The organism is Rhizorhapis suberifaciens, from assembly GCF_014200045.1.
In the GTDB taxonomy this organism is placed as follows: Bacteria; Pseudomonadota; Alphaproteobacteria; order Sphingomonadales; family Sphingomonadaceae; genus Rhizorhapis; species Rhizorhapis suberifaciens.
This window is the reverse complement of the sequence record NZ_JACHOV010000005.1, coordinates 1-54,992: the sequence shown is the minus strand read 5'-3', so window position 1 is coordinate 54,992 and position 54,992 is coordinate 1. Positions and strand designations below refer to the sequence as shown.

Here is a 54,992-nt window from a genome sequence, read left to right as displayed (position 1 = left end):
GCGGTTCCAGGGGGCCGAGTCCAAGCAACTCATCGAGCACGTCGGACACCAGCCGCTTGCGCTCTTCATGGTTCAACGCGTGTTTTTGAAGCGCGAGCTGTTCGTGAACGATTTCGCCTACCTCCGCCTCGACCTGCTGGCGCGACATGCCGTCCAAAGCCGACAGGTTGATGAGGTCTAGAAGGCGCTTGTGCAGCTCGACTTTCAGGTCGGTATTCCGGTCGGCCACAGTGCCGTCCGCAATGTCCGCGCCTTCAAGGCTGACGCGCTCGGCACCCGTTGCAATCTTGCGCACTGAACCGCTTCTGTTGATTTGCCACATGGCCTATTCCCCGCCCAGCAGTTGCTTGCAGCCATCGACGATGGTGCGGAAATCCTTCGAAACTTTGCTCTTCGCCTTGAAATCATCGATCAGCACGCCCTGATCGAGCGCCGCATTCACCAGCGGAAAGTCATTGGCGATGGTGAAGGCGATGGGATGTCCCAGCGCTTCCTGCGCCTCATCAAGGCCGATGGAGCGGAACAGCTTCTTTTCAACCCGATTGGCGACCACCTGAATATGCGATCCGGAGATCTCCTGGCTGCGCAGCAGCGACAATTGCCGCCGGGCCTGGCGCAGGCTGGGGATGGTCATCTCCACCACCAGCAGCACCACTTGCGATCGCGCCACAAGGGATAGCGACCAGTTGGTCCAGTTGCCGGGCAAGTCCAGCCACACCGTATCGAATTCCCGCGTGGCAAGATCGACAATGCGATAAATCTGTTCCGGGTTGACCGCCTCTATCGGAAATATTTCCTCAGGCGCTGGGACCAGATGAAGGCCGCTCGGCGTTTGCAGCGTGACCGAGCGAAGCAGGTCCGCGTCCACGCGGTTCCCGGCCTCCAGCAGGTCCGTCAGGGTAAGGGGCGACGTCAGGCCAAGAAAGGTTGTGGCATTGCCGAACTGCACGTCCAGGTCGAACAGGCACACCTGCTCCCCCGATTGCCGCCCGAGCCGCGCTTCCAGGCTGGCCGCCTGCGTCGCCAGCGTCGTCGCGCCCACCCCGCCGACGCTTTTTATAACTGAAATGAGCTGCCCCGATTTGGCCTGATGGGCGTGAAGATGGGCGATCCTCTCCTTCGTTTCGGTCAGCACCGCCGCCAGTTCCTGTGCGGAGAGGGGCAGGGCGATCACGTCCTCGATGCCTGCCTTCAGCAGCACGCGCACCACCGCAAGCTCCGCATTGCGCACGGCGGCAATGATCGGAAGCTGCGGATAATCGGCCCGAAGCTTCGTCAACCGCCGCATGGATGCTTCCAGGGCCGGCTGCACCTCCACAACCACGGCCTTGGCCTTTGCCAGCAGGTCCCCCGGTATGGCCGAGCCTGCGCCCAACATGGTCAGCGCCACAGAGAAGCCACCAACGTCGCCCACAGGCACGTCGGCCGACGCGATCTCAGCCTCCGACAGGATCATGTGAACGCAATTTTCGCCCACATTCAGGGTCCAGTCGCTCGCCGGTCCATCAGCTTTCATGACTATGCCCATCGGCGGTTCCTTTAGTTTGAATAAGTGCCATTGCCGTCCTCCAGCGTCAGCGCGGCGCTGAAATCGGGCAAGGTAATAGAGGTGTTAAATAGAAGGAGGGTGATCGGCTGGAAGGTCAGATTTCTGAGCTTCACGGTCACAAGCGGTGCGACATCCGGGCCGTTGGGATCCCCTGCAAAGCCAAGACCTACATTGGTGTAATCGACCGTCACGTTGGCGGCCGCTATTTGTGGGAAAATGTCGTTCATCCGGTTGATCAGATTGGTGAAAGCGGTGTTGTTCAGCGAAGTGTTTATGCTGTTGCAGGCGGTGCCTGTGCATGTGCAGGAAGTTGAGGTGCATGCCATGCCCGTGAAGGCGGTTGTGCTCACGGGGTCGCCCTGGGTTCCATAGCCAGTGGTGGCGAAGCTGAAGCCAGAGAGATTATTTGCCACCACATTGGTAGCGACGGCATAGCGCACTCCGGTCTGGGTCGCTTTTTCCGCTTGGTTCCAAGTCCACATGAGCCTGCCTACGTCAAGAATGCCGAGCAGGAACAAGAGCATCAATGGCAGCACGAGCGCGAATTCCGCTGCGGTAGCGCCACGCCGGTCGCCGCGCAGGTTGAAGGCGAGCCTTTTCATATACCCATCACCGTGGATTGGGACTCAGCATTTAAAAGCAGTCCCGTGCTGGTGAAGCCAAGATTATTGAACAAGGAATCATAAGGAACGGAGGCCGACACAGTCACTACCGGGATATTTGTCATGCCGTCGTAAATGCCGGAATAGGTAGTTCCCACGGTTTCGCAGGTGATGGACACGGTAACGGTGTTGTTGTTCGTCCAGCCTGTAAGACGTGCAGTGCCCCCCGTCAGCTTTCCGGTTCGCGTCAGTTCCTGGACATTGGTGATCATGGTGGAATTCACCGTGGCGCCAGGACATGTGTAATTGGTGAACGATCGCCGCGCGGCATAGCGCGCGCCATCGCGCACTGCTTTCACCACGACATGTTCGCTTAGGAAATAATTGCCGAGTTCGAATGCGCCGAACATCAGGATGATCAACATTGGCGCTACAAGTGCCATTTCAGCGGCAGCGGTAGCCCTTTTGCAGACCAGCAGAGAGGGACGATGCGCCATTCGCATGGCGGCTACTCGATGAGATACGGCACATCGCGCCGTATCACTTGGAAAGTGCCGCTTTCACCTACTGCTTCTGCCTCTCTGATGACTTCCACATAAATATCAGAAGCATCGGTCCTGGCGCGCGCGATGGAAGGCTCCACTAAGAAGACCTCAACCCATTTATAAACATCCACATTCTTGCTCGAACCATTTATGCCCTCAGCCGTGCAGTTCACGACTGCAACGGTCAAGACACGGCGATCTTGCTGCGTTTCGCTCGGCGACAGGCCTGTGGCGCATTGTGGAGCGGAATAGGAATAATAATCAGTCGTATTGTTCCCGTTATTATTGTTGTTTCCGTTTCCGTTTCCATTTCCATTGCCTTGCGTCACAGAATAGGCGGAACGGGCGGCGGTGCCTCCGCTAACAGCCTGCTCCCAGAGATAGACGTCGTGGCGCGTAAGAGATGTAACGGACACTCCGGCCCAGGCAGCCGCTACGCTTGCTGAGGAACTAGGGTGATTCACTTGAAAATACAGGTTTCGGTCCCAACTGCCGTTCCCAATCCTTCCGTTGGCGCAATCCCCGGCACTGCTGACCGCGTGGCAGATGTCTCTGGGAAATCCCATGTTGGTCGGTGTCGCAGATATTCTCGTCGTGGGATCGGGAAGATACTGCGCTGAAGGCAATATCCATGGATCATTGCCTGTATTGAACCCGCAATTGGACGGTGGCGTGCTGGTGATTTGCTTGTGCACCACATCTTTGCGTGTGTTCATCGCGGGGCTGCAGGCCCCGGTCGTCTCGTCGCAATAGTTCACCAGACCGTTCTCAAAGATGTCGAAACGCGTATTGATGGCATCAGTCACGGACGTGTTAAGGCCGGGTTTGGTCGTCACTGAATCAGCGTCCAGACACTCTCCCGGTGGGACATTCGCGCCCAGTGCTTCCTCCAAGGCATTGGCGCCTGATCCGATGCCAGTTTCCAGATAGCCAAAGTTACCCGGAGCCCAGCTTCCGCCAGAGCCGCCGGCCACGAGCCTTATGCCCTTACCGACATCATAGCCGGACGATGTGGGATCGGTGTCAGGAAAGTCCGAGCCGGAAATGCCCTCATCAGGATTGCACATCATGACCGGTGGCACCTTGCATACCGCCGAGCCCACGCCAGCATAGGCGCTTGCGTCGACATTGCCTGAAGAAAAGGCTCCCACCACCGGCGTGAGTGCATAGAAGGCTTCGCGTGCACCCACCGTAACCTTGACAAAATGCGCATCAGTATCGGAGGTGGCTACCGTTCCAGGTGCGGTGCCCGAATCGCTGTAAAAAGTGATTGTGGGCACCGTTATACCCGTGCCATCGCCATCATTGGACATGCGAGTATAGTTTTCGATCAGGTTCTGCGCGGCACCGGTCGCCCGTGTTCTTGCCCCGCTATCCCCATCCAACTGGCTCGCCGCCGCCAGGGCTGCCTGATCCGCCGCGTTTTGCAATTCGCTATCCATCGCGGCGAGGCGGGCGTAATCGAATGCGATGCCGCCTACGCCGATCAGGGCAAACAACGACAGGCCGATTGTCGGCGCTACCGCAGCCCGTTCGGCCTTGAGCAATCGACGAAGCAAACTGCCACGCATGCCATGCCTCCCTTATCGTGAGCTGCCGCCACCGCCGCCGCTACCCCCACTGATCCCACTGGTCGTGCGGATGCTTTTTGGCTTTTTCACCTTGTCGGTGCGGTAGCGTTCGACCGCCCCTTTCGCGATGTCGCCGGATCCGCCTTCATTGGGTTGGCCGGCATATTGCGGATCGGGGTCGATCACCTGCAGCGCGTAATTGTGCCGCACGGCTCCGCCCAGGGTCGGGTCGTTCGGAGTGCAGGCGGCGAGGGCCAGAAGGCTCGCGCAAACCCCCACTTTCGTCATTCCCGCGAAGGCGGGGATCCGTCCCCTGACCCCTCCGCAGAATTGGACGTTGGGAGATGGGTTCCCGCCTTCGCGGGAATGACGCGTGGATTTCGAAATCTCGTTCATCCTCATCTCTCCCTTAAAGCTCATAGCCATTGGGGCCGGAAAAGCCTGTCGTCGGTTCGCCAGCCTTTGGCGAGGGCGCGGCCGGAGCCTTCGGCGCTTCGGGCGGCATGGCGTCGGGGTTCAGCGGATTGACGCCGACCGCCTTGTCGGTGCGGCCCATCAGGAACAGGTCCAGTTCATGCGGCGGCAGCACTCGTTCGCTGGGCAGCGCGATCTGGTCCGCCTTCACCGGCTGCACCAGGCGCGGGGTCACGATGATGACCAGCTCCGTTTCCGCCTTTTGAAAGCCGGAGGAGCGGAACAGCGATCCGATGATCGGGATCGACCCCAAAATCGGGAACTGCCGCACCGTATCCTGGAAATCCTTGCGCAGCAGGCCCGCAATCGCGAAGGACTGCCCGTCGCGCAGTTCCAGCGTGGTGCTCGCCCGCCGTGTTTGCAGGCCGGGAACGACCAGGCCGTTGATGGTGACCGAAGCCGAGGGATCGATGGAGCTGACCTCCGGCTCGACCACCAGGTTGATGACGCCGTCCTCCAACACCGTGGGGGTAAAGCCCAGGCTCACACCGAAGGGCTTGAACTCGACGGTGATCGTGCGCCCGCCGCTACCGCTGCCGCCGCTGCTGTCCTGCGCCACCGGGATCGGAAACTCGCCGCCCGCCAGGAACGATGCCGTTTCACCCGAAAGCGCCACCAGCGTTGGTTCGGCGAGCGTGGTGACCACGCCCTTCTTTTCCAGCGCATCGAGCACGCCGGTAATGTTGAGCTTGCCGATGTCAAAGCTGCCCGCGACCACGCCGAAGGCATCCGAAATCGCACCGATGTCGACGATCGGCCGCCCGGCGCCATCCGTCAGCAGAGACGTGCTGACGGAACTATTGCCAGTGCCGCCCAAAAACTTGCCGCTGTCGCTGATGAAGGCGCTGTTGATGCCGATCTGCTTGGCGGCGTTCCGGCTCATTTCAGAGAAGCGCACTTCCAGCATCACCTGCTGCGATGCGCCGATGGACAGCATGTTGACGATCTTGTCCCCGGCATAGGTATGCGCGATCTGCACCGCGCGATCGACCGCCGGGCCGCTCGATACCGTGCCGGTCAGCACCACCGCCTCATTGGACATGCGCGCGCCGATCTTTTCGCTCGGCATCAGTTCGGAAAGCTGACGGCGAAGGCCGACTACGTCCGGTCCCACCGCGATGTCGACCACGGCGATCAAATTGCCACGGCTGTCATACAGCGTCAGGCTGGTCGTGCCCATCTTCTTGCCCAACACATAGAGCGAGCGATTGGTCATGGGCAGGATGTCGGCAATCTCCTGATTACCCACCAGCGCCTTGGTAAAGGGCCGGTCCACGGTCAGGATCTGGCTTTTGTTCAGCGGCACGTCCAACTGCCCGCCATGCATGGCGTTGTTGACGGAGAGCGCGGCTGTGTCCTGTGCTAGGGCTGGAGCGGGCAGAGCCGCTATTCCGGCGAGGAGGAGGGCGAGGGCAGCTGCCTTCAGCTCCTTCCCGGCACGGGGAGGGGGACCGCCCGCAGGGTGGTGGAGGGGGCTCGCCTCTTGATGCTGCGCCCGGAGGGAAGCCCCCTCCACCACGCCGCCTTGCGTCGCGGTCCCCCTCCCCGTGCCGGGAAGGATTTTGGCGATTGCTTCAGAAACCCGCATGACGGCCTACCTCATAGCTGGAGCCTTGAAGACCACGGACGATCTGGACGGTCGCGGTGGAAGGCGTGGATGACTTGCCCGCGCTGGGCGCGCGGCGGCGTACGGGGCGCCAGCGGGGCGCGACATAGCCGGCGGTGGAAATCGATGGACGGCTGGACCCGGAATAGCTGCCGACATAGGCGCCATCGCGAAGGTCTTCGGTGCCGACGGTGGCGACGACCGGATTATCCTGGTCGGCCAGGTTGCGCAGGACCAGGGTCAGGCTGCCGACCTGTTGGGCCAGCGCCAGTTTCTGCGCGTCGACCTGCGCGACTTCCAGCGTCGCGGTCTTGCCGATCTTGGGGTCGGTCTTGCCGTCGTTGGAGTCGAGATCGATGGCGATCACCCGCACATTCTGCAACAGCACGTCCGCGATCTGCTCAGAGCTTTCGCCCGAGTTCATCGTTCGCGTGACCAGCACGTCAACGCTATCGCCCGGCAACACAAAGCCGCCGGCAGCGGAGACATCGCCGATCCGAACGGCGACAGCGCGCATTTCCGGACGCAGAACAGCGGAAAGGCTCGCCCGTCCGCCTTCGCCCGTCAGGCGCGACATCAAAATAGGTTCATTGGCCGCAATCGGCCGAAGCACCGCGCGCGTCTTGCCCACCGATGTGAGCTGCGCTGCGTTGCTGAAGGTGCCTGAGGGAAGCGATCCGCGCGGCCAGTCGACAAAGCGGATCTTGTCGGGCGTGATCACCGTGCCATAATCGAGCGGCACGCGCGCCACGGCGACTTTGACCATGCCTTCCTGCACGGTCGCCTGCTTCTTCTCAACGCCGGTCAAATAGGTGTTGGCGATGAAAACGGCGACCAGGCCAAGCAGGATTGCAAAGCCCAGGATCATAAGAGAACGTTGCTGTGTCATGGCCGTGGGTCCCCCCCGGGTTGGCCGGAAAATCAGGTTTGAAACCCTGCCGGAATTCGGGGCTCCGGCAGGGTCTCAGTTTACGTTAACTTAGCAATTGGTGCCCGGATTTGAGCTGCTGTTTACCGCGCCGCTAATGCAGGTCGCGGCTTCATTAAATTCGTCGGCAATCGCGCCGCCGAGGCTGAAAGCCGCAAACGCAATTGCGCTGCCAACGATCGCCAGAATCAGAGCATATTCAGCGGCGGACGCGCCGGACTCGTCATTCCAGAGTTTCTTAAGGATAGTCATTTAAAATTCCCCTGATTGCCCACCGGACGAGTTGCCCGGCCTCTTGCCAATTCCTGATGGGGCGGGGGCCTGAACCTTTTATGCGACCCTGTGTGCCTGTTTGGCATCTATCAGGTAAAAGCCAGTCCCATCGGAATGCACGAAGTAACTCGCAAAGGCCGTGCCAAGTCAATGTAGCAAATTTAATCCTTTGTTTACAAAGGTTTGCATTTAGATTTTGTTAACTATCTTTGAAAATCTGTAAATTTTCCTGACAGACAAAATCCGAATCAATACTAATATAACTTTGGTTATATGCCGTTATATACACAGGTTTTTTATCATCGTTACATAAAGGAAACGAGAAACTGTGCTTACATCAATGGCTTCTATTTGAATTAATATTTACACAGAACTTACAATAGCGGCATAACACATTAGGTAAATGTGATATTTACTAAAATTGTTCAGCCATATGTGGAAAGGCTTAATGGAGATGGCGATTTAGGCTTTGTGGATTTTCATCGTTGCTGCGGCACGGTTTATCGTGCGCGGGATTTTGGGCCCACTCCACCTAAGTAGCGTTCGTCACAGAACGGGTTATGCCAATGGTTATAGTTGTAGCTCTTGGGGGCTATGGTGGCGCAGCGTCCTTCCAGCTTCCAACGATTTTCGGAGGGAGGGGGCATCGCGTCGAGGGAATAGAGTTGGCCGTTCCGATATTATATAGCTTCCGCCGTTGCCCCTATGCCATGCGAGCACGCATGGCGCTGCTGGTCAGTGGTCTGCGTTGCGAAATCCGCGAAGTTCAACTTCGCAACAAACCGGCTGAAATGATCGCCGCCTCGCCCAAGGCCACCGTGCCTGTGCTGGTGCTGCCCGAGGGTCGGGTAATCGACCAAAGCCTGGACATCATGCGATGGGCGCTCAGCCTGAATGATCCTGAAGCTTGGCTGGAAGGTGACGATGTCGCGTTGATCGCGGCGAATGACGGGCCATTCAAGCATCATCTGGACCGCTACAAATATCCCGATCGCTACGGAACCGACCCCCACGAACATCAAACGGCGGGAGTGGCCATATTGTCGGTTCTGGAAGAACGGCTGCAACACAATGCCAATCTTTGCCGTGACCGCCGGACGCTTGCCGACATCGCGATAATGCCCTTCGTGCGGCAGTTTGCAGAAACGGATCGCGCTTTTTTTGACGCGCTCCCGCTTACGGCAATTCAGCGCTGGCTTTCCTGGCATATGGCTTCACTGCTGCTCCAACAGGCGATGGTAAAGCTGAAGCCCTGGCAGCAGGAAGATGCGCCGACATTGTTCCCGGCATGAATGTCCGATGCGATCATTTGGCCGGAGAGGGTATTTCCGGAACTGGCGGAGTGACGGGCCGCGCTATGAGCAACGGCACCTTCATCGGTTCGGCAACGCCATGTTCTTTGATTTGCAGGACCATGTCACCCGCGTCGGCATTGGCCACCGGCACGTTGATCGACAACTCCTTGTCTCCACGCACTTCCCATGTCAGCGCCGTTGGCTTGGATTGACCTTGGGTGACGGAGATGCTTGCAACGCAGGCTGGCGCCGCGCCCTTCAGGGTTAAAGGATTGTCGCTGCCGGGCGTCAGCGGTGTGTTCCCCGCAGGCCGCCATGCCTCGCCTCCGGAAAACTGCAGCGCAAATTCAGGTCCCTGAAACTGCTCAAAGCCCCAAAAGCCATGAAGGGCAGCCTTGGCGGTGCCGACAAGGTCCGCTGGTATAGGGCGAATATTTTTCAGAACATAACCGCCTCTGTCCGCCCTAGCCTCGACCGGGAGATCAAAGCTTTTCCCCGTGGCGGACGTGACCTTGATGGCCATTTTCCGAGCATAGCTGGTGGAATAGATCAGTGGGGAACCGTCTACGGGCAGCACCACCTCCTCCTCACGGGACGCGCAGATGGGCCCCTCCTGAAGACTGCGCAATTGGGGTGGGCGATCAGCCTCTATGGCGGGCATAGCCGCGACGAGAACCGATTTCGGCTTCTGGAACGAAGGCGCTGAATTCAGGAGCAGGGAGATGTTGTTATCCCGACGCATGCTGAGCGTAGGCAGATAATTGAACTGCGGATTGCTGAACGCCCCGAAAATGCGGGCGACATCCCGGACAACCCCGATATAGGGTGTGTAATAGCCATAGCCTGCCTCACGGGTGGTGCTCAGTTGCAGGGCCAGGTCCGTCGGCGCGCCAGCCAAAGTGTCAGCGATCGAGCTGCTGTGCATATCGGCCAGCACCAGCGAATCCCGGTTTTCAAGGAGGCAGGACGCCTGACGCGCAATCACCCTGTCAAGACACCCTTCGTTGAGCTTCATCGACAGGCTGCGTGCAAGGGTCGGCGCAAGCTTTCGTAGATATTCAGGATGCGTGTTACCTTGTGCCTGAATTGCGACCATGAAGGCATTCAGGCGGGAGCGGTCCAGCGAAGCCTGATTAAGCGCCTGTGTCGCCCGTACGAACTCACCGGGACGGCCTCGCACCGTGTCGGAAATCGCATCGGATGCGCCGCCGGTGGCGGGTACGAAGAAGAGGACCAGTTGTTTTGCCCCTTTGGGCACCTTCAACGAAAGCCTCTTGTCCTTGTTTTTGCGCTTCCATGTCTCGGCGGTTCTGATCCAATCGGTTGGCGGTGGATTGGTCGCGCCACGCAGAAAGGCCGATAGCAGGAGGAACCTTGTCCCCTGATCCTCAGGCAGGTCGGCTTCTATTGTAAGCAAATCGTCGGTGGCGAGCGCGGGAACCGCATCGATGGGAAGCGTAACTCCGTCGCGCTGCACGGTTACATGTAGACCAGGACCGGGAAGGTCGAACGGAGCAGGTTCAGCCGCCTGAAGTTGCGAGCAAGGCAATGCCAGCCAGATCGCGATCCTCAAAAGGCGGGATGGCGCTAACAGATATGCACGCAACGACAGGTCCTCATGTTGTTTCAGATTAGTGGACGATAACGCACTAACCCCCATGGCGGTACCCGAACCGAACTCTGCAAAGGAATTACAGCTTATGATCAGAACGTCCGCCCGCGATCCTTTGGCAAAAAGCCTCCAGCCTTTCACGGCGACTTCATCAGCGGCGAGATCTACCGCAATTTCGCAATGGTCAATCCGTCCAGTTTCGCTCGTTGCTTGACCGAATCTTCACTGCGGGTAAGGGCCTTGGCTATGGCTTTTAGCGCCATACCCTTCTTTGCCAGCGTGTGAAGCTTCTGGATTTCATCGCTGGTCCAGGGTTGGCGGTGCCGCTCAAAACGCTCGGCCATAATTTGCTCCTTGGTCCCGGCGCAGCAGAACAGGTATGCTCAATAGTTGGACGGCAACGCAGGCGACCTATGTTTCCTCTTATCGATGGGCGGCCGTCTATTTGGTGGCGTACTGACCTGTTTCAGCACCAAAATGTTCGCGCGCAAAGGCTTTAGCTGCGGTCGCGGTTTTGAACTTTTCGTCTTGAAGGGTTGCCGTGACCAAGGGATAGCCTTGCGAATTGTAGCGCGTATCCCGAACCGTCAGACGGAAAAAACCTTCATCGTCCTTGTTGATTAGAAATGGGCGGACAGGCTCTCTGGACATATGACTTCTCCTTGCTGACGTTGGGGCATTACAAAGAGGCGCAAAAGGGCCTGTCCATAATCAAAGTCCAGTCCGCAGATTCCGGCGATGGTCGAATGCCAATTGCTCGCGAGAAAGACGACTGAACGGTGTGCCGTACGTGCCGCGAGTGGACCCATTGCAACGGAAAGTCCAGTTCAATGCACCATGGTCGCGGGCCGGTTCGTTTTTTCCCGCGCTTTAGTTCTGCAAAAAATGCTTCCGGCCCATTTTTGCGTTTTCGATCCAATGCGCCTATAGCCACCAAGCTGACGTCGCCTGCGACGGATATATAGGGTGAAATAAGCCCCCTTTGTCCCTTTCTAGCCTCACCGAAGCCGGGATGCGCCGCTGTTGGCGCATGCCCGTCATATTTGGGAATAAAGGAAGTCCCTATGATCACCGGAACCGTAAAATTCTTCAATGCAGACAAAGGCTATGGCTTCATCGCGCCCGAAACGGGCGGAGACGATGCGTTCGTCCACATTTCTGCCGTTGAGCGGGCAGGTATGCATACGCTGAACAAGGATCAGCGCGTGTCATATGAGCTCGAAACCGATCGGCGCGGAAAGATTTCCGCGGTTAATCTGCAGGCCGCCTAATCGCTTTATGTAGATACGGGCGTCTTCATCAGACGTCCGTATCTTCACATCCACCAGCGCTGCCAACCCTGAGTTCCCGCAACTGTTCAAGCTGTTCCAGCATGGCGGACCTGTTCAAATCCGTCGAACCGGCAACGCGCGCGACTTTGTTGCCTTTTGTCCCTGATTTTTACGCCTGACCGTGCTATCGGCCGGCGCCATGCTGAATCTGAACGCAATAACGGTCCGCCTGGGCGGCCGCACCATCATTGACCGGGCCAACGCGGCTCTGCCCTCGCGCAGCCGTGTCGGCCTTATCGGCCGCAATGGTGCCGGCAAGTCGACGCTGATGAAAGTCATGATCGGCCTATTGGAACCCGACGACGGCGACTTGGAAATGCCCCGCGGCACCAAAATCGGTTATATCGCGCAGGAAGCTCCGAGCGGCTCGGCGACGCCGTTTGAAACAGTGCTGGCCGCCGATAGCGAACGGGCCGCCCTGCTCGATGAAAGCGAGCATTGCCAGGATCCGGACAGGCTCGGTGAAATTCATGAGCGACTGAACGCCATCGACGCTTATAGCGCCCCGGCACGGGCAGCGCGTATCCTGGTGGGGCTGGGTTTCGATGAAGAGATGCAGGGCCGCCCGCTCGACAGCTTTTCAGGAGGATGGAAGATGCGTGTCGCGCTGGCCGCATTGCTGTTCTCTGGCCCTGACCTGCTGCTGCTTGACGAGCCGTCAAACCATCTCGACCTCGAAGCAACGCTCTGGCTTGAAAGCTTCCTCAAAAACTATCGCGCGACCATCGTCATCATCAGCCATGAACGCGACCTTTTGAACAATGTCGTCGACCATATCCTTCATCTCGAAGGGGGCAAGGTCACTTTATACCCAGGTGGTTACGATTCGTTCGAACGGCAGCGCGCCGAACGATTGGCGCAGCTTGAGGCAGCCCGCGAGAGGCAGGCAGCCGAGCGGGCAAAGCTTCAGGATTATGTCGCCCGGAACAGCGCGCGGGCGAGCACGGCCAAGCAGGCCCAATCCCGCGCAAAAGCCCTGGCGAAGATGCAGCCCATCGCCGCCGCGCTGGAGGACCCAAGCCTTTCCTTCACTTTTCCTAGCCCGCCCGAAATGCGCCCGCCGCTGATCACGCTCGACATGGCGTCGGTGGGCTATGGCGACCGGCCCGTCCTGCAAAGGCTGAACCTGCGCATCGACCCTGACGACCGGGTCGCGCTGCTGGGCCGGAACGGTAATGGCAAGACGACGCTGGCCCGGCTGATCGCCGCTCAACTCGCGCCAATGGACGGCGCGGTGAACGCCTCGGCCAAGATGAAGGTCGGCTATTTCACCCAATATCAGGTTGAGGAGCTGGAAACCGACGCTACCCCACTGGAACATATGACCCGGCAGATGCGGGGCATGACACCGGGAGCCGTGCGGGCGCAACTGGGACGTTTCGGCTTTTCAGGCGATCGCGCGATCCAGAAAGTGGGCAGTCTTTCCGGCGGCGAACGCGCACGGCTTGCATTGGCGTTGATCACTCGCGATGCCCCCAATCTGCTGATACTGGACGAACCGACGAACCACCTTGATGTCGATTCCCGCGAAGCGCTGGTGCAGGCGCTCAACGCCTATACGGGCGCAGTCGTGGTCGTCAGTCATGACCGCCATATGATCGAGCTTGTCGCTGACCGGCTGGTGCTTGTCGATGGCGGCACCGCGACCGAATATGGCGGGAGCCTAGCCGACTATACTGACCTCATTCTCGGCAAAAATGGTGGACAGGGCAATGGCGGCGATGCACCCAAACCCGACCGCAAGGCTGAAAAACGCGCTGCGGCTCAGGCGCGGGAACGCAGCAAGGCGTTGCGCGATGCAGTGACGGCGGCGGAAAAGGAGATGACCACTTTGACTGCGTATCGCGCGAGGATAGAGCGCGCAATGTTCGATCCGACGTCAGCCGGGCCGGAAGAAAAGAACGCTACCATGACGGAACTGATGCGGCAGCGCTCTCATATCGAAAAACAGCTGGAAGAAGCCGAGGCGCGCTGGCTACAGGCATCCGAAGCGCTCGAAGCCACCAAAGCGGCAGTCTGAGATCTGCCGCCTGACTTGAAATTGTTCTAATGCGCCGCGCCCCAGCTTGGGCCGGTGCCGATGTCCACGCCCAGCGGCACGCTGAGCTTCACCGCCGGTTCGGCTGCGTTGGCCATCACGTTGCGGATGACAGTGCTGGCTGCTTCGACGTCGCCCTCGGGCAGTTCGAAGACCAGTTCGTCATGCACCTGTAGCAGCATTTTTACGTCGGGCAGTCCCGCCGCCTCCAGAGCTGGTCCCATGCGGGCCATGGCGCGTTTGATGATGTCCGCGCTTGTGCCCTGGATCGGCGCGTTGATGGCGGCGCGCTCGCTGCCCGCGCGTTCTGCCTGGTTCTTGGCAGAGAGGCGCGGGAACCAGGTCTTTCGGCCGAAAAGCGTGGTCGTGAAGCCGTTCTCGCGCGCGCCTTCCAGCGTGTGGGTGATGTAGTTGGAAATGCCGGGAAAGCGCTGAAAATAACGATTGATCATGTCTTGTGCTTCGTCCGGTGCTATCTCCAGCCGCCCTGCGAGACCCCAGCGAGATATGCCGTAGAGGATCGAGAAGTTGATCGTTTTTGCCCGGCCGCGCGTGTCGCGGTTGACTTCGCCGAACAGTTCCATCGCCGTGGCGGCGTGAATATCCTCTCCCCGCGCGAAAGCATCCTTCAACGCCGGGACATCGGCCATATGGGCAGCGAGGCGCAGCTCGATCTGGCTATAATCCGCCGCCAGCATGACATTGCCCTGCTCCGCGATAAAGGCGTGGCGGATCTGCCGCCCTAGCTCCGAGCGGATCGGTATGTTCTGCAGATTGGGGTCGGTGGAACTCAGGCGACCGGTCTGCGCGCCCGATAGGCTGTAGCTTGTGTGAACCCGGCTTGTCTTTCCGTTGATCTGTTGCTGAAGAGCGTCGGTGTACGTGCTTTTCAGCTTAGTGATCTGACGCCATTCGAGCAGCTTGGCAGCGACTTCAACCCCATCCTTCTGCAGCCGTTCCAGTTCGGTGACGTCGGTGGAATAGACGCCCGTCTTACCTTTGCGGCCGCCTTTCAATCCCATTTTCTCGAACAGAACGTCGCCCAACTGCTTGGGGCTGCCAATGGTGAATTCCGTGCCACAATCTTCGAAAATCGCGCATTCCAGCGCCGCTATCGCTGTTGAGAATTCGGCGGAAAGGCGGGAGAGCTGTTCACGGTCGACCTTGACGCCGGTATGTTCCATCTTGGCTATGACCGGGACAAGTGGCCGGTCGACCATTTCATAGACTCGGGTCGCGCCCTCCTGTGGCAGGCGATGCTTGAAAATCTGCCACAGGCGAAAGGTCACGTCCGCGTCTTCGGCCGCATATTGCGTCGCCTTGTCCAGCGGCACTTCGGCAAAGCTGATCTGGCTCTTGCCCGTGCCGCAGAGCGATTTGAAGCTGATGCATTCATGGTTGAGGTGGAGCCTGGCAAGTTCGTCCATGCCGTGGCCGTTCTTGCCCGCGTCGAGGTCAAAACTCATGACGATAGTGTCGTCGAAGGGCTTTATCTCAAGTCCAAGGCCTGCGAGAATGCAAATGTCGTATTTCAGGTTCTGTCCGACCTTCAAGACACTTTCATCGGCGAGCAGGGGTTTCAGTTTGGCGAGGACCAAATCCTGGGCAAGCTGCTGCGGCGCGTCGCTGAACATGTCGGCGCCACGATGGCCCACGGGGATGTAACAGGCTCGACCCGGTGCGACCGCAAGGCAGATGCCGCACAGCCGGCCGGTGATGGCGTCGAGGCTGTCTGTCTCCGTATCGATGGCAAGCACGCCTTGTTCGTGCGCGGCGGCGATCCAGCGGTCGAGCGCCGCCTCTGTGATGACGGTTTCATACAGGCTGCGGTCAATGGCCGGGCCGGCTTCCATCTGGGGAGCCTGCGGTTCGGCCTTGGCTTCTGGCGCGGTTGCGGCGGCAACTGCGGCGGGCGCCGCACTGGTGCCGAGGCGCGCCAGCAGGGAGTTGAAGCCGTGATGTTCGAGGAAGTCCTTCAGCGGATCGGTGGGGATGCCGTTGAGGCTGAGCGAATCGAGCGGCTGGGGCAGCGGCACTTCGCTATGCAGTTCAACCAATTGGCGGGAGAGGCGCGCCATGTCGGCATGGGCGATCAGATTCTCCTGCATCTTCGATTTTTTCATAAGCGGCGCGGCGGTGAGGACGCTTTCAAGGTCGCCATATTCCAGGATCAGCTTGGACGCCGTTTTCGGACCGATACCTGGAACGCCCGGCACATTGTCCACCGAATCCCCCATGAGCGCGAGCACGTCGCCCAGTTTTTCAGGAGCGACGCCAAATTTTTCCTGCACGATTTCCGGGCCGGATCGGACATTCTTCATCGTATCCAGCATGTCGACGCCCGGCTCGATCAGCTGCATCAGGTCCTTGTCGGATGAAACGATGGTAACATGCCATCCTTCTTTCAGAGCGGCCTTGGTATAGCTGGCGATGATGTCGTCGGCTTCAAACCCTTCCTCTTCGATACAGGGAAGGGAAAAGGCCCGCGTGGCGTCGCGGATCATAGGAAATTGAGGGATTAGATCGTCCGGCGCGGGCGGGCGCTGCGCCTTGTACTGGTCGTAAAGGTCGTTGCGGAAGGTGATGCTGCCCTTGTCCAACACCACGGCCATGTGGGTCGGCCCCTCCGCCTTGTGCAGCGCGTCGGCCAGCTTCCACAGCATCGTCGTATAGCCATAGACCGCTCCCACCGGTTCCCCCCGAATATTGGTGAGCGGGGGCAGGCGGTGATAAGCGCGGAAGATATAGCCGCTGCCGTCTACGAGATAGAGATGATTCTGCTGAGCCATGGCGGGTGGATAGCGCAGGGGACGGGTGAGGGGAACAGGGGATGAACAGGTCGCCTTTCAGTCGGTTGTGCCATCTACCGAAAAGACAACGATCTACTCCATCAACGCCGATCGTGATTGGCCGCCACGGCGCGGGATACCGCCTGCATCAGTTCCCAGCGCTTGGGAATGGGTTGAGTGGTGCTGCCGATCATCACTGCCACTGCATAGCTGGTTCCGTCAGGCGCAGTCATGATGCCTACGTCGTTATAGCCGGTGGAGCGGGGGGCAAGTTCCTGGCCCGTCCCGGTCTTATGGGCATAGGTCCAGCCCGGTGGGACACCGCCCTTTACGCGCTGCGGTCCGGTTTTGGCCTCCTGCATGGTGGCGAGCAGCAGGCGTGTGGAGGAAGGCGAAAGCAGGTCGCCCCGCCTCAACTTTGCCAATGCGCCCACAATAGCCGCCGGCGCTGCGCCATCGGGCGGATCGGCCAGATATCGGTCTAGCGCCTTTTCGCGCACCGACCGCGGCAAGTTGGCCCGCGCCGAATAGAAGTTCCGGCCGACCGAATAGCTCTGGTTCCAGTCAAGTCCCGCCGCGGCGCTTTGCAGCAGCCGTTCGCCGGGACCAAAGCGGATGTTGGCGATGAAATTCTTGCCGAGGAAGGCGCGGATCGCATCCGGCCCGCCTATGGTGCGAAGCAGCTTGTCGTTCGCCGTATTGTCGCTCTGCTGCATGGCGCGACCGAGCAGATCGGACAAAGTGGTTTGATACCCATCCGCATCGACCATGGCGGCCAGCGGCTGATGAAAAAGGGTGAGGTCCTGTCTCTGGATGACCGTGGGATCGCTAAGCTTCAGCTTGCCGCGATCTACCGCATCCAGCAGCGACATTGCGACCCAAAGCTTTGACACGCTTTGCTGCGGATAAAGCTTGTGGCCATTATGTTCGACAACCCAGCCGGCATCCACGCGCTGCACGGCTATGCCCACATCGCCGTTGAAGTCGCGGCCTAGGTCGTGAATGATCCGGACAAGGGCGGGCGATGGCTGGCTGCGTGGATCATATTGGGGAATGCGCTGAGGCGGAGCAACAGGACGGCTGGCGACGGGGGAAGTTGATGCTGGGGGAATGATGCCGCTGGAACAGGAGGCAAGCATCGCCCCAAAGGCCAAGGCAGCCCCGCTTCTGAATCCTGACGTCCGCCGCAACCGCTTTACCGAACTATATTGCAACACGAATATTCCTCTGCCCGCATCCCGCACTTGCCGAAACTTCTAAGCGTCCCGAGTCGGCATTATGCCATATTTGCGACGAATGATTCCACAGAAGCGGTGGACGGAAGGTGAACGTTGAACGGCCGCTACCATAGTGATCGGCAGTCAGGGCAGGTTAAAGCTGGGGAGCTAAAATGACGGTAATGAACAAATTTGAGCAGTACTCCATCCACAGAGACCGCCGGCAATTGCTGGCCGGAATGCTGGCATTGAGCGTTACGGCACTTTGCCCCGTACAGAGCTTGGCCGCACCGAGTTTCTCCTCACGCCGGATCAGTGTGAGAACGCAAGGCACAGGACCCGATGTGCTGTTAATCCCGGGCCTGGGATCCGGATCATCCATCTGGCAGGCAAGCGTCGCTGCCGTACCGGGCTATCGCTATCATCTCATCCAGGTGAAGGGCTTTGCCGGAATGGCTGCAGAGGCGAACGCGAGCGGAGCAGTGGTTGAACCCGTCGCTGCGGAGATTGCGCGCTGCGTTTCTGCGATGGGATTGGAGAAGCCCGCGATAGTTGGGCATAGCATGGGCGGCATGCTGGCGATGCTGCTGGCCATCCGCTTCCCTCGTCAGGTCGGTAAGATCATGGTCGTCGACATGACGCCGGCGGGCGCAGGCATGGTCGGCGGTACAGCCGAAGGCATGGGCGCTTTTGCGACCAGGCTGGGCAATTATTTCACTGGGACCAAGGGCGGTCGCGATATGTTCCGTCAGCTCATGGGGATGTTCAGTCCCGATGCGGCTGACAATGATCCGGACGTCATGGCGACAGCCCTTCAGGAATTGGCGAAGCTGGACGTCACAGCCGATTTACCCAAGATCAAGGCGCCGCTGACAGTCCTTTACGCCACGCCGGCCAATGCGGAGCAGCGGGCGGCAGTCGTGCAGCGTTACCAGGCGGCATATGCCGGTGCAAAGACGGCCCGGCTGCGGCCGATCGGGCCGAGCGGCCATATGATCATGTTCGACCAGCCCACTGGTTTTGCAAACGAGCTGAGGGCGTTTTTGCGCGGCTGACCCGTGCTTCTCAGTTAGGGTCCAGGCGGCTGATGTTCCTCAATTCTCGGGAACATCCGCCGATTTCGATCCGCCGATTGAAGCCTTACTTCTTCGCCAATCTAACCGGAATGAATGCTGGCTGGGCCCTGCCGCGCTGGACCTGGAGCAGCACTGCGCTACGGCCCTGCTGCTGAGCTTCGCGTACAGCGCTCGCCAAAGCGGCCTCGCTCGTCACGGGGCTGTTATTGGCCGTCAGCAGAATGTCTCCCCGGCGCAGTCCCTTTGAACCAGCATCGGACGAAGGATCTACGGCGGTGATTACGACCCCCTTCAATGTAGGCTCAACGCCCAGCTGGCGAGCAATGGCAGGGGTCAATGGAGTGACCGCTACACCCAGGACCTGCTGAGCCGCCTGCTGGCTGCTCTGCTGATCCTGATCCGAGAAATCGTCCTGCGGCTCGGCGCCAAAGCCGGCCAGTTCCTCTTCAGCAGGACGTTCGCCCACGATTGCGGTCACGTTCATCCGACGGCCGTCGCGGATCAACTCAATCGGTACGCGCGTGCCTGGCGGCAGGTTGGCGACGATGAACGACAATGTGTTGTCAGGCGTAACGTCTTCGCCATTGACCTTCACGACGACATCCCCGGCCCTGAGGCCGGCCTTCGCGGCAGCTTCACCAGGAACCACCTGACCGATAAATTCGCCGCGGTTCTTTGGCAGGCCAAGCGATTCGGCCAGATCCTCCGACATGGGACCGATGCCAACGCCCAGATAGCCGCGCCGGACCGATCCGCCTTTCTTCAGCGTTTCGATGATGGGTACGGCAGTTTCGGATGGGATGGCGAAACCGATCCCGACATTCCCGCCCGTGGGCGACAGGATCTGCGAATTAATGCCAATCACATTGCCATTGAGATCGAACATCGGACCACCGGAATTGCCCTGGTTGATCGAGGCATCGGTCTGAATGAAGCGGTCATATGCGCCGCCCTGCCCAGTGTTGCGATGAAGCGCGGAGACGATTCCCGCCGTGACCGTGCTGCCCAGACCAAAGGGGTTGCCGATGGCAATGACCCAATCGCCAACGCGGGAACGGGTGCTGTCCCCGAATTTTACGAAGGGCAGGCCGCGCGCGTTGATCTTTAGCACCGCAAGATCGGAGGCGACGTCCCGTCCGATCAGCTTGGCTTCATACTCCTTGCGGTCGGGCAGGATGACGGTGATCGAATCCACCACCGCTCCGGCTGTCCCGCCAGAGACCACATGGGCGTTGGTAACGACGTAGCCGTCAGGTGAAATGATGAAGCCGGAGCCCAGTGACTGCGCCTCACGGGTCTGAGGCTGCGCGCCCTGAGGGCCGAAAAGATTGCCGAACGGCGTGCCCGCGAAAGGATTTTGGACCTGCACTCGTTGGCGCGTCGAAATGTTGACGACCGCAGGTTGCAGGCGCTCGATCATTGCTGAAAAACTCATGGGCGCGCCGCGTGGGGCGGCTGCCTGCATTGCAGGCCCTTCATTCTGGGCCGTCTGCGCGCCGAGGGGGTCGTGCGACGTAACGGCAATGGCCGTGCCGCCTAAAAGAAGGGCTGCAGTGACTGCGTAAGCGTAACGCACAGTAAGATTTCCTCTCATTTGATGCGACTTCAATGCGACCAGCGGACCCTCGCCTATGCCGCTGATTGCCTTAACCTACATTGAATAAAATTCGTTACGATTGTTCAACGGCCTCGGAATTCCCTCATATAATCGTTGTCGGGGGAAAGGATGATCGATGACGAACCCTTGGCATTGGGTGAGAAAGTCATGCGATAACTCTGCATAGCCCGGTAGAAATCATAAAAGGACGGGTCCTTCCCGAAGCTGTCGGCGTAGATGCGCGCGGCGGTTGCGTCTGCATCGGCGCGTATTATCTGCGCCTGCTTTGCTCCCTGAGCGCGAATGGTGAGCGCTTCCTGTTCGCGCGCCGTCCGCATGCGCTGGAATGCGCTTTGAAGCGGCGTGCCGTCGGGGAGATCTGCCCGCTTGATCCGCACGTCGACGATTTGAGCGCCATATTGCCGGGCAACCCGATCAAGTCCGGCCTTGATGTTATTCATCACCTGCCCGCGTTCAGGACTGAGCAATGCTGCGAAAGGCCGCTTGCCCAATTCGTTGCGAAGCGCGGAGCCGAGGATCGGGCGCAATTCGTCCGAAACACGGCTCTCGCTGCCGGCGGTAATGTACATGCGCAGCGGATTTACGATACGATACCGGGCAAAAGCGTCCACCTGAAGCCGCAACTGATCGGTCGAAAGCACCTGCTGGCGCTCCATCTCGACGCTCAAAACCCGCTTATCTATCCAGACGATCTGTTCGGCAAAGGGAAGGCGAGCGATGAGTCCCGCCCCGGTTTGACCGAAATCTTCATTGGGCTTGTAGCGATTGACGATGCGGACTGGCTCGCCAAAGCGGACAATGACAGCTTGCCGGGTTTCCGGCACGATCGACAAGGTGCTGCCGATCAGGATGAGCAGCACGATCGCCAATATCGCAGCGGCGATGGGATTGCGCAGGATGTTGTTCATTGCTGCGCTCCTTCCGTGCCGGCAGGCGTTGCCTGCTGCGCGCGTTTCCGGATTTCGGGAAGGGGAAGATAAGGTGTGACGCCTCCCGCCTCGACAACGGTCTTGTCAACGTTGGCGAGCACTTCTTCCATGGTTTCATAATACATACGGCGGCGAGTGACCTCCGGCGCGAGCTTATATTCGGAGTACACCTTGTCAAAAGATGCTGCCTCGCCCTGTGCTTTGGCGGTCAGTTGCTGGGCATAGGCGCGTGCCTCGTTCATATAGGTCTGTGCCGTTTGCTGAGCGGCGGACACTTCCTTGAAGGCGTCGTTCACAGCCTCGGGCGGGTCTGCCTGTTTGATTGCGACGCCCTGCACCAATATACCGGAGCGATAGTCGTCGAGAATTTCCTGCATTCGCTGCTGCACGCGCTGCTCTATCTCGGTGCGGCCGGATCCGATGGTATCGTTCAGTGAAACCGTGGCGACGACGGATCGCATGGCGGACTCGGCCACTTCGCGGATGGTTTCGTCGGGATCGGCCAACTGAAACTTGTAAAGCGCTGCGTCACGAATATTCCAGCGGACGGAATAGGCGAGGTCCACGATATTCTGATCGCCCGTCAGCACCAGCTTTTCACCTGCGCCCGAAGGAATGTTGATAGTCCGGATTTCCTCCACATCCACCGCCGTGACCGAATCAAAGGGCGCGGGGAGGCTCAGGCTAATGCCGGGGCGCATCGTTCCCGCATAGCTTCCCAACCGCGTCAGCACGCCGCGTTCCTGCGGGCCGATACGGTGAACACTGGTGAGCGCAATCCATATGACTACAAACAAGACGGCAAGGATCGGCCAGAGCTGTTTGGTATCCGGACGTTGCGGCAGTCCGCCGCCAAAACCTTCCCGGCCGCGCCGCAGCAATTCGTCGAGCGCGGACGGGCCTCGGCCAGGTTGACGGCTACCGCGTGGAGGCTGGCTCCAAGGATTACGGGGCCCTTTGCCACCCGATCCTTCATCGCCATCGCCCCCCGAACCGCCGCTTCCGCGCCCGCCCCACGGTCCACCCTCGCTCATCGCGGCGCCGATCTGCGCCATCCACCCGGAAATTTTCATCATGCCCCCTGTATAGGAAGCCGCGCCATGGAAAAACAGTGCCTTTGCCACGATATTCCACTATGCCGCCGCCATGACTGACTTGAACCACATCGAAGAACTACTGCAAACAGCGGGCAAGGGCCGCACGAGCGCCACCCGCCTAAAGGATGGCGTACTGAGCCTTGTCCTTGACGTCACTGGCCTAAGTCCCATGCAGCGCGAAGTGCTGGAGGCGGGCATTCGCGGTCAGATGAAATCCGTTGAAGCCATTAACGAAGTGCGGATCGCCATGACGGCGGAAAAGAAGGTTATGCGCCTGATCGCGGTCGGAAGCGGTAAAGGGGGCGTTGGAAAATCCACACTGGCGACCAATCTGGCCATCGCCTTGAAGCGTTTGGGGCAGAATGTGGGGCTGGTCGACGCCGATATTTATGGCCCCTCACAACCCCGGCTACTCGGCAGCGAGGGAGTAAAGCCGCAGGCCGAGGACAAGAAGCTCGTACCCGTTCCCAACGCTTATGGGGTGCCGATGCTGTCCATGGGTCAGCTGGCCAAGCCCGGCCAGGCGATCGCTTGGCGCGGCCCGATGGCAAGCAATGCCCTCACTCAGTTGATCGACGCCCAATGGGGCGACATAGACGTTCTTGTCGTCGACCTTCCTCCCGGCACCGGCGATGTGCAGCTATCGATGATGTCGAAGCACAAGCCCGAGGGGGTTATCATTGTTTCCACGCCGCAGGATCTGGCGCTGATCGACGCGACCCGCGCCGTCAACCTCTTCGAACAAGCCGATATTCCGATGATCGGCCTTGTTGAAAATATGGCGGGCTATGCCTGTCCCCATTGCGGCGAAGTGTCGGATCCTTTTGGGACGGGCGGAGCCGAAGCCGCGGCCAGCACCATGGGAATGCCTTTTCTGGGCCGTATTCCGTTGGACATCGCCATTCGCCGCGCCTCGGACGCCGGAGAGCCGCCCGCCGCCTCGGACGATCCCGAAGCTGCACCCTTTATGGCGGTTGCCGAGAAGGTCGCTCGGTGGATGGAGAATAGACGGCGCTGAGCCCAACAGGTGGAAGGCGGCAATTGCGTTCCTATCTTGTTGCGCAAAGGAGAAGCCTTATGCCCTTGAGCCGTGACGGAGACATTGCGCAGCTTTTGCGTGAAACGCGCACCATCGCCATGATTGGCGCATCGGACGATCCGATGCGGCCCAGCTATGGCGTAATGGCTTTCCTCCAGAAGCAGGGTTATCGTGTACTGCCAGTCAATCCACTGATTGCGGGCGAACATGTGCATGGCGAATTCATTTGGGCCAGTCTGGATCAGATCGGCGTCCCCATTGATATGGTCGACATTTTCCGCAGGAGCGATGCTGCCGGAGAAGCGGTGGACGCTGCCATTGCAATCGGGGCAAAGGCGGTCTGGATGCAGATCGGCGTCATCAATGATGATGCGGCGGCGCGTGCAGAGAGAGCTGGCCTCAAGGTGGTGATGAATCGTTGCCCGAAGGTGGAAATACCAAGGCTTGGCATAGCGCCGGTCGAAGGTTGAACGTTGGGATCAAAAATCCTCCTTTCGAGAAAGTTCGCCTCTTCCACCCCGCCGCTTCCCCCTCTATCACACCGGCATGACGCGCGTGCGGGGCAATGACGAAAAATGTGGGGGGGTCAGCCGCCGAAGCATAGTTATCGGCGGCGGCGCGGGCGTTGGCCTTTTAATAGCCTGGGCGCTTTGGCCGCGCAGCTATTCGCCCAATCTCAATGCCGCCGAAGGCGAGCATGTCATGAACGCCTTTCTGAAAATCGGGCGCGACGGACAGGTCGTCGTAATCGTCCCGCAGGCGGAACTGGGGCAGGGGGTTTATACTGTCCTGCCGCAGATATTGGCGGACGAACTTGGCGCGGATTGGCGAACGGTTGCGGTGCAGCCCGCTCCCATTAGCCCCATATACGCCAACACCCTGCTTGCAGGAGAATGGCTCGGCAACGACATGCCCACCCTGATGGGCAGGGCTGGCGATTGGGCGGTGCGTCAATATGCCATCCGCAATTCGGTGATGCTGACCGGAGGATCCACTTCGCTGCGCATGTTCGCGGGGAGCTATCGTGAGGCGGGCGCGGCAGCCAGGGTGCTGCTGTGCAAGGCGGCGGCGGCGCGTTGGGATGTGGACTGGGAAGCGTGCGACACGAAGGATGGTTTCGTCGTGCTGGGTGATCAGAAGCTGCGCTTTGGCGAATTGGCGGCCGAGGCGGCGGAATATGATGCACCTGACCTGTTGCCGCTACGCCCCAAATCAGATGATGACCTGGTAGGACGTGACCTGCCGCGCCTGGACGTTCCTTCCAAAATTGACGGATCGGCCAATTATGCTGCCGATGTCCGCCTGCCGGGTATGGTGTTCGCATCCATAAGGCAAGGGCCGATCGGCAATGCGACGCTCAAGTCCTTCAACGAGGCCGAGGCAAAAAAAGTCGCGGGTTTTCTGAAGGTCATCAAGCAGGAACGCTGGGTGGCGGTCACGGGCAGCAACTGGTGGGCAGCGAACAAGGCGCTTGATCTGCTCGATCCGCTGTTCACCATGGAAGGACGGCTGATCGACAACAGCTTCATTGAACAGTCGCTGGAAGCGGCGCTGGATGGCGGTGAGGGCGAACGTTTCGTTCATGAAGGAGATTTGGAGGCGATATTCGACGGAGCGCAGATCGTCGCCAGCGAGTATCAAGTGGCTCCCGCGCTCCACCTTGCGATGGAGCCGATGGCGGCGACCGCCCATGTCCATGACGGGGAGGCGGAAGTGTGGATCGCGACGCAGGCCCCTGCCTTCACCCGTGCGGCAGTGGCGCGGGCGCTCGGCCTGTCCGAGAAAGAGGTCGTGGTTTATCCAATGCTTGCCGGGGGATCGTTCGGCAGAAAGATGGAGGCCGAAGCGGCCGCGCAGGCGGCAGTCATCTCCCGCGAAATGAACCGGCCGGTACAGCTGCTCTGGTCTAGGGCGGAGGATATTATCCACGACCGCCCACGTCCCCCCGCTCATGCTCGCATGGCCGCAAAATTGGGACGCGGCGGCTTTATCGAAGGTTGGTCCGCCAAAGTTGCCGCGCCTTCAACTCTTACCGAGACATGGGCGCGAATGGCGGACGGCGTCCTGCCGCATGAAGCGAGGGCAAGGGGGGGTAGGACGGCAGAGCGGGCGGCCATATCGGGTCTTGTTCCTGCCTACAGCATGGGCGCTCTTGCCGTAGATCATTATCCAGTGGACGTCGGGCTGCCTTCGGGTCGCTGGCGGAGCAATGCCGATCATTACTCGGCCTTTTTCAACGAATGCTTCATCGACGAACTGGCAAAGATTTCCGGCGTCGAACCCATGTCTTTCCGCATGCAGATGCTGAGCAACAACCCGCGTCTTGCACACTGCCTTTCTACGGCGGCGGCGCTCGGCGGCTGGCAAGGCGGAATTGCCGGTAGCGGGCAGGGTATAGCCTGTCACAGCATGTCGGGCAGCCATATCGCCATAGTGGTCGAAGCGAGCTTGGCGGCAAACCGGTTGAGCGTTGGCCGGATCGTGGCCGCGGTGGATTGCGGCATGCACGTCAATCCCGACATTGCCCGACAGCAGATCGAGGGCGGCTTGATTTTCGGACTTACGTCCGCGCTAGGGGGCGTGACGCCCTACAGGCGCGGCATGCCCAGGAAAATGCGGCTTGGCGATTTGAATCTGCCGCGTCTTGCTGATGTTGGAGAGATCACTGTCGAATTTATCCGCAGCCGCGAAGATGCAGGCGGCGTGGGGGAGGTCGGTGTGCCGGCCATGGCCCCGGCAATAGCCAATGCTCTGTTCACAGTAACCGGGGAGCGTTTCCGAACGCTTCCCCTGCTTGGAAAATGATAATTGGCGCTTCCTGACAATCACCCTCAAACTCCTTTGTCGAAGACCGGATTGCTGCTCATCAATCTGGGCACGCCCGACGCGCCGGAGCCACAAGCGGTGAAGCGCTATCTGCGGCAATTCCTGTCCGACCCGCGCGTGATAGAAATTCCTCCCTTGCTGTGGCAGCCGATTCTTCGCGGCATCATTTTGAACGTCCGGCCGAAAAAATCGGCCCATGCCTATGCGCAAATTTGGGGTCCCGAAGGTTCGCCCTTGGCGACGATCACGCGCGACCAGGCAGAGGCGCTGCAAGCTCATATGGGCGAGGACCTGATCGTCGATTGGGCTATGCGCTATGGCAATCCCTCCATCGAAAGCCGCTTGGGCGAAATGGCAAAGGCCGGGTGCGACCGCATCCTCATTGCGCCACTCTATCCCCAATATTGCGCGGCGACTACGGCAAGCGTTCAGGATGAGGTTTATCGCGTGCTTGGAACCATGCGACGGCAACCGGCGATCCGCACGCTTCCGCCCTATCATGACGATCCGGCCTATATCGGTGCGTTGAGGTCGCTTATCGAAAGGCAACTTGCCGCGCTGGATTTCACGCCGGAGGTGCTGCTGGCGAGCTTCCACGGCATGCCCCAACGCACGCTCGACCTTGGCGATCCTTATCATTGCCATTGCCAGAAGACCGCACGGCTGCTGAGCCAGGCGTTGGGGCGAGAGCTTATGGTGAGTTTCCAGTCCCGTTTTGGAAGAGCCAAATGGCTAACCCCCGCAACGGACGCCATCATCGTCCAACTGGCCAAGCAGGGGGTCCGTCATATTGCTGTAACGACTCCCGGCTTTAGCGCCGATTGCATTGAAACGCTTGAAGAAATTGCCCTTAGGGCGGAGGAGATTTTTTTGCGAAACGGTGGAGAAAAATTCGCTTTCCTCCCCTGTCTAAACGCAGAGGAGGAAGCTATCGTCATGTATGGCAAGATTCTGGGTCGCGAACTGTCCGGCTGGTGGCCGCGCCGATAAGGCGGCCTGACTTTTTGTCGAAGGAGAAACCCATGACCAGAGTAGCAGTAGTAACCGGCGGGACCCGGGGAATTGGCGAAGCGATCAGCCTGGCGCTGAGGGACATGGGAATAACGGTCGCGGCCAACTATGCCGGCAATGTCGAGAAGGCTGCGGCTTTTTCGGAAAGAACCGGCATAAAGAGCTATCGATGGGATGTTGGAGATTTCGGCGCTTGCCAGGACGGTTGCGCTCAGATCAGCGATGAATTGGGACCTGTGGACATTGTCGTCAACAACGCAGGCATTACCCGCGACGGCATATTGCTGAAGATGAGTTTCGATGATTGGAATGAAGTGATCCGCGTGAACCTGGGCGGTTGCTTTAATATGGCAAAGGCTTGCTTCCCCGGCATGCGCGAACGGGGTTGGGGACGCATCGTCAATATCGGCTCCATTAATGGGCAGGCCGGCCAATATGGCCAGGTCAATTATGCTGCGGCCAAATCCGGCATTCACGGTCTTACCAAGGCGCTGGCGCAGGAAGGCGCCAAGTCCGGTATCACCGTCAACGCCGTTGCCCCTGGCTATATCGACACGGATATGGTGGCGGCCGTCCCAGAGCCGGTGCTTGAAAAAATCATAGCCAAGATCCCCGTTGGCCGCTTGGGACATGCGGAAGAAATTGCGCGCGGCGTCGCTTTCCTGTGTGCAGAGGATGCCGGGTTTATCACCGGGTCAACGCTATCGCTGAATGGCGGTCAGCATATGTATTAACTAGTGCTGGAGCCTCGCTTCCGATTAAGCGGGGCTCCACCAGCTGGATCGCTTTCCATGATCCTTCCGTCCCCCTACATAGGGGGCAAATTTTTAGTACCGGGATGGGAGCGACATGCAACATAACGACGTCATTATCCTCGGGGGCGGCCTGGCGGGAATGACCTTGGCGCTCGCTCTGGACACCCATGGCATAAGTTGTGCCGTGGTCGATCCTGTCGATCCGGAAAAAACCGTCGCGCCGGATTTCGACGGCCGGGTCTCGGCCATTTCCAGCTCAAGCTATCGCTTGCTCCAGGCCATCGGCGTGGGCCGGCACCTGGAAGGCAAAGGCTGTCCGATCCGCAGAATCTGGGTAAGCGATGGGCTGTCACCCGGCACATTGGATTTCGAAACCCATGAAGATGATGATCCTCTGGGGGTCATGTTCGAGAATCGCGAACTGCGCCTTGCGCTTCGTGCGGCGTCAAGGGAAGCCAAAACGCTTTCTCTTCACATACCCGCCCGTCCAGAACGCGTTGAACGAAGCTTAGAGGGTGTGCAAGTGTTCCTTGGGAATGGAACGCTACTGTCCGGCCGGCTGCTGGTCGCCGCGGAGGGTCGTAACTCCCCCACGCGGGAGGCGGCGCACATCAATGCCGCAAGGTGGGACTATAATGAAGTAGCCATCATCACTGCTATTCATCATGAAAAGCCCCATGAGAATACGGCGTTCGAAATCTTCCATACCGATGGACCTTTCGCGATGCTGCCGATGCTGCCCGGAACACGCTCGGCCATCGTCTGGACTGTGCCTAAAAAACGGGCGGCCGCAACGCTTTCGCTGAATGAGCGCGCCTTTGTCGCTGAAATGCACCGGCGCATGGGGGGGCTGCTGGGAGAAATCAAACTGGCGGCGCCGCGTTCCAGCTTTCCCCTTGGCTTTCACCATAGTGCCAAGATCATCGATACGCGGCTGGCGTTGGTGGGCGATGCAGGCCACGGCATTCATCCGGTGGCAGGGCAGGGGTTGAACCTTGGGTTTCGCGATGTCGCCGCGCTGACTGAGGTGCTTGTCGATGGGATGCGCCTTGGCCTGGATCCTGGCGATGCGCAGCTCCTCAAGCGGTATGATCGCTGGCGCAGCCTCGACAATCTGATGGTGTCAGGGATCAGCGACAGCGTGATCCGCCTTTTTGGCTTGCCCGGAGGTGCCGCTTCCGTGGTTCGGCGGGCGGGAATGGGAATCATCGGCAAGCTGCCGCCCCTCAAAAAGCGGTTTATGAGTGAGGCGCGAGGTGAATCGGGTGAAGTGCCCAAATTGCTGCAGGGACTGACCCTCTGACCTGCAATCCAATTGACCTGCAATCCATGGAGACGCGAAATGACGGAACTGACCAACATTCCCCTTACCACCATCAAGGGAGAAAAGGCTTCGCTGGGAGATTATGAGGGCCAAGTGGCGCTGATCGTCAATGTTGCGTCCAAATGCGGCTTGACGCCGCAATATGAAGCGCTTGAAGCGCTATATCGACGTTATCACGAGCAGGGTTTCACAATATTGGGATTTCCCGCCAATAATTTCGCGGGGCAGGAGCCGGGCACGGAAGAGGATATCGCAACATTCTGTTCCACCACCTATGATGTCACATTTCCCATGTTCTCCAAGATCAGCGTTGCCGGCGAAGACAAGCATCCATTTTATGCGGAGCTCATCCGCACCGCTCCGGCCGCACAGCCGGATGGCGGAGCCGCCATGCGGGAGAAGCTTTCGGGCTTTGGTATTGCGCCAAATCCTATTCCGGAAGTGACCTGGAACTTTGAAAAGTTCCTGATTGATCGGGGGGGCAATATCGTCGCGCGCTTCGCTCCGGATGTTGCCCCGGACGCGCCGGTGATTGTGGAAGCTATCGAAGCAGCGCTGTAGGGGCGCGCTTTCTGGCCTGGCGTCCGGCAAGGATGTCAGGCCAGTGGTCCTTTTGAGGCACCTTCTTCGCCCAGTCCTTCGCCCAGTCGCCGCGCCTCCTCCACCAGCATGACCGGAACTCCATCGCGAATAGGAAAGGCCAATCCGGCCTGCTCGGAAATCAGTTCCTGCGCTTCTTCGTCATAGCGGAGCGGCCCGCGTGTCAGGGGACAGACCAAAATCCTCAACAATTCCGGATCAGGCTTCCTCATTGCAGTGTCGCCTGATCATCGCCGTCATGACGTCCAAAGAACTGCATCAGTTGAATTACCAGTTCGGCACGGCCCTTCAGGCTGTCCGCTTCCAGCAGGGCCTGTTTGGCGGCCGCGTCAAAAGGAGCAATTTGTGCAATTCCGTTGACCAGCGCCTCATCATCCAATCTGGCGACGGCGTTCCAGTCGACGGTATAGCCCTGGAGCTCAGCGAACCGCCGCGCCTCCTGCTCCAGTGCGGCGCGCTCAATGCCGGCCAGCACGTCTTCCACCCCCGCTTGCTTCTCCAGTTCAGCCTCGATCTGGCGAAAAGACGTCGTTACGTCCAACTCCCTGAGTACATGGAAGCGAGCAATACCCTCCAACACGATATTGAACCTGCCGTCCTCCAACGCCTCGACATCGGCAATGCGACCGAGGCAGCCGACGTCGAAAAGGGGTGGCGACACACCCAGGCCACGGGGCTGGATCATGCCGATCTTGCGGTCACGGGCCATTGCGTCGCTTACCAGTGCCCGATAACGCGGCTCAAAGACGTGCAGCGGCAAATGCATGCGCGGAAATAACAGCGCACCTGCTAAAGGGAAGATCGAGATGCGCTGGACAGTCATGGGAGCGGCGTTCGATCAGCCGAAAAGGATAGCGGAAAGGCGACGGCGCTGAGCGGAAACCCAGGGATCTTCCAGGCCCACAACTTCGAATAGCTTGAGAAGCTGGCCACGTGCGGCGGCATCATTCCAATCCCTATCGCGGCGGATGATTTCCAGTAGCGCATTGGCCGCGCCGTCATTGTCGCCCTGCGCCATCAATCCGCCCGCCAGTTCGAACCGCGCGGCGTGATCGTCCGGATTGGAGGCGACCCGCTGTTGGAGCTCGGCAAGATTGTCGATCGGTTTGGCGGCCTGCGCCAGATCCAGGGCCGATCGCACCCGTCCCATCGCGGCGTTCTTCTTCATATCCTCGGGCAGCTCGGCGTAGATCAGTTCGGCTTCACTGATCTCACCCATCGCTACCAGAGCGCGGAGTTGACCCGCCTGTGCTTCAGCATTGCCCGGCGCCATTTCGATGATCTGGGTAAAAATGCTGAGCGCGCGTTGGGCGTCCCCATTGGCGAGCACCTCCTCGCCCATGGCCAGCAGCGGCGCGATCTGCTCAGCGGCGCTCTTTTCGGGCGACTGAACCGGCAGCTGGCCCAGTAGCTGGTCCAGCATCTGTCGATATTGGCCTTCGGTGCGTGCGGAAGTCAGGTCGGCTACGGGTTGGCCCTGGAACAGCGCATAAACGGTTGGGATGGACTGCACCCGGAACTGGTTGGCGATAAAGCGATTTTCATCGACGTTGATTTTGACCAGCTTCACACCCTTGGACGCATATTCGGTGGCGATCTTCTCAATGACCGGGGAGAGCTGCTTGCAAGGACCGCACCATTCCGCCCAGAAATCGACAATGACCAATTGCGTCATGGATGGCTCGACAACGTCTCGCCTGAATGCCTCAACCGCCGTCTTTTCAGCCTCGCTTAGTCCCAGCGTCGCCAATGATCGTCTCCTGCCACCAACGTGAATAGCACATTATGTGGGACTCCGCTTCGCTTCCGCAACGGGCAAAACAAATTGTTTGAGAAAAGGCCGAAAGGGGCTTGCCGATGTCCTAAACCGATGCTAGTTGCCGCGCCTCACCTGCCAGTGAGCTAACGCTGCTGGCCGCCAGAGCGGGCGTAGCTCAGGGGTAGAGCACAACCTTGCCAAGGTTGGGGTCGAGGGTTCGAATCCCTTCGCCCGCTCCAGTTTTCCTAAGAAAATCAGTGGATTAGAGGGGTTCGTAAGAGCCTCCAATTCGCGCCGAACGCTGCGGGCGACCACCGGGCGACCACCGACCCCTCCAAATCTGGCGTTGAATCGCGTTCCTTGGCGAAGGTCTTTCTGAGTCTGGAGGGGAATGTCTTCCCCTGCCGGTGAGCCGCGTTCCTCGTCTCCCCGGACCCCTTCGAACGGGGCTGCCGCCCCGTAACGCCCCGCCAGAGGGAGAGTGCGGCCGGTTGGCCGTGACGGGTTTAGCACGGCGAGAGAGGCTCGCCGTCGGCCCGTCATGGAGACCTGCCATGACCCGAACCAACGGATCGGCCGCGCGTGCCGACGTCTATTCGCGCATCACCGCCGAGATAATTTCCGCCATCGAAGCCGGCGCCGGAGACTGGCGTATGCCCTGGCATCACGATGGCACAGCCGTTACCAGGCCGCAGAACGTGATCTCTCGCAGGAAGTACCGAGGCGTCAACGTGCTGGCGCTGTGGATCGCCGCGGAAGCCAGCGCATATTCCAGTGGCCTGTGGGGCACCTACCGTCAATGGGCTTCGCTCGGCGCCCAGGTGCGCAAGGGAGAGCGTGGCACCACGGTCGTGTTCTGGAAGCAGGCTGCGTCGCGTGCCGACGACGACCATGACGATGGCGAAGCAGGGCCAGGACGTATGTTCGCTCGCGCCTTCACCGTGTTCAACCTCGCCCAAGTGGATGGATATGAGCCGGCTCCAGTCGTAGTTCTGCCCGAGAACGAACGATTTACGCACGCCGATGCCTTCTTCGACGCCTTGCGCATTCCCGTCACATACGGTGCATACGACGCGCATTACCGCATCGATCTCGATCAGATTTTCATGCCACCCTTCTCGGCGTTCGAGGATGCCACCCATTTCACGGCCACGCTGTTACATGAAGCTGCCCATGCGGTCGGGGCGGAACACCGGCTCGATCGCAACTTCAAGGAGCGCTTCAAGCGCGACAGTCTCGCAATCGAGGAGATTTGCGCCGAACTGACCGCTTCGTTTGTCCTCGCCGACCTCGGCATCGCCCATCACCCGCGTCCCGACCACGCCGCTTACGTTGCCTCGTGGTTGCGAGCGCTAAAAGATGACGCACGCGCCATCTTCACCGCGGCCAGCAAGGCACAGGCTGCCGCCGACTGGATGCATGCCCAGCAGCCCCAGGCGGAGGAGTTGGCGGCATGATCCTCCTCACACAAGAATTGCGCGACCAACTGCGCGCCAACCACCGCGCCCGCTGCGAGGCGCTCCGCCGCGGTGAACCCGCACCCGACCCGGTGCCGGTGGTCCGTTTCTTCAATCCCCTTGGCCCCGCCACCTGGCTCGCCACGGAGCTGGATGAGGACGGGATTCTCTTCGGCCTCGCCGATCTCGGTTTCGGCTGTCCGGAGCTGGGGAGCTTTGCGCTGGAGGAACTGGAATCAATCCAGCTTCCCTTCGGTCTCGGCATCGAGCGCGATACCCTCTTCGAGGGCAGGTTTCCGCTCTCGGCCTATGCCGAGGCGGCCTCCCGTGCTGGGTCGCTGGTCGAGGGCGAACGGATCCTCCACCGGGGATCGGCGCCGGGCGCGAGCACGCTTTCACGCGATCGCTGACCGGCGATCTCAGGCGCCATCATCTTCGCGGAAACGGTCCATCTGGTGCATGCGTTCGTGCAGGATGGTGACGATCCCGACAGCGCCGTCGGCGAGCAACCGCCAATAGACATAGTGATGTTCGTGGCGGCAATAATAGCCGTCGACGTCGAATTCGGCCGGTATCACGCGCCAGAGCAATTCGCGGCGCGCGATCCGGTCGAAGCAGGCAAACAGACCGCGGATAAAGGTTTCGGCCTGCTCTTGGCCCCATGTGTCGCGGGTATAGACAAAAATCTCGTCGAGCCGCTGGCTCGCGATCGCCGAAACGCGAAATGCCGTCATGTCACGCCCGGCGATTGCGGGCGATCACGGCCTCGGCATCCAATGCGCCATAGCTGTCTTCGGGCGCAGCAAAGGCGCGCGTCAGCTCCGCTTTGAGGCGCTGAAACTGCTCTGCCTCGCTCCTCTCCTTGTCGCGTCGGATCAGGTCGCGCACATATTCGCTGACATTCTCATAGGCGCCCTGATCGCCGACATTGGCCGCGACGAACTCGCCCAGCGCGCCGCTGATCCGGACATTGAGCGTGATCGGTTTGTTCATGCGAGCCTCCTTTTGTCCTTATATAGTTCAATATTGTGGACAGAGGCAAGGGTAGCCCGTGGGGAAGCGTCGGCACCGATCATCTGCTATGTCATGGGTCGCAGTTTTGGAGTCGCCCCCATGCCCAAGAACCGCATGACCTTCCACGATCCCCGCGACGAGCTGCCGCCGGTGACGATCGAAATCCTGAAAGGCGATGTGTTGCGTTTCACGCAGGTCGATCGCGAGGGCCGCACCAATGTCGTCACTTTCTCCGAGCGTTTCGACGTTCGCCGCGGCGTCTTCGACGTCGCGGCGCGGCCCACATCTCCGCTCACAGTGGAAGGTTGAGCTGGTTCACATCGGGAGGGGATAATCCGTCCAGCCTTTCGATGATCGTTGCCGCCAATGCATCGGCGGCCCGCTCGCGCATCCGTTCGTCCGGCATCGTCAGACCGATGCGCGCCCATCCGGGCGCCGCCAGCAGGACGGCAGACAATTCCTGTCGTTCGATTCGCTCCACGGCAGAATGAGGACAATAGCGAACTTAATGGCAAGAGCATTGATACCGACCTGCGGTATCGGAGCGTCGGGTCGCGTTAAGGCCTGCCTGCGGCAGGCCCTGAGAGGAAGAGGGAAGCCCTTGGCTTCATGACGGGCTGGGAAGCCGGGAGAGAGTCTCTCGGCGGCCCGTCATGGAGAAGCCCCATGGTCAAAGCGCCCCAGAAACTCATCCTCAGCGGCTCGCGCGACATTCCGTTCGACCGCCTGCATCTGTCCCAGTCCAATGTCCGCCGGGTGAAGGCCGGCGTATCGATCGGCGAACTGGCGGAGGACATCGTCCGCCGCACGCTGCTCCAGAGCCTCAACGTGCGGCCCATTCTCGACGCGGAGGGCCAGGAGACCGGCCAGTTCGAGGTGCCGGCTGGTGGCCGGCGGTTCCGGGCGCTCGAACTGCTGGTGAAGCAGAAGCGGCTCGCGAAGGACGCACCCATTCCCTGCGTGGTCAAGGCGGCCAATGATGTCGTCTCCGCCGAAGAAGACAGCTATGCGGAAAACACCTTCCGCGAGCAGCTTCATCCGCTCGACCAGTTCCGCGCCATGCGGGCGATGGTGGACAAGGGCCAGGATATCGAATCGATCGCCGCGCACTTTCTCGTGACGCCGGCGGTCGTGAACCAGCGGCTGAAGCTCGCCAAGGTCTCGCCCAAGCTGCACGAGATCTATGCCGAGGACGGCATGACGCTGGAGCAGCTCATGGCCTTCTCCGTCTCCGACGACCATGAGCGCCAGGAGCAGGTCTGGGAACTGCTCGCTCACAGCTACAACCGGTCGGGCGCCTACATCCGGCAGAAGTTGACCGAGAACAGCGTGCGCGTTGCGGACAAGCGGGTGCGGTTCGTCGGGGTCGAGGCCTATGTCGAAGCCGGAGGCGGCGTGATGCGCGACCTGTTCGAGGATGACGATGGCGGCTGGCTGACCGATCCCGCCCTCCTCGACCGGCTCGTCACCGAGAAGCTTCAGGCCGAAGGTGAAAAGATCGGCGGCGAGGGCTGGAAGTGGGTCGCGACCGCCGTCGATCTGCCCTGGGGTGTTGCCGACGGCCTGCGCGAGATTGACGGCGTGTCAGTCCCGCGCACTCCCGAAGAGGAGGCGCGGCTCGCGGAACTGGAGGCCGAGGCCGAGAAGATCGAAACGGAATGGTCCGACGACCCGAATGTGCCGGATGAGGTGCATGAGCGCATTGCCGCTATCGACACTGAGATCGGCGCGCTGGTCGAACGACCGCTGACCTTCGACGCGCAAGAGATGGCGCGGGCCGGCGTGTTCGTCTCGATCGAGGTCGATGGATCGCTCTGCATCGAGCGCGGCTATGTCCGTCCCGAGGATGAGCCGGTGATCGAGGCCGAAGACGGAGAGGCCGATGCCGTTTGCGGCATCGACGGCGCCTCTGCCGGAGAGGAAGGCGATACGCTGGCTGGCACGGCCGAGACCAATGTCGTGCCGATCGGCGCGGCATCTGTCGGAGATGACGAGGAGGATGGTGAAATCCTCAAACCCCTTCCCGATCGCCTCATCGCCGAGCTTACCGCCTGGCGCACGCTTGCCCTACAGGATGCCTTCGCGCAGAACCCGTCCACGGCATTCGCGGCGGTGCTGCACGCTTTCGTGCTCAGCACTTTCTACACCTACAGCCGCGAATCCTGCCTGGAACTGTCGCTCACCAAGGTGTCGTTCGGTTTCGCGCCTTCGGGCTTGCGCGACAGCGCGCCGGCCAAGGCGATTGCTGAGCGCCACAAGCGCTGGGCCGACCGGCTGCCGGACAGCGACAAGGATCTGTGGGACGCACTGCTACAGTTCGACGGGGCCGAGCAGGCGGCGCTGTTCGCGCATTGCGCCTCGCAGGCATTGAACGCACAGCACGAGGTGGTGCCGAAGTATGACAATGGCCGCATCTCGAAGCATAGCGTCGAGCGGCGCATCGCGCACAGCCATGTCCTCGCGCGGGCCGTCGGCCTCGATCTGGTCGGCGCGGGCTGGCGTCCGACGGTCGAGGGCTATTTCCGCAGCGTCACCAAGCCGCGCATCCTTGCCGACGTCGCCGAGGCCAAGGGACCGAAGTTCGCCGAGATGATCGACCATCTCAAGAAGGGCGACATGGCGAACGAGGCCGAGCGGCTGCTGGAGGACGCAGGTTGGCTTCCCGAGCCGATGCGGACGCCCGAACTGCTCGATGCGCCTGCCGACGATCCGGCAGGGGAGGCCGAAGCCGCCGAACTGCCGGCCTTTCTTGATGACGATGCGCAGCCGGTCGATGACGGCGGTGAAGGCCTCGCGGCAGCGGCCTGACATCCGGGCGGGGCGGTTTCGGCCGCCCCGTCCATCCTCCCTTCATCATTCGAGCCCGGCGCATTTCACGTCGGGCTTTCGCATTTTCAGGAGTCAAATGATGCGAACTTCCCAGATCGATACCGCGACGCCGGATGAACTCGCGCCTGTGTTGCTGCTCGCGCTCCAGCGACTTGGGCAGCTTGGCCGCCCCGGCGCCATCGCTCTCGCGCGGCAGGTCAAGGACGACGACGCCGATTTCGACGAGGCGGCCGAATGGATCGCCGACATCGCCTCTGGTGGTCTCCGAGAATGATCGGGCACCGCCATTCATCCTATTTTCACCAATCCCCAAAAGCCCGACCCCTGCGTCGGGCTTTTGCCTTTCAGGAGATCCGCAATGACGGACGCAACCCAGCCCGCCATCGACATGGCGGCAATCATGCAACGTTTTTCGCAGTGGGAAGCCGATGCCGCAAAGCTCGTTCCCGAAAACAAGGCACGGCTGTTCGCCCGCCTCGCTTCGGCGGGTCTCACGCTCGTAACCGTCACCTTCGACGGCTATGGCGATAGCGGCCAGATCGAGGATGTCGCCGCCTTCATCGGCGATCAGCCAGCCGAATTGCCTGGCGGCACCATTGAAGTGAGGATGCTGGACCATGGTGCCGACCAGCCAGCCGCCAATAACCTGTCGGCAAGCGAATCGATCGAGAACCTCGCCTATGACCTGCTCCGCCAGACGCATTGCGGGTGGGAAAATAATGACGGGGCTTATGGCGAGTTCACGTTCGACGTGACCGCCGGGACGATTTCGCTCGACTATAATGAGCGGTTCACCTCGTCCGAAAACTACGCGCACGAATGGTGAGGAGGCGATGATGGGACATTGTTATCACCATGCGCTTTCCTCGGTCCGCAAATGGGGCGGCGAGCCGGAAGACTATCTGCCGCTCCACCAGTGGTTCGATGAATCCAAGGCGATCACCGCGGATTTCCGGCACCGCGCACTGCGTCATCACGCCGAGGGCATCTTCATGCTCGAGCGCTTTTTCGGCGCGACGATCACCGTCTCGACGGGGCGCGTCGTTCCCGTTCGCCTGATTGGGGAGCAGCATGTTCGCGAGGATCTGGGGTTCATCCCGAGCTTCGCCGACTGGGTGCGCTGCGTCCGGCCCGAACCCTGGATGGGCCGCGCGCAGCCGATCCACCGCGACGTCGATCCGTTCGATGCCGTCGCCGCCTGACAAACGGCGCTCGCGCATTGTTAAACAACCACTGCCCTCGGCGCCCATCGCCGGGGGCAAAACATATCAAGGAGCCAGACGATGGCCGACTATTACACTCCGACCGTGGTCGAACCATTTATTCCGCTCAGCGCCATGCTGCCGATCGAACGCCTGTTCCTCGCCCAGGTGTTCGATGAGGAAATCGCTGACGAGACTGCCTATTACTACAGCGAGGACGGTGCCAACGACCTTATCTTCATGCCCGTTGGCGACGTCCGGGCAGCCCTCGATGCGGCCAAGCCCGACACCAGCCGTCTTGCGCAAAAGCTGCTCGAAGAGCAGCCCGATGCGATTCTCGGCGAGGATGACATCGAACTCGACATGTGTGGAGATCTCTGGGCCGACGTGCTGCAGGACATCGTACGCCGCTCGCCAGACCTCGACCATCTGACCGTGACCATGGCCTTCACTTGTTCGAAGATGCGATCAGATGGCTTCGGCGGGCTCGCCATGCTGATCACTGCCGAGACCATCCGTTCGGAATCGACCAACACGCTGTTCGACCGCTTCTACAAGGAAGCTCAGGCCAACGGGGAGATCGGTTATGGCTATCCCTGATTATGCCCGCACCAACTTCGATACGCTGGTGAAGGCTGCCAAGGCGGGCGATCTGGCGCTGATGGAATGCACGGAGGTGGAAAGCGGCGAGACCCGCTACGTAATCTGCGCCGTTGGCCGCGATCAAGGCGACTATGTGATGACGCCGTTCGGTCATCTTGCCCCCGGCAACCCCTACGAAGCCTATACTCCACCCGCTTGAGCGCGCCGTAGTGCTGTGAATCGTGCGGCAATCTGGCTGTCTGAGCGATCATTCGCGCCAGCGGCGTGAGAGGAAGAGTCCTGACCGGTACGGGGGAACCCGGCCGGGCCCTCAAGAGGGAGAGCACCCGGCGGGTTTCACCTGTTCCCGCTCTCCCGGAGACCTTCACTCATGACCCATATCCTGTCCGACGCGGCGCTTTGCGCCGCGCCTCTTGCTGCTGCGTCCGGCTTTGCGGAGCGGGCGGATGCCCTGCTGACCGCCGCGCGCAGCCTTCTGCCGGCGATCGAGGCCGGGTGTGCCATCGATGCGGTGCAGATCCGCGCGGCAATGACTGAAGCTTTTGGCGCGAGCGATTCCGAGGGTGCCTGGGACTGGAAAAGCGCCTATGACGCCTGCGAGGCCGCCGAAATCTTGTTCCTGCGCCGTTATGGTCAGGCGATTGTCGGCCGCGCGGCGCTGAACGCGCTGGCGCTGATCGAGCGCATCGCTGCCTTGATGCCCACGCACACCCGCCGCTCGGAAACCTCCCAGGCTCTGCAGCAATTCTCGACGCCGCCCGGACTTGCCTTTGTCGCGGCCGTGGCGGCTTCAATCAGCCCTGGCGATCATGTGCTCGAGCCGTCCGCCGGCACCGGCATGCTCGCCGTCCATGCCATGCTGGCGCGGGCAGGGCTCACGCTCAACGAACTGGGCGAGACCCGCGCGGACTTGCTGCGGCTACTGTTTCCGGATGTGCCGGTCTCGGGCCATGATGCGGCCTCGATCGACGATCGGCTGCCATCCGCCGTCCGCCCGAGCGTCGTGCTAATAAACCCGCCCTTCTCGGCGGTGGCGCATGTCGAGCGCACCATGAAGGACGCGGCGCTGCGCCACATCGCCTCAGCGCTGGCGCGTCTGGAACCGGGCGGCCGTCTGGTGGCGATCACCGGAGCAAGCTGCGCGCCCGATGCGCCGGTCTGGCGCGACGCCTTCGCGCGGTTGCAGGAGACGGGGCGCATCCTGTTCACTGCTGCCATCGACGGCAAAGTCTATGCGAAACATGGCACGACGATCGACACCCGCCTGACCGTTATCGACAAGCTGCCGGCCGAAGATCCCAGTCAGTTTCCTGAAAGCGCTGGCGTCGCGCCCGACACCGCGACCTTGCTCGCCTGGGTCCAGGCCCAGGTTCCGCCGCGCTCGCCCACCACACCGTCACCAGTCGCGGCCCTGCCGGTCAAGGCAGCCCGGACCAGAATCCGCGCCGCCTCAACCGCCTCCGTGCCTTCGACCTTCGAGCCGGAACCGGTCGAGCTGGCCTATGACATCGTCGACTGGACGCCGCCTGCGGAACGCCTGGGGGACAGCATCTATGAACCCTATGCACTCCAGTCGATCGCGATCCCCGGTGCGAGTGCGCATCCGACACCCTTGGTCCAGTCCGCGGCGATGGCTTCGGTCGCGCCGCCCAAGCCCTCCTACCGGCCGCATCTGCCGCCGCAACTCGTGACGCTCGGCATATTGTCCGATGCCCAAGTCGAATCCGTCATCTATGCGGGCGAGGCACATGGTGGGTGCCGCCCCAGGGGCTGTTCGCAATGGTTTGCACGCGCGGGAACCGCAGACGCACCTCCATCGCGAATTCCAGCTTGGGGTTGTCGATCGTCGAAAAAACGCTGTCCATTCCGTTTCGTCCTCTCAACTTAGTTCGAGCGTACCGCCGTCGACGAAGAGATTGGCGGCAGTAATGAAGCTTGCATCTTCTGACGCGAAAAAGAGTACAGCGCGGGCCACCTCTTCGGGCCTGCCCATGCGGCCCATCGGTGTCGCGTCGATCATCGCTTCTCGCAGCCTGTCGACCGCATGGCCGGTCAGGCCGGGATTGCGATATAGCAATGGCGTTTCGATGGGGCCGGGGCTTACGAGGTTGACACGGATGCCCTCACTCACCAACTCCCCCGCGATCACCTTTAGTGCAGCAGCGAGACCACCCTTGGCGGCAGCATAGGTCGTGTTGCCGGGCACGAATGCGTGCGCACCGATCGATCCGGTCACCACGATCGATCCGCCGACGCCCATCAACGGCAGCGCCTTCTGGATCGCGAAGATGCAGCCGCGCAAATTGATATTATGAACCTCGTCCCAATCTCGCGGTGTGATGTCGCGCACCGACGCAAAGCCGCCAACGCCCGCATTGGCGAAAAGCACATCCAACCGCCCATGCTGGGCCCTGATGGAGGCAAGCACGGGCTCGAGACTGTCCAGATCGGAAACATCCGAGCGGTAGCCCGAGGCTCCGGGAATGCTGGTGACAGCGCTTTCGATCGTCGTTGGGTCTCGCCCTGTGAGGTGGACGATGCCGCCCTCCGCCGCAAAGGCTTGTGCGCTGGCCAACCCTATTCCGCTATTGCCGCCAATGACGAGTATGACCTTGTCTTTAAAACGCATATGCCTTCTCCCGTCTGGCGCTAAAATTGCGAGTGGGGGTTGGGGCGTCCTGCAGGTAGATCCTGCTTAACGTCTGACATGGCCACCGGCGGACTTGATAATGGACAATCACATGGCCGCCATTGCCAAAGGCGCATTTGACGTCGTGCGCTGCAGCGGGGCTTTGGACCGGAACCTTCCGCAGAAGCGTATTGAGCGGTTCCAGCCCGTTATCGACGCGCTGGTTGTGCTGGTATAATCGGGAGTGATGCAGCGATCTGCGGCGTTGGCATCGAAAGGAGCCAGCACATGCTTGAACATGTCCTTGGCCAACTTCAGCGTGCGCTCTCCGCGCGGCGTTCTGCTCACTTTTCAGTCCCTCTTACCGCTCGTCCTGGCGGGCTCGTTCATTAATAGTAACGATCGTTAATGACTTATGCAAGGACCAAAAACGAGCGGGGGAAGGATGATGGAGCAGGCGGATTATGAGCGTTACGCACGGGCGTTCAACGATCGGGATTATGACGGTATTCAAGATATTATGCGCGGCGCGCGCGGATGACATTGTTCACGATCGATTTGAGCGCTCGGGAGGCGTCAAGCGATCCTACGGATTTCCCCACGGCGATGACGGGATCGCGTCATCATCGAAAATTTCACGACCGGCGACAAGCTAGTCGCGCTCGAGCCCTCATCGAGGTAGAAGTTGCGCGACCCGATGGCTAACATGCTCAAAGCGGAAGGGCTGGAGTAATTCGTTACCATTGTGAAGAGCGAGGTGCAGCAGATGTGGTGATATATTCACTAGCGTCTTGCGGATGGAAAATTCACGAGCGCTGATCGTGTAATAGCGTGATGGCCGGTGCTTGACTCACTGGCACCCAGATGTGTTAGGCGAAAATATGTCCAAGAATATCGCCCGTACAGCAGTAGCCGCGGTGGATGACCCGCCAACCCCGCAAACGCGCGAAAGCCCTTCGTCCGTCGCGCTGCATGGCGTTCTGAAGCTTGCTAACAAGCTGATGGCGCCATTCGCGACCTATCTGGAACATCGGCACAAGATCAGCCTCAACGAGTTTCGCCTGCTAATGCTCATTGGACGCTTTCCTCATACTGCGAGCCATGAGTTAGTGGAGCTGACCGGGGTAAATCCGATGAGCGTTTCAAGGGCCGTTGCAACGTTGCAAAAGCATGGTCGCATCTCTGTGGATAGGGACGAGGCGAACCGGCGACGCAAGACACTGAGCCTGACCGCGGAAGGCGAGCGCTTGTACAAGGCGATGCGTCCCCAAACGGATTCGGTAGCGGACTATCTTGTCTCTGCTTTGAAGCCCGCGGAGATCACAAATCTGAATGCCATGCTTAGCAAACTGATCGACACGCTCGAAGCGCGCGATGACGCTGGGGTTTCGCTGTTCCTGGATCGCACAAGACCCCCTGAGGATTAACCTGCGTTCTCAACTGTCTCGCTCAGGCGTAGCATGGCCATCGTCGCCAAGACCAAAATGAATCCCGCGCCCAATATGCTGATGAGGGGTGTCATCGTGAAGGAGGGGAAAAGCGAAACCGCGACGCTCCCGGCTGCTGTCACCCCAAGCTGCAGGGTGCCGAGCAGACCAGCGGCGGCGCCGGCACCCTGCTCGGATGCGTCGAGCGCCGAGATGGCAGATGGTGTCAACATCAGTCCAGATACAGCGTATCCATCCGGCGGCGGCCGCCTTGTCGTGCAGGTGAAGGCCCGCTCTTAAGAGAGCTCGTACGAGCGCACATAGGAGCGGTAGGTGGGCCAGATCACGGTGTTTTCAGGACCTGAGCGCCGCCGGCGGTGGAGTGACGAGCAGCGGCTCCAGATCCTGGCGGAGGCCTTCGCGCCCGGTGCTTGCCCTACCGAGGTGGCGCGGCGGCACGAGATTTCGACGGGGCAGTTGTACACTTGGCGCAGCAAGCTCGCGGTGGATGCGCCACCTGCACCCGACGACGGGCATGGCCCTGGTTTCGCCGAGGCCGTGGTGATCAATGGCGGAGATACCCCATTGTTGGGCTCGAGCGCAGCCATCGTCATCGATCTGCCGCGCGGCCGTCGCATCACCATCTTTCCATCAGCATCGCCGGCGCTGGCAACAGCGGCGTTGAAGGCGCTGCGGTGATCCCACCGGGCGCGCGGGTATGGATCGCCATGGGTCACACCGATATGCGCAAAGGCATGCAGGGCCTGGCGCTGATCGTGCAGCAAGCGCTGCGCCGCGATCCCTTCGCCGGCGACCTGTACGTCTTCCGCGGCCGCGCCGGATCGCTGGTGAAGATCGTCTGGCACGACGGGATCGGGATGTCGCTTTATGCCAAGAGGCTCGAGAAGGGCCGATTCATCTGGCCCTCGGCGACCGACGGGATCGTGGCGCTGACGGCATCACAACTGGCCTGCCTTCTCGAGGGCATCGACTGGCGTAATCCCCAATATAGCTGGCGTCCCCAGAGCGCCGGATAGACTGTTCGCCCCCGCATTTTGGTCTTGCGGGAAGGAGCGACAAGTGATTCACTCAGCCTCGTGGTCACCGCCATTTCTGCCCTGCCGAACGATATGGAAGCGCTGCTGGCGTTCGCTGCAGCAGCCGTTTTGCGAGCCGACGAAGCCGAAGCGAGGCTGGCCAATGCCAATGCCCGCGAGAGTGCCACCGCAGCGCTAATCGCTCATTTGAAGCTGCAGATCGCCAAGCTGAAGCGCGAGCAATACGGCGCCAGCGCCGAACGCACCCGCCGCCTTCTCGACCAGATGGAGCTGCAGCTCGAGGAGCTCGAAGCCGACGCCAGCGAAGACGCCCTTGTCGCTGAGGCCGCCGCCGAGAAGACCGCCAGCGTTCGCAGCTTCGAGCGCAAGGCCCCGGTGAGGAAGCCCTTTCCCGAGCACCTGCCGCGTGAGCGCGTTGTCGTGCCATCGCCCTGTTCGTGCCCGGCTTGCGGCGGCGCCAAGCTGTCGAAGCTAGGCGAGGATATCACCGAGACGCTGGAAGTGATCCCGCGCCAGTGGAAGGTCATCCAGACCGTCCGCGAGAAGTTCGCCTGCCGGGATTGCGAGAAGATCACGCAACCGCCAGCACCCTTCCACGTCGTGCCGCGCGGATGGGCAGGCCCCAGCTTTCTCGCCATGCTGTTGTTCGAGAAGTACGGCCAGAACCAGCCTCTCAACCGCCAGGCCGACCGGTTTGCCCGTGAAGGTGTGCCGCTGAGCGTATCGACGCTCGCCGATCAGGTTGGCGCGGCTGCTTTCGCGCTGATGCCTGTCTTCCGGCTGATCGAGGCCCATGTCTTTGCCGCCGAGCGATTGCACGGCGACGACACCACCGTGCCGGTCATGGCCAAGGGCAAGACCGATACCGCCCGATTATGGGATTACGTCCGGGATGACCGTCCATTCGGCGGCGCCGATCCACCAGCCGTGGTGTTCTACTACTCACGCGACCGCCGCGGCGAACATCCGCAGGCGCACCTCGCATCCTGGTCAGGGATCCTGCAGGCGGACGCCTATGCCGGGTACGGCGAGCTCTATGCTCCCGATCGCCTGGCCGGGTCCATCCTGGAAGCGGGATGCTTCGCCCACGCGCGCCGGAAGTTTTTCGAACTCGCCGACGTCGAAGGCGCGGCGCGCAAGAAGAGCCGCGGCGAGAAAGCCGGGATCATCTACCCTATCGCACTCGAGGCGGTGCAGAAGCTGGACGCCCTGTTCGACATCGAGCGCGGCATCAATGGGAAGAGCGCGGCCGAGCGGTTCGCCGCGCGGCAGGATCTGAGCGCCCCGCTGATGGCCGAGCTCCACGCCTGGCTGAACGCGCAGCTCGCCCGGATCTCGCGCAACCACGATCTCGCCAAGGCCATCAACTACATGCTGCGCCGCTGGGACGCGTTCACCCGCTTCCTCGATGACGGCAGGGTCTGCCTCTCCAACAACGCCGCCGAACGGTCGCTGCGCTGTGTGCCCCTTGGGCGCAAGTCGTGGCTATTCTGCGGCTCCGACCGAGGTGGTCAGCGAGCGGCGGTCGCTTATTCGCTGATCCAAACCTGTCGCCTCAACGACGTCGATCCCCAGGCATGGCTCGCCGATGTCCTCGCCCGCATCGCTGACCATACCGTCAGTCATCTCGACGAGTTGCTCCCGTGGAACTGGCGGGCCGCTCAGGTCGCTCTCGCCGCCTGATCCATCTTCGCCGCGGTCCTCGGCGTATGCTTACGATACAGCGAAGATCAGCATGGAATAGCCTTGCAAAAGTGCGAGCGGCATATGCGTGGTCGTGGTCGCAGCGAGCGCGATGATGCCGGTGGCCACGGTCGCGATAATCACCACAATTGTCACCAGTCGCAGCACGCCCAGCCGCCGCATCAGGTAGGGCGCGAACTGCGTTGCGACGATGGAGACGATCGCGTTCAGCGCCAGGAGCAGGCTGTATTGATGCGGCGTCAACCCATAGCCTTGGGAGAAGAGGAAGGGTGCAGCGGTGACAAAGGCAAAGGGGATCGTTGTCGCCATGCCTGCAACGAAGGCCCAAGCGACGAAAGTGGGTTTTGCTAGAAGATAAGCGGAAGCCTGCAAAATTGATTGCGACGCGACGCGACGCGCTGGCGGCAACGTTTCGGGGAGGAACAGCGTAACCACGAGTACCGCCGTCACCCCTGCGCTCGCCAAGATGACGAACAGGCCCTGCCAGGAGGTCGCTCGGAGCAAGTAGCTGCCAGCGAGTGGCGCAAGCACTGGGGAAATGCCGATGATGAGAAAGGTGAAGGCCATCAGTCTCGCGGCATGATGGCCGCTGTGCTTATCGCGGATCATCGCTCGGACGCTGGACGTGCCCGCGCAGGCCCCCATGCCTTGCAGGAAGCGTAGGGCAACCAACTGGTCAATATCGCGTGCCAGAGCGCAGCCAAGCGAGGCAGCGGCGAACAATGCAAGGCCCCCGATTAAGGGCTTGCGTCGACCAAAGCGGTCGCCGAGCCACCCGAGCGGAATTTGTGCAATGGCGAGCCCGAGGAAAAAGGCGGAGAGTGACCGCTGCACCGCGCCGCTATCCACCCCCATTGCACGCGCCATCGTCGGCATGGCGGGCAGATAGAGGTCGATCGCGAAGGGGCCAAGAGCAGAAAGCATTCCGAAGGCCAGACCCAAGAACAGGCTCCGCGCGGCTCCGCTTTTAGGCTGCGACGAGTTGTCGCCGCTATTGATCGTCATTCATGATATCCCGCCGTAGAATTAGTTTTGCTGCCGTTTGCTTTGCGAGTGGCGGTTCAGCGCTTGAAAGTTAGCGAATCGGGCCGCTCGCACGGCATCCATTCGCTACGAGCGGGGAAGCTTTTGAGCACATCACCATCCCACAGACGTACGATGCGCTGCTGTAACCGTGACTTGCCATCCTTACTTTGAACGCGTGATGATCACACCGGCCTGCAAAGCGCAACAGGTAGGGCAGTTCGTCCTCGCATCCCGTCAGGAAGGCAAAGCTGCGCATTTTGCAGCTGCCCTCACCCTGCCGCATGTACTGGACCTGAGTCACATGATGCTGGTGCCTCGGGAACCCCTCAGCGTCGCGATAATGTTCGGTGAGGCCACGAATGCCATCATGGCCCACCCACACGTCCGGCTCGTCGAACTCTTCCTCGCTCACATCCGCACATGGTGTGATACAGGCGAGGAACGCCTCGACGTCGCCGATGTCCAGCGCCCAGCTGTATGCGGCGACCAGGTCCTGCCGGGCAAAGCGGCCCTCAATCGACAATGACGGCAATATTCCTTCCTCTCCACAGGCACACATGTTGACGCAATCCTAACAATCGTTACAATCATGTGCAACGACATTGATGATTAGTGAGAGGACGCCCATGGGAAAAACCATCGTGACCGGAGCGTCCGGCTCCTTTGGTGGCGCTGCAGCTGAGCTTTTACCGACGGCATGGATACCGGAGGATTTCGTTCTGCTATCGCGCATGCCAGCCAAGCGGGCGCACTTTTGCGGAGCGCGGCGCAGATGTCCGTCAGGCGGAATTCGATGATCCTGGAACGCTTCCTGCGATGAAGGGCGGCGAACGGATGCTCCAAATCAACATTGCACACGTCGGCTCGCGCATGGGTCGGCACTGCAACGTCTTAGAAGCAGGAGGGGCGCGGGGCGCGCAGCATATCGTTTACACCTCACTGATCTTCGCCGACCGACCAGATAATCTGGCCGTCTTGAAGAATGATCACCCCGCAACGAGGGGGGCGAAGTCGCGTCCGAGCCGCTTGGGCAGGCGCCGGGCGGCACACCGGCGGTGTTGGCGAGTGGGCAGGGAATATTCTCTGGGACTTGCGCCTGCTGCCATTTCAATCCGCTTCGCGCCAATGCGCCGGAACTTCGCAAGACGGGTCCGAGCGCGCACGAGGCCCCGGCAGATCTTGCTTGTGGGATTGCTAGCATCCAGTCGCGCGCCGCATCGGGGATATTCTGACCGCGCAAGATTCAACTGCAATCCGCGCCTGGCTGATTGCCGAGCAGGTGACGACGCGAGCGCAGGAACGGAAGCTCGAGACTGAAGGCGAACCAGTCGACGCGCTGAATGCGACGACCAAATCTGGCTTTTAAGGAAATGAAGGACGCATGATGCAAGAACCGGACCTCATTGTCGTCGGGGGCGGATCGGGCGGCGCTGCGATGGCAGGGCGGCTCGCCGACGCTGGCTTGAATGTCACGCTCGTTGAGGCGGGGCGTACCGATCGTCATTATCGCTCGCGGGTCCCCGCGTTCACTAGCGCGGTGGTGCAGAACCCCGAATTTGACTGGTGCTATCAGGTGGAGCCCGACCCGACCCTGGGCGGGCGCGCGGACATCTGGCCTGCAGGCAAGCTGCTGGGTGGCGGAAGCGCGCTCAATGGCATGATGTTCATTCGCGGACATAAGTGGGATTATGACGAATGGGCGCGGGATGGTGCGCAAGGCTGGGACTATGCCTCCGTCCTCCCTTATTTCCGCCGCATGGAGGATAATGAGCGCGGCGCGAATGCCTGGCGCGGCACGGGCGGGCCGATTGCGGTGTCGGAAGGGCGGGCGCGCTATCCCATTACCGATGCATGGATCGAGGCGGCTCAGCAGGCAGGAATCGCGCGCTCCTCCGATCTGAACGGCGAGCATGCCGAAGGGGTCGATTATGTCCAGGTGTCGCAGCGTAGCGGCACGCGTTGTTCCGCTGCCCGCGGTTATCTGCATGAGCGCAAGAGCGACAATGCGCCGCACATCCTGCTCGAGGCGCAGGTGTTACGCATCATCGTAGAGCATGGCCGGGCGACCGGCATCGCCTATCGGCACGATGGGCAGGAAAAGCAACTGAATGCGCGACATGGCGTCGTGCTGAGTGCTGGCGCGATGAACACTCCGCGCTTGTTGATGTTGTCCGGCATCGGGCCGGCCGATCATTTGCGGGCTGTGGGGGTCGACGTTGTATGCGATCGGCCGGGCGTGGGCGCCAATCTGCAGGATCATGTGGGTATACATGTTGTGAACGATGTCGAAGCGGTCACGCTCAATAGCGATGCAAAGGGCCTGCGCGGCGCGTGGCAAGTCATGAAATTCGCCTTGGCACGCAAGGGGGCGCTAACGACCGCGATCGGCCACGCGCAGGCTTTTGTGAAAAGTAGGGCTGAGCTGCCAGCGCCTAACCTCCAGATATCGTTCGCTGCCTTCGCCTTCGATTTTGATAAACAAGGCCGGTTGATGCTGCGCCCAGATCCGTCAATCTCGACACTGGTCGGTCTGATGCGTCCCAAGAACCGTGGGCGCATAACGCTGCGCTCAGCTGATCTGCTGGCGCCGCCGGTCATCGCGCATCAGCAACTGAGCAGCGAGGATGATATCGATCAGATCATCGAGGGCATTGCTATCGCGCGAGAAATTTTAGAGCAGCCGGCCGTCGCCCCCTTCATTAAAAGCGAGTTGCGGCCCGGTGCGGGGATGACCGACCCGGCGCAATTGCGCGATTACGTGCGCATGGCTTCCATCCCGCTCTACCATCCTGTCGGCACGGCGAAAATGGGTCGCCAAGATGATCGGATGGCAGTTGTCGATGCCGATCTGAAAGTGATTGGCCTTGAAGGGCTGTGGGTCGCTGACGCGTCGATCATGCCGACGCTGCCGCAGGGTAATACCAATGCGACGGCCATCATGATCGGCGATAAGGGGTCGGATCATGTGATCCGCACGCTGCGCAAAAACGAGGTCTGAGCTTGGCTTTAACGGTAACGAATGTTATTGTTATCCAATAAGGGGCATACAGGAGATTGATGGTGCCGAACTTCCCAAACAGCATTCATTTCACAGGATTGAATACACCGGTCGGCATCGAATGGTCGGTGCGCAATCTTGATGTGATTGGGGAAATACCGCCCGAGGTTGATGGCGCCTTCTTTCGCGCGGTGCCCGATCCTGCCCTATCCCCCAAATATGGTAATGATATCGTCCTTTCCGGCGATGGCATGGTGGCCCGTTTCGACATAAATGGCGGCAAGGTCGATTATGCGATCCGTTACGTCGAGACTGAGCGTTATAAGCTGGAACGCGATGCGCGGCGGGCGCTGTTTGGCCAATATCGCAATCCTTTTACGGATGATCCCGCCGTCGAGGGCAAGGATCGCACTGTCGCCAACACCACGCCGGTCTGGCACGCGGGGCGCCTGTTCATGACCAAGGAGGATGGCCTCGGCTATGAGATTGACCCGCATACGCTGAAGACCATCGGGCGCTGGGACTTTTATGGCGCGCTGCGCTCTAAGACTTTCACGGCCCACCCCCGTATCGACCCTGAAACGGGCGAAATGTTCTTCTTTGGTTATGAGGCTGGGGGCCTGTGCACCAATGATGTCGCTTATTGCATTGCGGACAAGGACGGTAATCTGATTAGCGAGCAATGGTTCGCGCAGCCCTATTGCTCAACCATCCACGATTTTGCGATCAGCGAGAAATACGCGATTTTCCCGATCTTCCCAACGACGGCCGACCTCGACAGGCTCAAGGCAGGCGGCGCGCATTGGGCGCATCATCAGGATCTGGAAAGCTGGGTCGGCATCATGCCACGCTATGGTAAGGTGGAGGAGATGCGCTGGTTTCGTGGGCGCCCCGGAATCTCGGCCTTCCATCTCGTCAACGCATTCGACGATGGCGATCTGGTGCATCTCGACCTGTGCCTTTCGGACACCAACGCGTTTGGCTTCATGCGCGAAGCAGGCGGCATCCAGCGCGAACAGCGCGAGATTGGTGGCGGGCTTACGCGCTGGACGTTCGACATGAGCAAGGATGGCGAAAGTTATGAGGAGCGGGTGATGGGTCCGCCGGGCGACATGCCGCGCCTGCGCGATGTCGACCAGGGTCGGCCTTATCGCGCCGCCTGGTATATGAGCATGAATCCCCAAGGTGGCCCGCCGCTGCCGGGCGGGCCGGTGGGCGCTGCATTCAACGCGATGTTGCGGATCGAGCCGGGCAATGGCCGGATCGAGATGATGCCAATGGACTTTGGTATGGCGATCAACGAACCGGTGCATGTTCCCTCGACCGCGCCCGATCATGACGGATGGCTGCTCGCGGTGGTCGATCGCCAGAATGGCGACAATAAGTTTCAGTCCGAGCTATGGATTGTAGAGGCGGGGGCTATCGCCAAGGGGCCGATTGCGCGTGTGCCAATGCCGCTGCCAATGCGGGCTCAGGTGCATGGCAGCTGGGTGTCTCGCGCACAGCTCGACAATGCGCGGGTGCGGCCTGCGGAACTCGCGGCGTGAGTCATGCGCGTGCTGGTCTGGCCGGTTATGCGCGGTGCGGTCGCTAGGCTAGGTGCGTTGCCCGCGGAGGCGCCATGTGATAGTCGATGAACTCGGCGGCAACAGCGTTCGTGGGGACTGGTAGAATATCCCCAAGCAGACTGTGGTTGATGAGATCGTCGCGGCTGGGCATGGCGTACGCTGACAGAAGCGATAGTGCCGACTGGTCCGCAGCGCAGGCGCTTGGAGATCGCATCTGCAAGAAGCCTGGCCACCTCGCTACCCATGCGGATGATGCTGGGTCGGTCATTCTTGTCTTCTAGGGATCTGAGACCGAAGATTGGCGAGATTGTGGAGGGCGCGACGGATGCCGCTGCGCGGCATTGGCGCGGGCAAGCTCTTCCATTGCACACAATAGTCAATATCACGCCCCCGCCGGGGGCTGCACCGCATCCCTCATCTGGCTCTTTAGCGCGACCAAGGTGGCGATGGCGGCGTTAACGATGAGCGCCAGGAGCTGTGGTCGCTCCGCGTGCGCGTGAACGCGCCTTCACCGATTGCGTGAGTGCAGCTGACTGAAAATATACCGCAGGAAATCCGAGAAATGTTGGCGTTGCTGGAGGGCCATGATCAACTCGCGCCCCAACATGCCGCCCGGCTCTCGTTGCCCCTCTTCCGAGGCGCGCTTTACAGCGCAATTGCAAAGGCGCGCGCAGGGGCATATCTCTGTCAGCCCCGGGTGGCGGCAGATTATCGTACCGACAATGGCGGTATGCAGTGGGACAGTTACCGCCTTGAAACAATCACGCATATCCTTGCCGACCCAGGAGATCGACGGGTCGATGGCGGCGCGGACTGGTCGAACGATAACTCCCGTCACTCACCCTAGGCGGAAGGCCAAGCTTCCAGCACTGCTTCAACCCGCGCCTCGAACTTGTCGCGATGCGTCGGGTGAGTGATGATGTAAAGCCGCTTGGCAATGATGCCCTCCAACACCATCCGGGCCACATCGTCGGGGGCCATCCATGTGTCCGATGTGTCGCGTTCGCGATCCTCCGGGGTCGTCGCACGAGCCGCCACATCCCCCATGAAGCGAGCAGGTCGGTTGGCGTCAATATCGAGGATATTGCTGCGCACTAGGCCGGGGCACAGCACGCTCATGCCGATGCCAGCTTCGGAAAATTCTGGCGCGAGGGCCTCGCTGAGCGCAACGATCGCAGTTTTGGTCGTGCCATAGATCGCCATCGCCGCAGGCACTGTCGCGAGCCCGGCAAGGGAGGCGGTATTGACGATATGACCGCCTGATGCATTGGCGCGCAACAGCGGTTCGAACGTCATGATCCCATTGATGACGCCGCCAAGATTGACCTGCAGGCCAAAGTCCCAATCGGCATAGCTTACTTGAGCCCAGCTACGCTGGAGGCCGACGCCTGCATTATTCACGAGGATATCGACCTGCCCAAAGTGACCGACTACCGTATGCGCCGCCTGCGCCATAGCCGCCCGGTCGCTGACATCGATCTGTATGAAAACGAGCCGCCCCCCATACTCTACGAGGTCGGCTTGCGCCTGCGCAATATGATCTGTGCGAAGATCAAGCACCGCAATCTGTGCACCCGCTGCAAGTAATGCCCTCACGATGCCAAGGCCAATACCACTTGCACCGCCAGTCACCACGGCGACTTTGCCATCAAAGGCGTCCATTCAGAGGATCTTGTAATAGCGAACGACATTGCCATCCGCTAGCCGTGAACCAGCGCCGATGAAGGCGTGCTGGGCGAGCCAGTCATGCTTTCCCCGCGGCACGTCAAAGCTCGTCAACGTGCGGAAATAATATTCGTCCGGACTGACAGTCTCATCGCTCGCGCCATTGGCGAACCGGCTGAAGCGTGGCATCACATCGGGCGTGCGCCCCCAGATGAAACCCCGGTTGTGAAGCATGATCGGCGTGCCGTCCGCTTCCTGCAGCAGGTAGCGCGCATCGAGCTGGACCACCCCGTCACTGCGAAATGTTGCATAGTCCCCGCCGCTAGCTGGAAGCACCGCGCCATTAAGCGTAGGACCGCGAAATTCTCCTGCCGAGACAACGACCATACCCTTGTCTGGACCGGTGGGCAGGTCTTTCAGGCGGGGCAGGGGATGGAAGCGCAAGCGTACTTCCAACGCAAGCTCAATCCCCGGCACTTCGGGAAAATTCTCGATCTCATCGAAAAGGGACATCATTTGTTTCGTCCTGAATGGTTTAGTGTCGTGCGCGCTGGGCGGCAGGCACGAGCCAGGTCGCAGCGAGGCATGCGGCGGGGGCGAGTGCAGCATAAAGGAAGAAGCCAGTAACGCTGATGCCTGAAGCGATCAGCCACCCGCCGACCATTGGCCCGCCAATTGCGCCGATGCGCGCCACCGCGACGCCAAAGCCAATGGCCGTCGCCATGTAGCGCGCCGGGAAGAAATCGGTCGCGATCCCAACGAGAGCCAGATGAACGCCCGCAGTGCCACCTGCTGAAAGAAACAATAAAGCGCCCCAAGTCCAGGGGTTCGGCGGCACGAATGTAAGGCTGACAAACGCAAGGCCGATTGTTGCATATGCTGCGCTTAGTACCCTCGTTACCCGGCTCCTATCCACCAATTTGGCAATCACCAGGCCAGCGACAAGGCCACCAAGATTCACAATCGACATGAAGCGGGCGGAGAGACCAAGCGAGAAGCCAACCTTAGGCAGCAGCGTTGGGATCCAGCTGCTCGTCAGATAGATGGCAAATGCATTGAGGCCATAGATCAGGGCGAAGGTGACCGTCGCGACGAGCAGCGGGGGGCGCAATATGTCAAGCAACTGGCCGCCTCTGCGCGCAGGCTTTGTGACGGATGTTTCGTCCTGCCGTTCGGGCAGCGAACCCTTGCGCGGGGTCAGGAAGAATAAGACTATAGCCAGCAACACGGTGGCTATGCCAGGCAGTAAAAAGATGGCGCGCCAGCCGCCGAACGACACCAGGAGCGGTACTACCAGTCCTGACGTTATACCGCCGATGGAGATGCCCAGGGAGACGATCGTAATTGTGCTCGCCCGCTTGCCTTCCGGAGCCCAGAGCGCGACCTGTGCGGTCACGTTAGGAAGGCACGCGCCGAGCATCAGTCCCGTCAGCAGCCGCCAGGTTGAAAAGCCGGCCACACTGTTTGCGCTCGCCGTCCCGATCGTCGTGAGCCCGATCAGCGCAACGGTGACGATGATCGTGGGTCGACGACCGAAGCGATCACCAATAGGCGCGAGCAGCACGGCGCCCGCCCCAAGTCCTACAAGCACGGCAGAGAGCGCAAACCCGAAATTGGCGGCGGGAATTTGGAGTTCCCGCACGATATGCGGCAGCGCGAGCGGTAGTGCGGCAAGGTCATAGCCATCGATGAAGAGGATTATCGCACTCAGGGTGAGCCCGAGCACCAATTGCGGGCTGAATGGGCGTGCGGGTTCATCCTTGGGCATGGGGGCGGCCGGGACGGACGTAGAGGCTAAGCTCACGCGCTTTGCATTTGTGCGGCGAGCATGGCAGGGAGATCCCAATCGACATCTAGAGCAACGAGCCATTAATCTGCAACATACCCAGCGTGTTTGAGATAATTCCAGCATTCGTCTGAGGAGTAGAGTTCGCAGATTGAGCCGACA

General features: G+C 60.5%; 58 protein-coding genes, 1 tRNA gene and 1 pseudogene (1 of these 60 running past the window's edge). 29 read left to right on the top strand and 31 right to left on the bottom strand.

From position 1 onward, the window contains the following. The 9 genes from HNQ99_RS07515 to HNQ99_RS07475 form a co-directional block, all read right to left on the bottom strand. Window positions 1-322, bottom strand: the 5' end (the start) of a protein-coding gene (locus HNQ99_RS07515) for a CpaF family protein (RefSeq protein WP_184475031.1). It extends 1,049 nt beyond the left edge of the window; the window shows 322 of its 1,371 coding nt (coding positions 1-322); the start codon lies at window positions 320-322; its stop codon lies off the left edge, out of view. Window positions 323-325: 3 nt separating this feature from the next. After that, window positions 326-1,528 (bottom strand): AAA family ATPase, encoded by a 1,203-nt coding sequence (locus HNQ99_RS07510; RefSeq protein WP_184475030.1) that lies wholly within the window; start codon window positions 1,526-1,528, stop codon window positions 326-328. A gap of 11 nt (window positions 1,529-1,539) precedes the next feature. After that, on the bottom strand, window positions 1,540-2,151 hold the full coding sequence (locus HNQ99_RS07505; RefSeq protein WP_184475029.1) for a TadE/TadG family type IV pilus assembly protein: 612 nt from the start codon (window positions 2,149-2,151) through the stop codon (window positions 1,540-1,542). Then, complete coding sequence (locus HNQ99_RS07500; protein WP_184475028.1) at window positions 2,148-2,654, bottom strand: TadE/TadG family type IV pilus assembly protein; 507 nt, start codon at window positions 2,652-2,654, stop codon at window positions 2,148-2,150. Before HNQ99_RS07500 ends, HNQ99_RS07505 begins: the two co-directional genes overlap by 4 nt. Before the next feature lie 5 nt (window positions 2,655-2,659). Next, entirely contained in the window at window positions 2,660-4,267 is a 1,608-nt protein-coding gene (locus HNQ99_RS07495; protein ID WP_184475027.1) for a pilus assembly protein TadG-related protein, read from the bottom strand. A 12-nt stretch (window positions 4,268-4,279) separates the two neighbouring features. After that, entirely contained in the window at window positions 4,280-4,663 is a 384-nt protein-coding gene (locus tag HNQ99_RS07490) for a hypothetical protein (protein ID WP_246414784.1), read from the bottom strand. A gap of 13 nt (window positions 4,664-4,676) precedes the next feature. Beyond that, window positions 4,677-6,329, bottom strand: coding sequence for a type II and III secretion system protein family protein (locus HNQ99_RS07485; RefSeq protein WP_246414782.1), 1,653 nt, complete (start codon window positions 6,327-6,329; stop codon window positions 4,677-4,679). After that, the gene (gene cpaB / locus HNQ99_RS07480) at window positions 6,316-7,236 is read right to left on the bottom strand and encodes a Flp pilus assembly protein CpaB (protein WP_184475026.1); all 921 of its coding nucleotides are present in this window, start codon (window positions 7,234-7,236) and stop codon (window positions 6,316-6,318) included. The genes HNQ99_RS07485 and cpaB overlap by 14 nt, the downstream gene beginning before the upstream one ends. A 90-nt stretch (window positions 7,237-7,326) precedes the next feature. Next, window positions 7,327-7,527: a Flp family type IVb pilin gene (locus HNQ99_RS07475; protein WP_184475025.1), complete on the bottom strand. Its 201-nt coding sequence runs from the start codon at window positions 7,525-7,527 to the stop codon at window positions 7,327-7,329. Window positions 7,528-8,114: 587 nt separating this feature from the next. On the opposite strand from HNQ99_RS07475, the gene HNQ99_RS07470 reads away from it, so the two are divergent. Continuing rightward, window positions 8,115-8,840, top strand: a complete 726-nt coding sequence (locus HNQ99_RS07470) for a glutathione S-transferase (RefSeq protein WP_184475024.1) — start codon at window positions 8,115-8,117, stop codon at window positions 8,838-8,840. A 13-nt stretch (window positions 8,841-8,853) separates the two neighbouring features. Here the strand turns inward: HNQ99_RS07470 and HNQ99_RS07465 are convergent, their stop codons facing one another. The 3 genes from HNQ99_RS07465 to HNQ99_RS07455 form a co-directional block, all read right to left on the bottom strand. Further along, window positions 8,854-10,596, bottom strand: a complete 1,743-nt coding sequence (locus HNQ99_RS07465) for a hypothetical protein (protein ID WP_184475023.1) — start codon at window positions 10,594-10,596, stop codon at window positions 8,854-8,856. Window positions 10,597-10,619: 23 nt separating this feature from the next. Next, window positions 10,620-10,799: a hypothetical protein gene (locus tag HNQ99_RS07460; protein ID WP_184475022.1), complete on the bottom strand. Its 180-nt coding sequence runs from the start codon at window positions 10,797-10,799 to the stop codon at window positions 10,620-10,622. 97 nt (window positions 10,800-10,896) lie between these two features. Continuing rightward, window positions 10,897-11,106 (bottom strand): hypothetical protein, encoded by a 210-nt coding sequence (locus HNQ99_RS07455; protein ID WP_184475021.1) that lies wholly within the window; start codon window positions 11,104-11,106, stop codon window positions 10,897-10,899. Between the two features lie 413 nt (window positions 11,107-11,519). Between HNQ99_RS07455 and HNQ99_RS07450 the strand changes: the two genes are divergently transcribed. Beyond that, window positions 11,520-11,726, top strand: a complete 207-nt coding sequence (locus tag HNQ99_RS07450; protein WP_184475020.1) for a cold-shock protein — start codon at window positions 11,520-11,522, stop codon at window positions 11,724-11,726. 199 nt (window positions 11,727-11,925) lie between these two features. Then, window positions 11,926-13,806: an ABC-F family ATP-binding cassette domain-containing protein gene (locus HNQ99_RS07445; protein ID WP_184475019.1), complete on the top strand. Its 1,881-nt coding sequence runs from the start codon at window positions 11,926-11,928 to the stop codon at window positions 13,804-13,806. A gap of 26 nt (window positions 13,807-13,832) precedes the next feature. On the opposite strand, the gene polA is transcribed toward HNQ99_RS07445, so the two are convergent. Beyond that, window positions 13,833-16,613, bottom strand: a complete 2,781-nt coding sequence (polA, locus tag HNQ99_RS07440) for a DNA polymerase I (RefSeq protein WP_184475018.1) — start codon at window positions 16,611-16,613, stop codon at window positions 13,833-13,835. A gap of 101 nt (window positions 16,614-16,714) precedes the next feature. Beyond that, window positions 16,715-17,752, bottom strand: a complete 1,038-nt coding sequence (locus HNQ99_RS07435) for a serine hydrolase (protein ID WP_184475215.1) — start codon at window positions 17,750-17,752, stop codon at window positions 16,715-16,717. Between the two features lie 251 nt (window positions 17,753-18,003). Between HNQ99_RS07435 and HNQ99_RS07430 the strand changes: the two genes are divergently transcribed. Further along, on the top strand, window positions 18,004-18,885 hold the full coding sequence (locus tag HNQ99_RS07430) for an alpha/beta fold hydrolase (RefSeq protein ID WP_246414780.1): 882 nt from the start codon (window positions 18,004-18,006) through the stop codon (window positions 18,883-18,885). Window positions 18,886-18,970: 85 nt separating this feature from the next. On the opposite strand, the gene HNQ99_RS07425 is transcribed toward HNQ99_RS07430, so the two are convergent. The 3 genes from HNQ99_RS07425 to hflK form a co-directional block, all read right to left on the bottom strand. Then, a complete protein-coding gene (locus HNQ99_RS07425; protein WP_184475017.1) occupies window positions 18,971-20,482 on the bottom strand; it encodes a Do family serine endopeptidase in 1,512 nt (503 codons plus the stop codon). A gap of 104 nt (window positions 20,483-20,586) precedes the next feature. Beyond that, window positions 20,587-21,432: a protease modulator HflC gene (hflC, locus tag HNQ99_RS07420; RefSeq protein ID WP_184475016.1), complete on the bottom strand. Its 846-nt coding sequence runs from the start codon at window positions 21,430-21,432 to the stop codon at window positions 20,587-20,589. Continuing rightward, window positions 21,429-22,529 carry an FtsH protease activity modulator HflK gene (gene hflK, locus HNQ99_RS07415; protein ID WP_184475213.1) on the bottom strand — a complete coding sequence of 367 codons (1,101 nt, stop codon included), beginning with the start codon at window positions 22,527-22,529 and terminating at the stop codon, window positions 21,429-21,431. Before hflK ends, hflC begins: the two co-directional genes overlap by 4 nt. A 70-nt stretch (window positions 22,530-22,599) precedes the next feature. On the opposite strand from hflK, the gene HNQ99_RS07410 reads away from it, so the two are divergent. From HNQ99_RS07410 to HNQ99_RS07380, 7 genes are all read left to right on the top strand, one after another. Continuing rightward, window positions 22,600-23,568: an Mrp/NBP35 family ATP-binding protein gene (locus HNQ99_RS07410; protein ID WP_184475015.1), complete on the top strand. Its 969-nt coding sequence runs from the start codon at window positions 22,600-22,602 to the stop codon at window positions 23,566-23,568. A gap of 59 nt (window positions 23,569-23,627) precedes the next feature. Continuing rightward, window positions 23,628-24,059 (top strand): CoA-binding protein, encoded by a 432-nt coding sequence (locus HNQ99_RS07405; RefSeq protein ID WP_184475014.1) that lies wholly within the window; start codon window positions 23,628-23,630, stop codon window positions 24,057-24,059. 76 nt (window positions 24,060-24,135) lie between these two features. After that, window positions 24,136-26,394, top strand: coding sequence for a xanthine dehydrogenase family protein molybdopterin-binding subunit (locus HNQ99_RS07400; protein WP_184475013.1), 2,259 nt, complete (start codon window positions 24,136-24,138; stop codon window positions 26,392-26,394). A 3-nt stretch (window positions 26,395-26,397) separates the two neighbouring features. After that, entirely contained in the window at window positions 26,398-27,405 is a 1,008-nt protein-coding gene (hemH, locus tag HNQ99_RS07395) for a ferrochelatase (protein WP_184475012.1), read from the top strand. Between the two features lie 32 nt (window positions 27,406-27,437). Further along, entirely contained in the window at window positions 27,438-28,160 is a 723-nt protein-coding gene (phbB, locus tag HNQ99_RS07390) for an acetoacetyl-CoA reductase (protein WP_184475011.1), read from the top strand. A gap of 115 nt (window positions 28,161-28,275) precedes the next feature. After that, window positions 28,276-29,484, top strand: a complete 1,209-nt coding sequence (locus HNQ99_RS07385) for a UbiH/UbiF/VisC/COQ6 family ubiquinone biosynthesis hydroxylase (RefSeq protein ID WP_184475010.1) — start codon at window positions 28,276-28,278, stop codon at window positions 29,482-29,484. Between the two features lie 39 nt (window positions 29,485-29,523). Beyond that, entirely contained in the window at window positions 29,524-30,066 is a 543-nt protein-coding gene (locus tag HNQ99_RS07380) for a glutathione peroxidase (protein WP_184475009.1), read from the top strand. Between the two features lie 35 nt (window positions 30,067-30,101). Here HNQ99_RS07380 and HNQ99_RS07375 read toward each other — a convergent pair whose 3' ends face one another. From HNQ99_RS07375 to HNQ99_RS07365, 3 genes are read right to left on the bottom strand one after another with little or no spacing between them, the layout of a single operon-like run. Next, entirely contained in the window at window positions 30,102-30,317 is a 216-nt protein-coding gene (locus HNQ99_RS07375; RefSeq protein ID WP_184475008.1) for a Trm112 family protein, read from the bottom strand. After that, window positions 30,314-30,928, bottom strand: a complete 615-nt coding sequence (locus HNQ99_RS07370; protein WP_184475007.1) for an LON peptidase substrate-binding domain-containing protein — start codon at window positions 30,926-30,928, stop codon at window positions 30,314-30,316. Before HNQ99_RS07370 ends, HNQ99_RS07375 begins: the two co-directional genes overlap by 4 nt. A gap of 15 nt (window positions 30,929-30,943) precedes the next feature. Then, window positions 30,944-31,855 carry a tetratricopeptide repeat protein gene (locus tag HNQ99_RS07365; RefSeq protein ID WP_184475006.1) on the bottom strand — a complete coding sequence of 304 codons (912 nt, stop codon included), beginning with the start codon at window positions 31,853-31,855 and terminating at the stop codon, window positions 30,944-30,946. Window positions 31,856-32,028: 173 nt separating this feature from the next. On the opposite strand from HNQ99_RS07365, the gene HNQ99_RS07360 reads away from it, so the two are divergent. From HNQ99_RS07360 to HNQ99_RS07350, 3 genes are all read left to right on the top strand, one after another. Continuing rightward, window positions 32,029-32,103 (top strand) — tRNA-Gly (locus HNQ99_RS07360). A gap of 315 nt (window positions 32,104-32,418) precedes the next feature. After that, window positions 32,419-33,321, top strand: coding sequence for an ArdC family protein (locus tag HNQ99_RS07355; protein WP_184475005.1), 903 nt, complete (start codon window positions 32,419-32,421; stop codon window positions 33,319-33,321). Next, window positions 33,318-33,731: a DUF2958 domain-containing protein gene (locus HNQ99_RS07350; protein ID WP_184475004.1), complete on the top strand. Its 414-nt coding sequence runs from the start codon at window positions 33,318-33,320 to the stop codon at window positions 33,729-33,731. The genes HNQ99_RS07355 and HNQ99_RS07350 overlap by 4 nt, the downstream gene beginning before the upstream one ends. A 9-nt stretch (window positions 33,732-33,740) precedes the next feature. On the opposite strand, the gene HNQ99_RS07345 is transcribed toward HNQ99_RS07350, so the two are convergent. Both HNQ99_RS07345 and HNQ99_RS07340 read right to left on the bottom strand, forming a co-directional pair. Then, on the bottom strand, window positions 33,741-34,055 hold the full coding sequence (locus HNQ99_RS07345; RefSeq protein ID WP_184475003.1) for a type II toxin-antitoxin system RelE/ParE family toxin: 315 nt from the start codon (window positions 34,053-34,055) through the stop codon (window positions 33,741-33,743). Between the two features lies 1 nt (window position 34,056). Continuing rightward, window positions 34,057-34,314 carry a ribbon-helix-helix domain-containing protein gene (locus HNQ99_RS07340; protein WP_037487091.1) on the bottom strand — a complete coding sequence of 86 codons (258 nt, stop codon included), beginning with the start codon at window positions 34,312-34,314 and terminating at the stop codon, window positions 34,057-34,059. Window positions 34,315-34,434: 120 nt separating this feature from the next. Between HNQ99_RS07340 and HNQ99_RS07335 the strand changes: the two genes are divergently transcribed. Then, window positions 34,435-34,644 (top strand): hypothetical protein, encoded by a 210-nt coding sequence (locus HNQ99_RS07335; RefSeq protein WP_184475002.1) that lies wholly within the window; start codon window positions 34,435-34,437, stop codon window positions 34,642-34,644. Here HNQ99_RS07335 and HNQ99_RS07330 read toward each other — a convergent pair. Beyond that, window positions 34,628-34,792: a DUF6771 family protein gene (locus HNQ99_RS07330; RefSeq protein WP_221232619.1), complete on the bottom strand. Its 165-nt coding sequence runs from the start codon at window positions 34,790-34,792 to the stop codon at window positions 34,628-34,630. The two genes, HNQ99_RS07335 and HNQ99_RS07330, sit on opposite strands and share 17 nt — an antisense overlap. 209 nt (window positions 34,793-35,001) lie before the next feature. On the opposite strand from HNQ99_RS07330, the gene HNQ99_RS07325 reads away from it, so the two are divergent. From HNQ99_RS07325 to HNQ99_RS07295, 7 genes and pseudogenes are all read left to right on the top strand, one after another. Beyond that, window positions 35,002-37,143 carry a ParB/RepB/Spo0J family partition protein gene (locus tag HNQ99_RS07325; protein ID WP_184475000.1) on the top strand — a complete coding sequence of 714 codons (2,142 nt, stop codon included), beginning with the start codon at window positions 35,002-35,004 and terminating at the stop codon, window positions 37,141-37,143. Window positions 37,144-37,240: 97 nt separating this feature from the next. Beyond that, window positions 37,241-37,438, top strand: a complete 198-nt coding sequence (locus tag HNQ99_RS07320) for a hypothetical protein (RefSeq protein WP_246414778.1) — start codon at window positions 37,241-37,243, stop codon at window positions 37,436-37,438. An 84-nt stretch (window positions 37,439-37,522) separates the two neighbouring features. After that, window positions 37,523-37,990 (top strand): DUF6878 family protein, encoded by a 468-nt coding sequence (locus HNQ99_RS07315; RefSeq protein WP_184474998.1) that lies wholly within the window; start codon window positions 37,523-37,525, stop codon window positions 37,988-37,990. A 10-nt stretch (window positions 37,991-38,000) separates the two neighbouring features. Beyond that, window positions 38,001-38,366 carry a DUF6915 family protein gene (locus HNQ99_RS07310; protein WP_184474997.1) on the top strand — a complete coding sequence of 122 codons (366 nt, stop codon included), beginning with the start codon at window positions 38,001-38,003 and terminating at the stop codon, window positions 38,364-38,366. 81 nt (window positions 38,367-38,447) lie between these two features. Then, on the top strand, window positions 38,448-38,966 hold the full coding sequence (locus tag HNQ99_RS07305; protein WP_184474996.1) for a hypothetical protein: 519 nt from the start codon (window positions 38,448-38,450) through the stop codon (window positions 38,964-38,966). Beyond that, entirely contained in the window at window positions 38,953-39,168 is a 216-nt protein-coding gene (locus HNQ99_RS07300; RefSeq protein ID WP_184474995.1) for a DUF6117 family protein, read from the top strand. The genes HNQ99_RS07305 and HNQ99_RS07300 overlap by 14 nt, the downstream gene beginning before the upstream one ends. Before the next feature lie 171 nt (window positions 39,169-39,339). Beyond that, window positions 39,340-40,725, top strand: a pseudogene (locus HNQ99_RS07295) (strawberry notch-like NTP hydrolase domain-containing protein); the annotation flags it as partial. A 123-nt stretch (window positions 40,726-40,848) separates the two neighbouring features. On the opposite strand, the gene HNQ99_RS07290 reads toward HNQ99_RS07295, so the two are convergent. Further along, complete coding sequence (locus HNQ99_RS07290) at window positions 40,849-41,598, bottom strand: SDR family NAD(P)-dependent oxidoreductase (protein ID WP_184474994.1); 750 nt, start codon at window positions 41,596-41,598, stop codon at window positions 40,849-40,851. A gap of 108 nt (window positions 41,599-41,706) precedes the next feature. Further along, on the bottom strand, window positions 41,707-41,946 hold the full coding sequence (locus HNQ99_RS07285) for a hypothetical protein (protein WP_246414776.1): 240 nt from the start codon (window positions 41,944-41,946) through the stop codon (window positions 41,707-41,709). Between the two features lie 533 nt (window positions 41,947-42,479). Here HNQ99_RS07285 and HNQ99_RS07280 point away from each other — a divergent pair. Further along, on the top strand, window positions 42,480-43,025 hold the full coding sequence (locus HNQ99_RS07280; RefSeq protein WP_184474993.1) for a MarR family winged helix-turn-helix transcriptional regulator: 546 nt from the start codon (window positions 42,480-42,482) through the stop codon (window positions 43,023-43,025). Here HNQ99_RS07280 and HNQ99_RS07275 read toward each other — a convergent pair. Next, the gene (locus HNQ99_RS07275) at window positions 43,022-43,258 is read right to left on the bottom strand and encodes a hypothetical protein (RefSeq protein ID WP_184474992.1); all 237 of its coding nucleotides are present in this window, start codon (window positions 43,256-43,258) and stop codon (window positions 43,022-43,024) included. The two genes, HNQ99_RS07280 and HNQ99_RS07275, sit on opposite strands and share 4 nt — an antisense overlap. 100 nt (window positions 43,259-43,358) lie before the next feature. Between HNQ99_RS07275 and tnpA the strand changes: the two genes are divergently transcribed. The 3 genes from tnpA (at window position 43,359) to tnpC (ending at window position 45,766) form a co-directional block, all read left to right on the top strand. Continuing rightward, window positions 43,359-43,724, top strand: coding sequence for an IS66-like element accessory protein TnpA (gene tnpA, locus HNQ99_RS07270; RefSeq protein WP_184474991.1), 366 nt, complete (start codon window positions 43,359-43,361; stop codon window positions 43,722-43,724). Next, complete coding sequence (tnpB, locus tag HNQ99_RS07265; protein WP_322790337.1) at window positions 43,721-44,062, top strand: IS66 family insertion sequence element accessory protein TnpB; 342 nt, start codon at window positions 43,721-43,723, stop codon at window positions 44,060-44,062. The genes tnpA and tnpB overlap by 4 nt, the downstream gene beginning before the upstream one ends. Before the next feature lie 93 nt (window positions 44,063-44,155). Continuing rightward, window positions 44,156-45,766: an IS66 family transposase gene (gene tnpC / locus HNQ99_RS07260; protein WP_221232628.1), complete on the top strand. Its 1,611-nt coding sequence runs from the start codon at window positions 44,156-44,158 to the stop codon at window positions 45,764-45,766. Window positions 45,767-45,796: 30 nt separating this feature from the next. Here the strand turns inward: tnpC and HNQ99_RS07255 are convergent, their stop codons facing one another. Together HNQ99_RS07255 and HNQ99_RS07250 are read right to left on the bottom strand one after the other, a co-directional pair. After that, window positions 45,797-46,792, bottom strand: coding sequence for a multidrug effflux MFS transporter (locus tag HNQ99_RS07255; protein WP_184474988.1), 996 nt, complete (start codon window positions 46,790-46,792; stop codon window positions 45,797-45,799). Between the two features lie 70 nt (window positions 46,793-46,862). Further along, complete coding sequence (locus HNQ99_RS07250; RefSeq protein ID WP_246414774.1) at window positions 46,863-47,372, bottom strand: nuclear transport factor 2 family protein; 510 nt, start codon at window positions 47,370-47,372, stop codon at window positions 46,863-46,865. A gap of 825 nt (window positions 47,373-48,197) precedes the next feature. On the opposite strand from HNQ99_RS07250, the gene HNQ99_RS07245 reads away from it, so the two are divergent. The 3 genes from HNQ99_RS07245 (at window position 48,198) to HNQ99_RS07235 (ending at window position 52,226) form a co-directional block, all read left to right on the top strand. Next, window positions 48,198-49,811 carry a GMC family oxidoreductase N-terminal domain-containing protein gene (locus HNQ99_RS07245; RefSeq protein ID WP_184475212.1) on the top strand — a complete coding sequence of 538 codons (1,614 nt, stop codon included), beginning with the start codon at window positions 48,198-48,200 and terminating at the stop codon, window positions 49,809-49,811. A gap of 62 nt (window positions 49,812-49,873) precedes the next feature. Further along, window positions 49,874-51,358, top strand: coding sequence for a carotenoid oxygenase family protein (locus HNQ99_RS07240; RefSeq protein ID WP_184474987.1), 1,485 nt, complete (start codon window positions 49,874-49,876; stop codon window positions 51,356-51,358). A gap of 544 nt (window positions 51,359-51,902) precedes the next feature. Continuing rightward, entirely contained in the window at window positions 51,903-52,226 is a 324-nt protein-coding gene (locus tag HNQ99_RS07235; protein ID WP_184474986.1) for a hypothetical protein, read from the top strand. Here the strand turns inward: HNQ99_RS07235 and HNQ99_RS07230 are convergent. Genes HNQ99_RS07230 through HNQ99_RS07220 form a run of 3 tightly spaced genes read right to left on the bottom strand, consistent with a single transcriptional unit; the run spans window position 52,223 to window position 54,848 of the window. Next, window positions 52,223-53,041 carry an SDR family NAD(P)-dependent oxidoreductase gene (locus HNQ99_RS07230; RefSeq protein ID WP_184474985.1) on the bottom strand — a complete coding sequence of 273 codons (819 nt, stop codon included), beginning with the start codon at window positions 53,039-53,041 and terminating at the stop codon, window positions 52,223-52,225. The two genes, HNQ99_RS07235 and HNQ99_RS07230, sit on opposite strands and share 4 nt — an antisense overlap. After that, window positions 53,042-53,560 (bottom strand): DUF3237 domain-containing protein, encoded by a 519-nt coding sequence (locus HNQ99_RS07225; protein ID WP_246414770.1) that lies wholly within the window; start codon window positions 53,558-53,560, stop codon window positions 53,042-53,044. 19 nt (window positions 53,561-53,579) lie between these two features. Next, a complete protein-coding gene (locus tag HNQ99_RS07220; RefSeq protein ID WP_322790336.1) occupies window positions 53,580-54,848 on the bottom strand; it encodes an MFS transporter in 1,269 nt (422 codons plus the stop codon). Between the last annotated feature and the right edge of the window lie 144 nt (window positions 54,849-54,992).

What these genes read in the sequence shown, in the direction of transcription:
- HNQ99_RS07510 (WP_184475030.1), bottom strand. Translation starts at nt 1,528, where the DNA reads ATGGGCATAGTCATGAAAGCTGATGGACCGGCGAGCGACTGGACCCTG.
- HNQ99_RS07505 (WP_184475029.1), bottom strand. Translation starts at nt 2,151, where the DNA reads ATGAAAAGGCTCGCCTTCAACCTGCGCGGCGACCGGCGTGGCGCTACC.
- HNQ99_RS07500 (WP_184475028.1), bottom strand. Translation starts at nt 2,654, where the DNA reads ATGCGAATGGCGCATCGTCCCTCTCTGCTGGTCTGCAAAAGGGCTACC.
- HNQ99_RS07495 (WP_184475027.1), bottom strand. Translation starts at nt 4,267, where the DNA reads ATGCGTGGCAGTTTGCTTCGTCGATTGCTCAAGGCCGAACGGGCTGCG.
- HNQ99_RS07490 (WP_246414784.1), bottom strand. Translation starts at nt 4,663, where the DNA reads ATGAACGAGATTTCGAAATCCACGCGTCATTCCCGCGAAGGCGGGAAC.
- HNQ99_RS07485 (WP_246414782.1), bottom strand. Translation starts at nt 6,329, where the DNA reads ATGCGGGTTTCTGAAGCAATCGCCAAAATCCTTCCCGGCACGGGGAGG.
- cpaB (WP_184475026.1), bottom strand. Translation starts at nt 7,236, where the DNA reads ATGACACAGCAACGTTCTCTTATGATCCTGGGCTTTGCAATCCTGCTT.
- HNQ99_RS07475 (WP_184475025.1), bottom strand. Translation starts at nt 7,527, where the DNA reads ATGACTATCCTTAAGAAACTCTGGAATGACGAGTCCGGCGCGTCCGCC.
- HNQ99_RS07470 (WP_184475024.1), top strand. Translation starts at nt 8,115, where the DNA reads ATGGTTATAGTTGTAGCTCTTGGGGGCTATGGTGGCGCAGCGTCCTTC.
- HNQ99_RS07460 (WP_184475022.1), bottom strand. Translation starts at nt 10,799, where the DNA reads ATGGCCGAGCGTTTTGAGCGGCACCGCCAACCCTGGACCAGCGATGAA.
- HNQ99_RS07455 (WP_184475021.1), bottom strand. Translation starts at nt 11,106, where the DNA reads ATGTCCAGAGAGCCTGTCCGCCCATTTCTAATCAACAAGGACGATGAA.
- HNQ99_RS07450 (WP_184475020.1), top strand. Translation starts at nt 11,520, where the DNA reads ATGATCACCGGAACCGTAAAATTCTTCAATGCAGACAAAGGCTATGGC.
- HNQ99_RS07445 (WP_184475019.1), top strand. Translation starts at nt 11,926, where the DNA reads ATGCTGAATCTGAACGCAATAACGGTCCGCCTGGGCGGCCGCACCATC.
- polA (WP_184475018.1), bottom strand. Translation starts at nt 16,613, where the DNA reads ATGGCTCAGCAGAATCATCTCTATCTCGTAGACGGCAGCGGCTATATC.
- HNQ99_RS07435 (WP_184475215.1), bottom strand. Translation starts at nt 17,752, where the DNA reads ATGCTTGCCTCCTGTTCCAGCGGCATCATTCCCCCAGCATCAACTTCC.
- HNQ99_RS07430 (WP_246414780.1), top strand. Translation starts at nt 18,004, where the DNA reads ATGACGGTAATGAACAAATTTGAGCAGTACTCCATCCACAGAGACCGC.
- hflC (WP_184475016.1), bottom strand. Translation starts at nt 21,432, where the DNA reads ATGAACAACATCCTGCGCAATCCCATCGCCGCTGCGATATTGGCGATC.
- hflK (WP_184475213.1), bottom strand. Translation starts at nt 22,529, where the DNA reads ATGATGAAAATTTCCGGGTGGATGGCGCAGATCGGCGCCGCGATGAGC.
- HNQ99_RS07410 (WP_184475015.1), top strand. Translation starts at nt 22,600, where the DNA reads ATGACTGACTTGAACCACATCGAAGAACTACTGCAAACAGCGGGCAAG.
- HNQ99_RS07405 (WP_184475014.1), top strand. Translation starts at nt 23,628, where the DNA reads ATGCCCTTGAGCCGTGACGGAGACATTGCGCAGCTTTTGCGTGAAACG.
- HNQ99_RS07400 (WP_184475013.1), top strand. Translation starts at nt 24,136, where the DNA reads ATGACGCGCGTGCGGGGCAATGACGAAAAATGTGGGGGGGTCAGCCGC.
- phbB (WP_184475011.1), top strand. Translation starts at nt 27,438, where the DNA reads ATGACCAGAGTAGCAGTAGTAACCGGCGGGACCCGGGGAATTGGCGAA.
- HNQ99_RS07385 (WP_184475010.1), top strand. Translation starts at nt 28,276, where the DNA reads ATGCAACATAACGACGTCATTATCCTCGGGGGCGGCCTGGCGGGAATG.
- HNQ99_RS07380 (WP_184475009.1), top strand. Translation starts at nt 29,524, where the DNA reads ATGACGGAACTGACCAACATTCCCCTTACCACCATCAAGGGAGAAAAG.
- HNQ99_RS07375 (WP_184475008.1), bottom strand. Translation starts at nt 30,317, where the DNA reads ATGAGGAAGCCTGATCCGGAATTGTTGAGGATTTTGGTCTGTCCCCTG.
- HNQ99_RS07370 (WP_184475007.1), bottom strand. Translation starts at nt 30,928, where the DNA reads ATGACTGTCCAGCGCATCTCGATCTTCCCTTTAGCAGGTGCGCTGTTA.
- HNQ99_RS07355 (WP_184475005.1), top strand. Translation starts at nt 32,419, where the DNA reads ATGACCCGAACCAACGGATCGGCCGCGCGTGCCGACGTCTATTCGCGC.
- HNQ99_RS07350 (WP_184475004.1), top strand. Translation starts at nt 33,318, where the DNA reads ATGATCCTCCTCACACAAGAATTGCGCGACCAACTGCGCGCCAACCAC.
- HNQ99_RS07345 (WP_184475003.1), bottom strand. Translation starts at nt 34,055, where the DNA reads ATGACGGCATTTCGCGTTTCGGCGATCGCGAGCCAGCGGCTCGACGAG.
- HNQ99_RS07340 (WP_037487091.1), bottom strand. Translation starts at nt 34,314, where the DNA reads ATGAACAAACCGATCACGCTCAATGTCCGGATCAGCGGCGCGCTGGGC.
- HNQ99_RS07335 (WP_184475002.1), top strand. Translation starts at nt 34,435, where the DNA reads ATGCCCAAGAACCGCATGACCTTCCACGATCCCCGCGACGAGCTGCCG.
- HNQ99_RS07325 (WP_184475000.1), top strand. Translation starts at nt 35,002, where the DNA reads ATGGTCAAAGCGCCCCAGAAACTCATCCTCAGCGGCTCGCGCGACATT.
- HNQ99_RS07320 (WP_246414778.1), top strand. Translation starts at nt 37,241, where the DNA reads ATGATGCGAACTTCCCAGATCGATACCGCGACGCCGGATGAACTCGCG.
- HNQ99_RS07315 (WP_184474998.1), top strand. Translation starts at nt 37,523, where the DNA reads ATGACGGACGCAACCCAGCCCGCCATCGACATGGCGGCAATCATGCAA.
- HNQ99_RS07310 (WP_184474997.1), top strand. Translation starts at nt 38,001, where the DNA reads ATGGGACATTGTTATCACCATGCGCTTTCCTCGGTCCGCAAATGGGGC.
- HNQ99_RS07305 (WP_184474996.1), top strand. Translation starts at nt 38,448, where the DNA reads ATGGCCGACTATTACACTCCGACCGTGGTCGAACCATTTATTCCGCTC.
- HNQ99_RS07300 (WP_184474995.1), top strand. Translation starts at nt 38,953, where the DNA reads ATGGCTATCCCTGATTATGCCCGCACCAACTTCGATACGCTGGTGAAG.
- HNQ99_RS07290 (WP_184474994.1), bottom strand. Translation starts at nt 41,598, where the DNA reads ATGCGTTTTAAAGACAAGGTCATACTCGTCATTGGCGGCAATAGCGGA.
- HNQ99_RS07280 (WP_184474993.1), top strand. Translation starts at nt 42,480, where the DNA reads ATGTCCAAGAATATCGCCCGTACAGCAGTAGCCGCGGTGGATGACCCG.
- HNQ99_RS07275 (WP_184474992.1), bottom strand. Translation starts at nt 43,258, where the DNA reads ATGTTGACACCATCTGCCATCTCGGCGCTCGACGCATCCGAGCAGGGT.
- tnpC (WP_221232628.1), top strand. Translation starts at nt 44,156, where the DNA reads ATGGAAGCGCTGCTGGCGTTCGCTGCAGCAGCCGTTTTGCGAGCCGAC.
- HNQ99_RS07255 (WP_184474988.1), bottom strand. Translation starts at nt 46,792, where the DNA reads ATGACGATCAATAGCGGCGACAACTCGTCGCAGCCTAAAAGCGGAGCC.
- HNQ99_RS07250 (WP_246414774.1), bottom strand. Translation starts at nt 47,372, where the DNA reads ATGTGTGCCTGTGGAGAGGAAGGAATATTGCCGTCATTGTCGATTGAG.
- HNQ99_RS07245 (WP_184475212.1), top strand. Translation starts at nt 48,198, where the DNA reads ATGCAAGAACCGGACCTCATTGTCGTCGGGGGCGGATCGGGCGGCGCT.
- HNQ99_RS07230 (WP_184474985.1), bottom strand. Translation starts at nt 53,041, where the DNA reads ATGGACGCCTTTGATGGCAAAGTCGCCGTGGTGACTGGCGGTGCAAGT.
- HNQ99_RS07225 (WP_246414770.1), bottom strand. Translation starts at nt 53,560, where the DNA reads ATGATGTCCCTTTTCGATGAGATCGAGAATTTTCCCGAAGTGCCGGGG.